At 62.6% G+C, this 53,682-nt stretch carries 58 protein-coding genes and 3 pseudogenes (1 of these 61 only partly in view); 20 read left to right on the top strand and 41 right to left on the bottom strand.

Annotation, left to right across the window (positions count from 1 at the left end; translation table 11 throughout):
- Positions 1–808: 808 nt before the first annotated feature.
- Positions 809–1,342: an MmgE/PrpD family protein gene (locus MESS4_RS31325; protein ID WP_081609850.1), complete on the top strand. Its 534-nt coding sequence runs from the start codon at positions 809–811 to the stop codon at positions 1,340–1,342.
- Between the two features lie 88 nt (positions 1,343–1,430).
- On the opposite strand, the pseudogene MESS4_RS32690 reads toward MESS4_RS31325, so the two are convergent.
- Positions 1,431–1,553: pseudogene (locus tag MESS4_RS32690) on the bottom strand (SDR family oxidoreductase); the annotation flags it as partial.
- 65 nt (positions 1,554–1,618) lie between these two features.
- On the opposite strand from MESS4_RS32690, the gene MESS4_RS34110 reads away from it, so the two are divergent.
- The 3 genes from MESS4_RS34110 to MESS4_RS35050 are packed head-to-tail and all read left to right on the top strand — an operon-like array spanning position 1,619 to position 2,803.
- Positions 1,619–2,131 carry an FAD-binding oxidoreductase gene (locus MESS4_RS34110; protein ID WP_198292802.1) on the top strand — a complete coding sequence of 171 codons (513 nt, stop codon included), beginning with the start codon at positions 1,619–1,621 and terminating at the stop codon, positions 2,129–2,131.
- On the top strand, positions 2,101–2,463 hold the full coding sequence (locus MESS4_RS35055; RefSeq protein WP_051070918.1) for an FAD-linked oxidase C-terminal domain-containing protein: 363 nt from the start codon (positions 2,101–2,103) through the stop codon (positions 2,461–2,463). Before MESS4_RS34110 ends, MESS4_RS35055 begins: the two co-directional genes overlap by 31 nt.
- A 58-nt stretch (positions 2,464–2,521) precedes the next feature.
- Positions 2,522–2,803 (top strand): FAD-linked oxidase C-terminal domain-containing protein, encoded by a 282-nt coding sequence (locus tag MESS4_RS35050; protein WP_051070917.1) that lies wholly within the window; start codon positions 2,522–2,524, stop codon positions 2,801–2,803.
- Between the two features lie 45 nt (positions 2,804–2,848).
- Here MESS4_RS35050 and MESS4_RS25305 read toward each other — a convergent pair whose 3' ends face one another.
- Together MESS4_RS25305 and MESS4_RS33760 are read right to left on the bottom strand one after the other, a co-directional pair.
- Positions 2,849–3,613, bottom strand: coding sequence for an SDR family NAD(P)-dependent oxidoreductase (locus tag MESS4_RS25305; RefSeq protein WP_006337142.1), 765 nt, complete (start codon positions 3,611–3,613; stop codon positions 2,849–2,851).
- A 31-nt stretch (positions 3,614–3,644) separates the two neighbouring features.
- Positions 3,645–3,770: pseudogene (locus MESS4_RS33760) on the bottom strand (glucose dehydrogenase); the annotation flags it as partial.
- Between the two features lie 41 nt (positions 3,771–3,811).
- Here MESS4_RS33760 and MESS4_RS25300 point away from each other — a divergent pair.
- A complete protein-coding gene (locus tag MESS4_RS25300; protein ID WP_006337141.1) occupies positions 3,812–4,099 on the top strand; it encodes a hypothetical protein in 288 nt (95 codons plus the stop codon).
- 55 nt (positions 4,100–4,154) lie between these two features.
- Here the strand turns inward: MESS4_RS25300 and MESS4_RS25295 are convergent, their stop codons facing one another.
- The 6 genes from MESS4_RS25295 to MESS4_RS25270 all read right to left on the bottom strand — a co-directional run bounded on the left by MESS4_RS25295 (position 4,155) and on the right by MESS4_RS25270 (position 10,411).
- A complete protein-coding gene (locus MESS4_RS25295; protein WP_006337140.1) occupies positions 4,155–4,928 on the bottom strand; it encodes an SDR family oxidoreductase in 774 nt (257 codons plus the stop codon).
- Between the two features lie 33 nt (positions 4,929–4,961).
- A complete protein-coding gene (locus MESS4_RS25290) occupies positions 4,962–5,690 on the bottom strand; it encodes an SDR family oxidoreductase (protein WP_006337139.1) in 729 nt (242 codons plus the stop codon).
- Positions 5,687–7,000, bottom strand: coding sequence for a D-tagatose-bisphosphate aldolase, class II, non-catalytic subunit (locus tag MESS4_RS25285; protein ID WP_006337138.1), 1,314 nt, complete (start codon positions 6,998–7,000; stop codon positions 5,687–5,689). The genes MESS4_RS25290 and MESS4_RS25285 overlap by 4 nt, the downstream gene beginning before the upstream one ends.
- Positions 6,997–7,998 carry a sugar kinase gene (locus tag MESS4_RS25280; protein WP_006337137.1) on the bottom strand — a complete coding sequence of 334 codons (1,002 nt, stop codon included), beginning with the start codon at positions 7,996–7,998 and terminating at the stop codon, positions 6,997–6,999. The genes MESS4_RS25285 and MESS4_RS25280 overlap by 4 nt, the downstream gene beginning before the upstream one ends.
- Positions 7,999–8,244: 246 nt before the next feature.
- Entirely contained in the window at positions 8,245–9,477 is a 1,233-nt protein-coding gene (locus tag MESS4_RS25275) for an ROK family transcriptional regulator (protein WP_006337135.1), read from the bottom strand.
- Positions 9,478–9,526: 49 nt separating this feature from the next.
- On the bottom strand, positions 9,527–10,411 hold the full coding sequence (locus MESS4_RS25270) for a sugar phosphate isomerase/epimerase (protein WP_006337133.1): 885 nt from the start codon (positions 10,409–10,411) through the stop codon (positions 9,527–9,529).
- Between the two features lie 503 nt (positions 10,412–10,914).
- On the opposite strand from MESS4_RS25270, the gene MESS4_RS25265 reads away from it, so the two are divergent.
- From MESS4_RS25265 to ugpC, 7 genes are all read left to right on the top strand, one after another.
- Positions 10,915–11,871 (top strand): AraC family transcriptional regulator, encoded by a 957-nt coding sequence (locus MESS4_RS25265; RefSeq protein WP_006337132.1) that lies wholly within the window; start codon positions 10,915–10,917, stop codon positions 11,869–11,871.
- Between the two features lie 467 nt (positions 11,872–12,338).
- Positions 12,339–13,754 carry an extracellular solute-binding protein gene (locus MESS4_RS25260; RefSeq protein WP_006337131.1) on the top strand — a complete coding sequence of 472 codons (1,416 nt, stop codon included), beginning with the start codon at positions 12,339–12,341 and terminating at the stop codon, positions 13,752–13,754.
- A gap of 114 nt (positions 13,755–13,868) precedes the next feature.
- A complete protein-coding gene (locus MESS4_RS25255; protein ID WP_036242029.1) occupies positions 13,869–14,750 on the top strand; it encodes a sugar ABC transporter permease in 882 nt (293 codons plus the stop codon).
- Positions 14,750–15,586, top strand: a complete 837-nt coding sequence (locus MESS4_RS25250; protein WP_006337129.1) for a carbohydrate ABC transporter permease — start codon at positions 14,750–14,752, stop codon at positions 15,584–15,586. The genes MESS4_RS25255 and MESS4_RS25250 overlap by 1 nt, the downstream gene beginning before the upstream one ends.
- 4 nt (positions 15,587–15,590) lie before the next feature.
- Positions 15,591–15,830 carry a DUF2160 family membrane protein gene (locus MESS4_RS25245; protein WP_006337128.1) on the top strand — a complete coding sequence of 80 codons (240 nt, stop codon included), beginning with the start codon at positions 15,591–15,593 and terminating at the stop codon, positions 15,828–15,830.
- 43 nt (positions 15,831–15,873) lie between these two features.
- Positions 15,874–16,917, top strand: a complete 1,044-nt coding sequence (locus MESS4_RS25240) for an NAD(P)-dependent alcohol dehydrogenase (RefSeq protein ID WP_006337127.1) — start codon at positions 15,874–15,876, stop codon at positions 16,915–16,917.
- A 12-nt stretch (positions 16,918–16,929) separates the two neighbouring features.
- Positions 16,930–17,988, top strand: coding sequence for a sn-glycerol-3-phosphate ABC transporter ATP-binding protein UgpC (ugpC, locus tag MESS4_RS25235; protein WP_006337126.1), 1,059 nt, complete (start codon positions 16,930–16,932; stop codon positions 17,986–17,988).
- A 26-nt stretch (positions 17,989–18,014) separates the two neighbouring features.
- Here ugpC and MESS4_RS25230 read toward each other — a convergent pair whose 3' ends face one another.
- The 8 genes from MESS4_RS25230 to MESS4_RS25195 all read right to left on the bottom strand — a co-directional run bounded on the left by MESS4_RS25230 (position 18,015) and on the right by MESS4_RS25195 (position 26,915).
- A complete protein-coding gene (locus MESS4_RS25230) occupies positions 18,015–19,091 on the bottom strand; it encodes an ABC transporter ATP-binding protein (RefSeq protein ID WP_006337125.1) in 1,077 nt (358 codons plus the stop codon).
- Positions 19,088–19,888: an ABC transporter permease gene (locus MESS4_RS25225; protein WP_006337124.1), complete on the bottom strand. Its 801-nt coding sequence runs from the start codon at positions 19,886–19,888 to the stop codon at positions 19,088–19,090. Before MESS4_RS25225 ends, MESS4_RS25230 begins: the two co-directional genes overlap by 4 nt.
- A gap of 1 nt (position 19,889) precedes the next feature.
- Positions 19,890–20,750 (bottom strand): ABC transporter permease, encoded by an 861-nt coding sequence (locus tag MESS4_RS25220; protein WP_006337120.1) that lies wholly within the window; start codon positions 20,748–20,750, stop codon positions 19,890–19,892.
- Between the two features lie 169 nt (positions 20,751–20,919).
- Positions 20,920–21,924 (bottom strand): ABC transporter substrate-binding protein, encoded by a 1,005-nt coding sequence (locus tag MESS4_RS25215; protein ID WP_006337119.1) that lies wholly within the window; start codon positions 21,922–21,924, stop codon positions 20,920–20,922.
- Positions 21,925–22,005: 81 nt separating this feature from the next.
- Positions 22,006–23,481 (bottom strand): aldehyde dehydrogenase, encoded by a 1,476-nt coding sequence (locus tag MESS4_RS25210; protein ID WP_006337118.1) that lies wholly within the window; start codon positions 23,479–23,481, stop codon positions 22,006–22,008.
- A complete protein-coding gene (locus MESS4_RS25205) occupies positions 23,478–24,536 on the bottom strand; it encodes an LLM class flavin-dependent oxidoreductase (RefSeq protein ID WP_006337117.1) in 1,059 nt (352 codons plus the stop codon). The genes MESS4_RS25210 and MESS4_RS25205 overlap by 4 nt, the downstream gene beginning before the upstream one ends.
- 5 nt (positions 24,537–24,541) lie before the next feature.
- Positions 24,542–26,335, bottom strand: coding sequence for an alpha/beta fold hydrolase (locus tag MESS4_RS35045; protein ID WP_006337116.1), 1,794 nt, complete (start codon positions 26,333–26,335; stop codon positions 24,542–24,544).
- A complete protein-coding gene (locus MESS4_RS25195) occupies positions 26,328–26,915 on the bottom strand; it encodes an amino acid synthesis family protein (protein ID WP_006337115.1) in 588 nt (195 codons plus the stop codon). The genes MESS4_RS35045 and MESS4_RS25195 overlap by 8 nt, the downstream gene beginning before the upstream one ends.
- Before the next feature lie 140 nt (positions 26,916–27,055).
- Here MESS4_RS25195 and MESS4_RS25190 point away from each other — a divergent pair, with 140 nt between their 5' ends.
- A complete protein-coding gene (locus MESS4_RS25190) occupies positions 27,056–27,733 on the top strand; it encodes a GntR family transcriptional regulator (protein ID WP_006337112.1) in 678 nt (225 codons plus the stop codon).
- 73 nt (positions 27,734–27,806) lie between these two features.
- Here the strand turns inward: MESS4_RS25190 and MESS4_RS25185 are convergent, their stop codons facing one another.
- The 6 genes from MESS4_RS25185 to MESS4_RS25160 form a co-directional block, all read right to left on the bottom strand.
- Positions 27,807–28,835, bottom strand: a complete 1,029-nt coding sequence (locus tag MESS4_RS25185; protein ID WP_006337111.1) for a hydroxyacid dehydrogenase — start codon at positions 28,833–28,835, stop codon at positions 27,807–27,809.
- A 123-nt stretch (positions 28,836–28,958) separates the two neighbouring features.
- Complete coding sequence (locus MESS4_RS25180) at positions 28,959–29,630, bottom strand: N-acyl homoserine lactonase family protein (protein WP_244441212.1); 672 nt, start codon at positions 29,628–29,630, stop codon at positions 28,959–28,961.
- A 93-nt stretch (positions 29,631–29,723) separates the two neighbouring features.
- On the bottom strand, positions 29,724–30,647 hold the full coding sequence (locus MESS4_RS25175; RefSeq protein WP_006337106.1) for an NAD(P)-dependent oxidoreductase: 924 nt from the start codon (positions 30,645–30,647) through the stop codon (positions 29,724–29,726).
- 67 nt (positions 30,648–30,714) lie between these two features.
- Positions 30,715–31,005, bottom strand: a complete 291-nt coding sequence (locus tag MESS4_RS31305) for a heterodisulfide reductase-related iron-sulfur binding cluster (protein WP_006337104.1) — start codon at positions 31,003–31,005, stop codon at positions 30,715–30,717.
- 29 nt (positions 31,006–31,034) lie between these two features.
- The gene (locus tag MESS4_RS31300; protein ID WP_157385668.1) at positions 31,035–31,715 is read right to left on the bottom strand and encodes a (Fe-S)-binding protein; all 681 of its coding nucleotides are present in this window, start codon (positions 31,713–31,715) and stop codon (positions 31,035–31,037) included.
- A 495-nt stretch (positions 31,716–32,210) separates the two neighbouring features.
- Complete coding sequence (locus tag MESS4_RS25160) at positions 32,211–32,447, bottom strand: hypothetical protein (RefSeq protein ID WP_006337095.1); 237 nt, start codon at positions 32,445–32,447, stop codon at positions 32,211–32,213.
- Positions 32,448–32,715: 268 nt separating this feature from the next.
- On the opposite strand from MESS4_RS25160, the gene MESS4_RS25155 reads away from it, so the two are divergent.
- Entirely contained in the window at positions 32,716–33,048 is a 333-nt protein-coding gene (locus MESS4_RS25155) for a hypothetical protein (RefSeq protein WP_006337093.1), read from the top strand.
- A gap of 18 nt (positions 33,049–33,066) precedes the next feature.
- Here MESS4_RS25155 and MESS4_RS25150 read toward each other — a convergent pair whose 3' ends face one another.
- The 3 genes from MESS4_RS25150 to MESS4_RS32670 form a co-directional block, all read right to left on the bottom strand.
- On the bottom strand, positions 33,067–33,246 hold the full coding sequence (locus tag MESS4_RS25150; protein ID WP_006337092.1) for a hypothetical protein: 180 nt from the start codon (positions 33,244–33,246) through the stop codon (positions 33,067–33,069).
- Positions 33,247–33,402: 156 nt separating this feature from the next.
- Positions 33,403–34,617 carry an FAD-binding oxidoreductase gene (locus tag MESS4_RS25145; RefSeq protein ID WP_006337090.1) on the bottom strand — a complete coding sequence of 405 codons (1,215 nt, stop codon included), beginning with the start codon at positions 34,615–34,617 and terminating at the stop codon, positions 33,403–33,405.
- A 72-nt stretch (positions 34,618–34,689) separates the two neighbouring features.
- Positions 34,690–34,854, bottom strand: a complete 165-nt coding sequence (locus tag MESS4_RS32670; protein ID WP_006337089.1) for a DUF3309 family protein — start codon at positions 34,852–34,854, stop codon at positions 34,690–34,692.
- A 280-nt stretch (positions 34,855–35,134) separates the two neighbouring features.
- Between MESS4_RS32670 and MESS4_RS25140 the strand changes: the two genes are divergently transcribed.
- Positions 35,135–35,908 (top strand): glucose 1-dehydrogenase, encoded by a 774-nt coding sequence (locus MESS4_RS25140; RefSeq protein WP_006337088.1) that lies wholly within the window; start codon positions 35,135–35,137, stop codon positions 35,906–35,908.
- 57 nt (positions 35,909–35,965) lie between these two features.
- Here the strand turns inward: MESS4_RS25140 and MESS4_RS25135 are convergent, their stop codons facing one another.
- The 5 genes from MESS4_RS25135 to MESS4_RS25115 all read right to left on the bottom strand — a co-directional run bounded on the left by MESS4_RS25135 (position 35,966) and on the right by MESS4_RS25115 (position 41,681).
- A complete protein-coding gene (locus MESS4_RS25135) occupies positions 35,966–37,249 on the bottom strand; it encodes an FAD-binding oxidoreductase (protein ID WP_006337087.1) in 1,284 nt (427 codons plus the stop codon).
- 67 nt (positions 37,250–37,316) lie between these two features.
- The gene (locus MESS4_RS25130; RefSeq protein WP_006337086.1) at positions 37,317–38,153 is read right to left on the bottom strand and encodes an N-acyl homoserine lactonase family protein; all 837 of its coding nucleotides are present in this window, start codon (positions 38,151–38,153) and stop codon (positions 37,317–37,319) included.
- 11 nt (positions 38,154–38,164) lie between these two features.
- Entirely contained in the window at positions 38,165–39,160 is a 996-nt protein-coding gene (locus MESS4_RS25125; RefSeq protein WP_006337078.1) for an ABC transporter permease, read from the bottom strand.
- Positions 39,157–40,686 (bottom strand): sugar ABC transporter ATP-binding protein, encoded by a 1,530-nt coding sequence (locus MESS4_RS25120; RefSeq protein WP_036242074.1) that lies wholly within the window; start codon positions 40,684–40,686, stop codon positions 39,157–39,159. The genes MESS4_RS25125 and MESS4_RS25120 overlap by 4 nt, the downstream gene beginning before the upstream one ends.
- Positions 40,687–40,739: 53 nt before the next feature.
- Positions 40,740–41,681, bottom strand: coding sequence for a sugar ABC transporter substrate-binding protein (locus MESS4_RS25115; protein WP_006337076.1), 942 nt, complete (start codon positions 41,679–41,681; stop codon positions 40,740–40,742).
- 157 nt (positions 41,682–41,838) lie between these two features.
- On the opposite strand from MESS4_RS25115, the gene MESS4_RS25110 reads away from it, so the two are divergent.
- Entirely contained in the window at positions 41,839–42,852 is a 1,014-nt protein-coding gene (locus tag MESS4_RS25110; RefSeq protein ID WP_006337074.1) for a LacI family DNA-binding transcriptional regulator, read from the top strand.
- Positions 42,853–42,960: 108 nt separating this feature from the next.
- Here MESS4_RS25110 and MESS4_RS33755 read toward each other — a convergent pair whose 3' ends face one another.
- On the bottom strand, positions 42,961–43,245 hold the full coding sequence (locus MESS4_RS33755) for an SCO family protein (RefSeq protein ID WP_051070916.1): 285 nt from the start codon (positions 43,243–43,245) through the stop codon (positions 42,961–42,963).
- A gap of 373 nt (positions 43,246–43,618) precedes the next feature.
- Between MESS4_RS33755 and MESS4_RS25100 the strand changes: the two genes are divergently transcribed.
- Complete coding sequence (locus MESS4_RS25100; RefSeq protein WP_006337071.1) at positions 43,619–44,053, top strand: hypothetical protein; 435 nt, start codon at positions 43,619–43,621, stop codon at positions 44,051–44,053.
- A gap of 155 nt (positions 44,054–44,208) precedes the next feature.
- Here MESS4_RS25100 and MESS4_RS25095 read toward each other — a convergent pair whose 3' ends face one another.
- From MESS4_RS25095 to MESS4_RS25080, 4 genes are all read right to left on the bottom strand, one after another.
- Complete coding sequence (locus MESS4_RS25095) at positions 44,209–44,493, bottom strand: acylphosphatase (RefSeq protein WP_006337070.1); 285 nt, start codon at positions 44,491–44,493, stop codon at positions 44,209–44,211.
- A gap of 49 nt (positions 44,494–44,542) precedes the next feature.
- Complete coding sequence (locus tag MESS4_RS25090) at positions 44,543–44,947, bottom strand: hypothetical protein (protein ID WP_006337069.1); 405 nt, start codon at positions 44,945–44,947, stop codon at positions 44,543–44,545.
- 76 nt (positions 44,948–45,023) lie between these two features.
- Complete coding sequence (locus MESS4_RS25085) at positions 45,024–45,383, bottom strand: nuclear transport factor 2 family protein (protein ID WP_006337068.1); 360 nt, start codon at positions 45,381–45,383, stop codon at positions 45,024–45,026.
- 219 nt (positions 45,384–45,602) lie between these two features.
- Entirely contained in the window at positions 45,603–46,280 is a 678-nt protein-coding gene (locus MESS4_RS25080; RefSeq protein ID WP_006337067.1) for a GntR family transcriptional regulator, read from the bottom strand.
- A 173-nt stretch (positions 46,281–46,453) separates the two neighbouring features.
- Between MESS4_RS25080 and MESS4_RS25075 the strand changes: the two genes are divergently transcribed.
- Complete coding sequence (locus tag MESS4_RS25075; RefSeq protein WP_157385667.1) at positions 46,454–47,107, top strand: SDR family oxidoreductase; 654 nt, start codon at positions 46,454–46,456, stop codon at positions 47,105–47,107.
- A gap of 83 nt (positions 47,108–47,190) precedes the next feature.
- On the opposite strand, the gene MESS4_RS25070 is transcribed toward MESS4_RS25075, so the two are convergent.
- Genes MESS4_RS25070 through MESS4_RS25060 form a run of 3 tightly spaced genes read right to left on the bottom strand, consistent with a single transcriptional unit; the run spans position 47,191 to position 49,448 of the window.
- A complete protein-coding gene (locus MESS4_RS25070; protein ID WP_006337065.1) occupies positions 47,191–47,577 on the bottom strand; it encodes an ester cyclase in 387 nt (128 codons plus the stop codon).
- A gap of 9 nt (positions 47,578–47,586) precedes the next feature.
- The gene (locus tag MESS4_RS25065) at positions 47,587–48,759 is read right to left on the bottom strand and encodes an NAD(P)/FAD-dependent oxidoreductase (protein ID WP_006337064.1); all 1,173 of its coding nucleotides are present in this window, start codon (positions 48,757–48,759) and stop codon (positions 47,587–47,589) included.
- A gap of 2 nt (positions 48,760–48,761) precedes the next feature.
- Positions 48,762–49,448: a GntR family transcriptional regulator gene (locus MESS4_RS25060; RefSeq protein WP_006337063.1), complete on the bottom strand. Its 687-nt coding sequence runs from the start codon at positions 49,446–49,448 to the stop codon at positions 48,762–48,764.
- Between the two features lie 161 nt (positions 49,449–49,609).
- On the opposite strand from MESS4_RS25060, the gene MESS4_RS25055 reads away from it, so the two are divergent.
- Together MESS4_RS25055 and MESS4_RS32655 are read left to right on the top strand one after the other, a co-directional pair.
- Positions 49,610–50,986 (top strand): aspartate aminotransferase family protein, encoded by a 1,377-nt coding sequence (locus MESS4_RS25055; RefSeq protein ID WP_036242028.1) that lies wholly within the window; start codon positions 49,610–49,612, stop codon positions 50,984–50,986.
- A 130-nt stretch (positions 50,987–51,116) separates the two neighbouring features.
- Positions 51,117–51,254: pseudogene (locus MESS4_RS32655) on the top strand (YkoF family thiamine/hydroxymethylpyrimidine-binding protein); the annotation flags it as partial.
- Between the two features lie 18 nt (positions 51,255–51,272).
- Here the strand turns inward: MESS4_RS32655 and MESS4_RS25050 are convergent.
- Both MESS4_RS25050 and fhuB read right to left on the bottom strand, forming a co-directional pair.
- Positions 51,273–52,364, bottom strand: coding sequence for a siderophore-interacting protein (locus MESS4_RS25050; RefSeq protein WP_036242027.1), 1,092 nt, complete (start codon positions 52,362–52,364; stop codon positions 51,273–51,275).
- Positions 52,357–53,682 carry the 3' portion of a Fe(3+)-hydroxamate ABC transporter permease FhuB gene (fhuB, locus tag MESS4_RS25045; protein ID WP_006337059.1) on the bottom strand. It continues 681 nt past the right edge of the window, so 1,326 of the gene's 2,007 nt are visible here — the last part of the coding sequence; its start codon lies off the right edge, out of view; its stop codon occupies positions 52,357–52,359. Before fhuB ends, MESS4_RS25050 begins: the two co-directional genes overlap by 8 nt.

Here is a 53,682-nt window from a genome sequence, read left to right as displayed (position 1 = left end):
CCGGGAACTTGTCGGGTTTCTTCTTTGGGTCGCCAGACCATACGAAAGACATGGTTTGGCCAACCACCCGCCAACCATTTGCTTTTGCTGGAAAGTTCCACCATTCCCGGCTGAAATCGTCGATTACGCATAGGATTCGGAACGGGGACAATTCGTCAGCGCGTCCGAGACGACGTCGCGGTTCCAGAGCCGGTTGGCATCCTGCCCGGTGCTTAAAGCCCCCGCCGCCCACCCGCACGCTTAGCCGTTCTTCGTGATAGGGCCGGTAGCCAACATAACTGATATTCCACCAACGGGTCTGTCTCGGGTTCTCCAAAAAAGGGATGTTCGTTCCAGCTCGATGCCGATCGCGCAGGTCCGCATCCGCGGATCGACATCGGCCGGTCTGGGAGGTCCGAAAAAATGGGGAAGGCGCGATTGTCGCAAGAGGGCGTGGTGTTCGCACTGGCCGTTGCGATGTTCGCGGTATTCGCGGTCACGCTCAACAATTTCCTGACCGCCGGCAACCTCATAGCGCTGGTGCGCAGCGTCTCGATCCTCGGCATCCTCGGCCTCGGCATGGGGCTGGTGGTGATCGGCCGGGGGATAGACCTCGATGCGGCCCGCGGCGGTCTCGTCTCGGCCCTGATGGCGCAATGCGGTGTCGAAGGGCCGCCGCAACCGCTCGAAGGGCCGCGCGGCTTTCTGAAAGTTTGCTCGGACCAGCCAAGGCCCGAACTGATCGAGGGCGGACTGGGAAGGGATTGGGAGATCTTGCGCAACATGTTCAAGCCTTACTCCTGCGGAGTGGTGCTAAACCCTGTGATCGATGCCTGCCTTACTGCCCGCGCCAATCCCAATTTCTCCGCTGGCCGGATTGCAGAGGTCGTCGTGCGCGGTGCCCCCTTGCTCAAGGCCCGCGCCGATCGGCCCGAAGTCACCCACGGGGCGCGAGGCGCAAGTGAGCGCCCGGCATGCGGTCGCCGTCAGCCTGCTGCGCGGCCGTGCGGGCGCCGAAGAATTCAGCGATGCCGCCGTGAACGATCCGCAAGTGAAGGCCCTGCGCGCCAAGGTCCGCCCGGTCGAGATCGATGCCGGCACTCCGGTCGAAGCCGCTCATGTCTCGATCCGATATGCGGACGGCTCTTCGGTCGAGGTAACCGAAAAAGCCGCAACCGGCAGCCTTGCTCGACCTATGTCGGACTCAGCGCTCAGAGAGAAATTTGCCGCGCTCGCGCATTACGGCTGCCCGACGCTCGCCGTGGCTCCGCTTGCCGACACGCTTTGGACCCTTGCCGATCTTACAGATGCAGGTGCTCTCATGGCGCTCGCCCGGCCTCATCCCGAAGTGGCTCGCCCATGAGTTCTTCTTCGGTCCGAATCCTTTCAAAGGGCGAGTTCCCGCTTCTTTTCGAGAACCAAAGCTATCGCCATGAACCTACTCCCAAGGCTCAGATCGAGGTGTAGCCCACGTCGGCGCTGACAATGCTGCCGGTCATCAGGCTCGATGCGTCGGACGCCCCGAAGAGAACGACCGACGCGATCTCGTCCGGCCTGCCCATCCGCTTCATGGGCCATCACCTCCAACCAGGGTTCCAGCTACCTGCTTTACGCCATTGCCGCGCCGATAATCGGCGGCGTGAGCGTGGTTGGCGGGCGTGGCAACATTATCGGCGTGCTGGGCGGTGTGCTGCTGCTCACCGTCATCCAGGTCGGCCTCGCCATCATCTCCGTGCCGTCCTTCTATGTCGGCATGATCGGCGGCTATGCGGCCGATGCCGAGGACATGCTCTTTCCGCTGGCGCTGGGTGCGCAGGGCTCGTGCCAGATCGGCGGCAACGTGGCCACGAATGCCGGCGGCATCAACGTGCTGCGTTACGGCATGACGCGCGATCTCGTTCTGGGGCTCGAAGCCGTCCTGCCCGACGGCAGCTTGTGGGAAGGCATGACCGGACTGCGCAAGGACAACCGCGGCTACGACCTGAAGCAGCTTCTGATCGGGTCGGAAGGAACACTGGGCATCGTGACGGGCGTCGAAGTGAAACTTTTCCCACGGCCAGCCAATGTGGAGACGGCCTATCTCGGCGTGGGTTCCTTCGCCGACGCCATGGCGCGTTCGGCATGGCGCGCCGCGTGTGCTCCGACCTTTTGACAGCCTTCGAGGTGATCGGCTCCGAATGCATTGCGTTTGCCACGTTGAGCAACGCCGAAACGCTGGTGCCGCTGGAAGGCGAGTGGCCGGTGCATGTCCTCATGGAGCTTGGCTGCAGTTCCGCCATCGACGGCCGTGCGCTGCTCGAGGCGTTGCTTGGCGAGGCGTTCGCGGCCGGCCTGCTCGGAGACGGCACAATCGCGCAGAGCCGCGCCCATGCGCGCGCCTTCTGGGCGATCCGCGAAGACCTCGTGGAAGGGCAGGCTAAACGCGGCCGGCACATCCGCACCGACCTGTCCGTGCGCTTGAGCGATGTGGCGCCGATGATCTAGAAGTCCCGCAGCTACGTTCTGACGAACTGGCCCGGCTGGGAGCCTATCGCCTACGGCCATGCCGGCGACGGCAACATCCACTTCAACCTTCAACGTCATGCCGCCGACGGGCCTGTCGGCCGGGGAGGTGCGCGAGCGGGGCACGGACCTGTTGGACGGCCTCTACGGCATCGTTCGCGGCTTTTCTGGCTCTTTTAGCGCCGAGCATGGCGTCGGCCGGAGCCGCCGTGAAGTCTACTGGGAGTGGCTGACGCCGGAGCACCGAAAAACTATTGCCGCGATCAAGGCTGCTTTCGATCCGCTGGGCATCATGAATCCTGGTTGCCTGATACCCGACTGATGAAATGCCAGCGTCAGGGCATGCCCCCTCCGGGAAGTTCCCCACTCAGCGCGTCGTGTAGCCACCGTCGATGACGAGCACTTCGCCTGTCACGTAGCTGGCTGCGTCCGAACAAAGGAACACGGCCGCCGCCGCGATTTCTTCGGGCTGGCCGACGCGGCCCATCGGCGTCATGCGTCGCCAGATCGGAAACCACTCCGGGTTCCCGATCCCGCCGCGCGACATGTCGGTCTCGATGTAGCCGGGCGCCACCGCGTTGACGCGGATGTTCTCGGCCGCGACCTCGCTTGCCAGACTTTTCGTCATCATGTGCACCGCAGCCTTGGAGCTGTTGTAGGCGACCTGGTTCTGCGGAATGTTGGAGACGATCCCCGATATGGAGCCGACATTCAGAATGGCGCCCTTGCCCTGATGTCGCATTGGCGCAAGTGCGGCGCGGCAGCACCGGAACACAGCGTCGACATTGATGGCCATGATCCGGCGCCACGTCTCGTCGGGATAGTCGCCGCTGTCGCCATGGATGGCGATGCCGGCATTGTTGACGAGGATGTCGAGCCTGCCCCCGCGAGCGATTATGTCGGCGACCAGTCGGTCGGCGGCGGGGGCATCCTCGAGTTCGGCGGCGATGAAGTCGAAGTCGACACCCGCGTCGAGAAGGGTCTGCTCCGACTTCTTGCCGAGGCTTCTGCCGCTTATGACGACGCGTGCGCCGACCTCACCCAGCGCCCTGGCTATAGCGAGGCCGATACCGCGGGTGCCACCGGTCACCAGCGCCACCTGTGAATCAAGCCGGAATCGATCGAGGATCATGGGTGTCTGTCCTTTGGAGACGGGAGCGCCTTCAGATGTCGACGCTCTGAGGGAGGATAACCAAGTCGCGAATGGTGACGTTGCGCGGCCGGGTGAGCATGAATAGCACCGCTTCGGCCACCTCGCGAGGCTCCATCAGGGACCATCCGGATATGGCATTCCGGCGATTGCGTGCCTTTCGAAGGGCTGGAGGAAGAGGTGGCGACGCTGCGGCCGGACATCGCGCTGCTGCCCGTCAATGGCCGCAGGGCGGACCTGTCCGCCAACGGTGTGCCTGGAAACTTTGACCTGGCGGAAGCCATTGCCATCGCCCGGGCGGTCGGCTGCGGCGACATGGTTGCCCATCACCACGGATTGTTCGAATTCAACAGCGTGGCTCCCGCGGCGATCGACGCGGCGCGACTGACCGATGGGCTGTGCATGCACCGGGCACGCGAGGGATTTGTGCTTGAGAGCGCGGCGGCATCCGCCATGCATGCCCGATGAAGGGTTCGGCGGCCGATCTCGCTTGGGTCGCCGCGAGGGAATTCCTGGTTGCTCTCTACCAGCATGTAAAACCGCCATCGACAGGCACGACGGCCCCGGTCATCAGGCTGGCCGCGTCGGAAGCGAGGAACAGCACGGCGCTGGCGACTTCATGCGCTTGCCCCATTCGGCCCATCGGCGTGTCGTTCAGCCAGGTCTCGATCCGCGTGCTGTTTTCCGGGTTTGCCAGAACCATCGGCGTTTCGATGTAGGTTGGCGCGACCGCGTTGACGCGCACCCCATGTGGCGCCCACTCGGCGGCGATCGAGCGGGTCATGTGATGGACGGCGGCTTTCGAGACGTTGTAGGGCGTCTGCGGTTGCGGCCGATTGCAGATCGTGCCGGACATCGATCCGAGATTGACGATCGAGCCACGCCGGGCGGCTATCATGTGCCTGCCGAACGCGCGGGAGCACCAGAAGACGCCGTTGACGTTGACGTCCATCATCCGCAGCCACAGTTCGTCGTCGACATCCTCCGATGAAATGCCGCTGCTGCCGATGCCGGCATTGTTGACGAGGATCGAAGCAGGAGTGCCTCGGGCGGCCAGCATGTCGGCGATCTCGGTCATTCTTGCCGACGATGTCACGTCACCGATCACCAGCTCGGCCCTATGGCCTTTCGCGACCAGCTCATCCCTCCCGGCACTGCCGATCTGCTCGTCCGGTTCGATGATCACCAGCAAAGCTCCGGCCTCGCCCAACGCTTCGGCGCATGCGAGGCCGATACCTCGGCCTCCGCCGGTCACCACGGCGACCTCGTTGTCCACCCTGAAGCGTGCCTGGTACATGGTCCTCCTCCCAATTCCGATGCCGGCTTGCTGTCAGATGTCGAATTTGGCCGGCAGAATGACGACGTCTCTGATCGTTACCGTCCTCGATCGCGTCAGCATGAAAACCAGGACCTCGGCGACTTCCTTCGGGTCAAAAAGGGTCCCCGCGGCGATCGCCCGCTCGAGGTTCTCCTTCGGCCAGTCGTCAACGAGGGGCGTCAGCACCGGTCCGGGGGCGATCGCGCCGACACGGATGCCGTGTTTGGCGACCTGCCGCCTCAGCGCGTGGACGAACGCCTGAACCGCGTGCTTGGAAGCAGTGTAGATCGGCTCCCACGGCACCGCGGTGTGGCCGGCGACGGAACTGGTGACGACAATGTCCCCCATGCCCCGCTCGATCATGTGCGGCAGAACCGCATGAATCGTTCGGAATACGGCATTGACGTTCAGGTTCAGCATCCGGTCAAAGGCGTCCGGATCGCCATCGATGAAATCGCCGCCGATATAGGCGCCGGCATTGGCATGGAAGGCATCGAGGTGGCCGGCCTTGTCCAGAATGCCGGGCATCATGCCTGCCACGCTTTTCGGGTCGGTGAGATTGACCACCAACGGAATCGCATTCTCGCCGAGATCGGCGGCCAGCCTGCGCAGTTTGTCTTCCGCATAGTCGATCAGGACCACTCGTGCGCCCGCGTCGAGACAAGCATGGGCGCAAGCAAGGCCGATCCCCGACGCCGCGCCCGTGATTGCAATGACCTTTCCAAAGAGTTGCCCGCTCATTTTCGTCCTCCATCCGTCGGATTGCTTTCAGTGTCGAGCGCCTCGCCCGTGCAGGCGAAGCGGTACTCGTCCAGGCTGCGCTGGATCGAGGCGATCAGTAACGAGGTCGGCTCGAGCGGTTTGCCTGCAAACGCCTCGAATGCGGGCAGATGCTGTCGGAACAGCGTGGGTGGCACCGTCTTGCCGCGCAGGGCCGCGGTCAGGCTCGCAACCGCTGCTTCCGCTTCCGGCTGGTTCCAGTAATAGCGGATGCGGTCCGAGAAAGAGTAGTGACGCTGCAGGCGCTGTTCGGCTTCCGAGCCGTGATAGTGGCCCTGCCAATTGGCGGGTTCGGCCAGCATCAACCGCTCCATGGCCTGATAGAGCGGACGCGCTCCGTAGTGCGGCAAAAGATCGGTCGCGATAAGGTCCAGCCCGTAGAGCGCCTCGCGCAGCACGAAGGTCAATTCCGGCCCCACCTTGAGGATCGGAAAGCCGTCCTCGACCAACTGGCGCAAGGATGTTCGTCCCTGGTAGTCGGTCGAATGCGCCTCGAAGACGAGGCCTGGCTCTTGTTCAAGCAGTTGCGTCAGCCCGCGTGCCTTGGCGGGATCGTAGAGGACCACATTCTCATTGCCGAACTCCACGCCTGGCTGGACCACCAGCGCGATGACGCGTGAGAACGCATCGGCCAAGCCTTGGCTGAGGAACAGGTCGCGATGAACATCGATCGTATGCGTCGCCGCCGCCATGCTGGTTGGCTCGATGTCGCTGATCGCATGGTTGGCGCCGCCGGGCGCCGGCACTTCGGTGCCGATGATATAGACCGGCGCCTCACCTCCCGCGGCGCGCGCCGCGCGCTCCGCCGCCAAGGCCAGCCGCGCCGCACGCTCCGCCGTCGTGGCGTCGTCGAGCCCGGCAGGCTCGCCGGCGCATCCCATCGAAGCATCGAGGTGGATCTTTCGGAAGCCGGCGGACACGTATGCCGTGACCATCTCTTCCGCCTTCGCCATCGCCGCGCCGGCATGTTCCCTGCGCCACGGATTTGGCCCAAGGTGATCGCCACCGAAGATGATCCTTTCCGTCGGAAGCTTTTCTTCCGCCGATATTTTCTGGACGAGACGGACAAAATCGCCGGGCAGCATTCCGGTGTAGCCACCGAACTGGTTGACCTGGTTGCAGGTTGCCTCGATCACCAGCGTGTCGGAGAAGCGTGCGGCGTTGCGCGCTGCCGCCCGGATGACCAATGGATGCGCCGAGCAGACCGAGGTGACGCCTATCGGCGAACCCTCGCGCCGCGCCACCGCCAGGCTTCTCAGGAGACCGGTCATGGGAGGTTTCTCGGGGTCACGGCGATGAATTCGTCAAGCTGCGGGCGTGAGGCGGCACCTTCCATCGGCCCTTGGACGGTGACGTTGCGAGCGCCCGCGGCATTGGCATATTCCAGGGCTTTGAACACAGGCATGCCGAGGCGGCGGCAAGCGACGTAAGCGCCGCCAAAGCAGTCGCCAGCGCCCGTCGGATCGACTTCCGCGACCTTGAAGGCCGGGCAATCGACACGTGAACCGTCGGCGCCGAAGAATGTGGAGCCATGTTCACCGCGTTTGAGAGCTATCTCAGTCACGCCGCGGGCCAAGAGCGCGGTGACCGCGGCGGATTCACCACCAACTCCAGCCGCCATGAACAATTCGTCGCCCGAGGGCAGGACAAGGTCGGCGACATCGATGAGCCTGGCGAAGCGTTCCTGCGTCTGCCCGAGCCCGAGTAGTTCCTTGCGCAAATTAGGGTCGAGTGAAACGGAACCGCCGCGTTGCTTGATGACACCGATGGCGTAGTCCATCATCTCCCAGACTCCCGGGATGGCGAAGGCGGTACCCATGACATGGAGATGTCCGGCCCGCGCGAAGAGCGCCTTCGCCTCAGCCGTCAGTCTCACCAACGCGGCCGCGGATTTTCCGATGTTGTAGACAAAGTCGCGCGAGCCGTCGTCGCGATAGCGAACAAACGCACTTCCGGTCGGATAATCCGGGCTGACCGAGATGGCCGATACATCCGCGCCGTCGGACCGGAGCCGTTCGATGTTGATGCGGCCGAAATCATCATCGCCGACCGAGGCAACAATTGCCGCCGAGCCGCCAATCTTCGCGCATTGATCGATGAAAATCGCCGGCGCGCCGCTGGGGTAGGGGCCGATGAGTTCGATCGGTTCGAGGAAACCGTCGCCACGGCTTTTCGCCATGATCTCCACCAGGATCTCGCCGATGGCGACAGTTGGCCCCAGTGCATCCGCCGCGAGCTTGGTCTGACTTGAAATCGCATCTGCAGGCATCGCGTGGCTCGGCTATTTGGGCACTTTCGACATCGGAACACGCGCCAGCCGCAGGTCTCGCGGCGGCCGCGCGCCAGTCCTTTTCGGCAGCGAACGACAGCCCGAGACGGCTACGGTCAGAAATGCGCGATTACTCCTCCAGAAGGCACACTATGAGCGTTTGTAGGTTTATGCAACATATTAATCGGCCGAGACCATGCAGTGATTGCCGCCATTGTGAAATCGTTTGCAAAAAACGACTTCACATCAGCCTTCGTCTTCCTCCGGCTCTTCGAGTTCCGCCGTGTCATCGGCGAAACGCTGGCTCTCCAAAGACAAATAACGCTGGTGCAACATACAGGCCGCACCGAAGGCGGAACCGACGGTTCCTTCATCGTTCACTGTGATTGATGGGAACGGGAAACTGGATTCCTGTATGGCATGGATGTGTGCAGCCACCCTGGCGGTCATCAAAGGATAGAGCGCGGCGACCGAACCTCCCAGTACGATCCGATCGGCGTCGATGATCCGGCAAGCCTGCACAAGCCCAATTGCCAAGGCCTTTGCCCACTGCTCGGCAATGGCGACGGCGCTGGGCAGCCGATCCTGGACATCGGCAAGGAAGTTGCCGAATGTCGGATGATCGAGGGCGGAGGTCTTGCGGTACTCCCCCATGATATTTTCAAGGCCGATCATTTGTTCCAGATTGCGGCGCGGGCCTGGCGCGTCGCTGATAATCAAGTGCCCGATCTCGCCTGCCAGCCCGTTGGCGCCGCGAAAAAGATTGCCGTCAATGATGATGCCGCCGCCGACACCGCTCTCCATCACGAGAAACAGCGTCACGCCTGAATGCGTCTCGCTACGCCTGTAGGTCGCGCCGATGGCGAATGCGTTGGCATCGTTTTCGGCAAGGACCGGAACGCGCAGCGGCAGGGCGTCTCTCACCAAATCCGCGAGATGAACATTTCGCCAGCCAAGAAGCGGTGCCAGGCGGATCAGGCCATGCTTGTCCATCTGCGCGGGAGTCGATACGCCAAAGCCTTCGCATCGCTCCAGCTTTGACGCCGGGATGGATTGAAGAGCCAGGCTAACCGCGCGTTCGACCGCGGCCTCTACGCTGATCGAGGGCCCATCGAACGGTTCCACATTCGTCGAAACGATGTTGGTCCCGAGATCGATCTCGACCGTGCTGATATGTTCGACACCGATCTCGACCCCAAGGAAGAATATGGCATTCGGCACGAGTTCGAGCATGATGCCGGGGCGACCGACCCGGGCATAGCCCGGTAGTTCAGGCGGATCCTCAATTGCTTCGCGCACCAGACCGTCAGCCGTCAGGCTGGCGATGATATGCCCCGACGAAGAGCGGTTAAGACGCAATTTGCGTGCGAGTTCGGCTCGGCTGAGACGCCCAAACTGATGAAGGGCCTTGAGAGCCGCCACTTCATTGCTCTGTCGAATTCTGCGATGCGAACTGGCGGTCAGCGCCGGATCATTCACGTAGGTCTCTCCAGGCTACCTGCGATCTGCCGCACAATCAGATCCTCGACTATGGCCGGGCGTTCGTCGTTCGCCGGCGAACCGCCTCGTTCATTTTCAGGTCGATGAAGGCCTTGGCATGCTTTGCCAGCGGCATGTTGTCGGTCCAGGTATCGCGCCAGATGGCGCATGCCAGCGAAAGACTCTCATCGACCACGGCGCTGGAGAACGATTCGAAAGTGATGTCGCGCTCGTAGCCGATGTCGAGCAGGGCATCGAAGATGCGATCGAAATCGATCACCCCGTCGCCGAGATAGCCGCGATTGCTTTCGCCGATGTGAAAATAGCCGATCTTGTCGCCGGCCAGACGAATGGCCGCCGCTGGATTCGCTTCCTCGATGTTCATATGGAACGTGTCGAGATGGAGCGTGACGTGATCGGAGCCGGTCGCCTTGATGAAGTCGAGGCCCTGAGCCGTCGTGTTCAACAGGTTCGTCTCGAACCTGTTGACGACCTCGAGGACCAGATCGACCTTGGCCTTCTTTGCTGCTTCGGCCGTCTTGGCAATGGCTGCAACGCTGTTCTTGCGGCCGCGATCGCTTGGCATGGTCGAATATTTCGTATGGGCGGAATAGAGTATGCCGCCAAGTTTGGTGCCGCCGACATCTCGAACTGCCGCGACAGCGCCCGCCAGCAATTCCTCGCCGGCCTTGACGACGGCAGCATCCTTGCTCGACACATCGGCGCCCACCGGAAGACCCATCGTGACGGCGATTTCGAGGCCCAGCGACTGAGCCTTCCTGGCGAGGCGGTCGAGGTCGAACTTTTCGGGTCGAAGATACGCGAACTCGATCAGCTGGTAACCGCACGCGGCCGAATTCTCCATCGCCTCTTCGAGCATGACCTGGGTGCCGCCGCCGGTCCAAACGAATGAATGAATGCCCAATCTGCGCATGCGGACCTCCTCCTAGACGCAATCTATCTCTCTATCTCTTGGACGCAATCTATGTTGCGTAGCACAACAAAATATCCAAACACGCTTCATGTCAAGGTCAGGTGAAATATGAAATAGTCCGCTTGAATCTTGCTGCCTGAACAAAAATGATTGACAGCTTAATGGAAAACCCTAATTTGTCCTGTTAAGCAACATATAAGTTTGGCAAAGCACCAGACGTAGAGGAGGAGGATCATCGAGCCGCGCTTGGAACGCGCGGTAGCTCAGCTTATGTTTCGCCCTATGGCATCGTTCAGTGTGTTCGGTGATGTACTATGTTCGGTGGCTTGGGCGCGCTGAATGATCCACAGTGCTTGTGACCATTGGCCCGGTAGACGACGGTTTTCGAGAACTCCGGGCAAAGGAGGCGTTGGCTGCCACCGAGGGTAGAGGCCCTTGCGGGCTGTGGGAAGGCTGCGGATCAAGGAAAGCGAAGCGCTGCGTTATCGGGAAGGAGCCACTCAATGAAGCCCGCTCAGAAGATCGTTCCGGACTTCGAAATGATTATATGTCCGCCGGCGGAGTCGTTCCGCTGGAACATGCATGACTATCCATTTTTCAAGGCCAAGTGGCACTATCACCCGGAATACGAGTTGCACCTGACGCGAACGACTTCGGGCGTCATGATGGTGGGAGATCATATCGGCAAGTTCGCTCCAGGGTGCCTGGTCCTGACCGGACCGAACGTCCCGCACAATTGGGTCAGCGATATTGAACCCGGGAAGCTGGTTCGCAATCGCGACATGCTGATCCAGTTCAGCCGCGAATGGGCTGATCGTGTCACCGGCTTCTGTCCCGAACTCGGAACCATCCGGCCGCTCTACGATGACGCCGTCTACGGAGTAGAGTTTCGCGGCGCTACCGCTCTCGCTGGGCAGCGGCTGCTCGCACAGATCGGCGCCGCCCATGGTGCCGAGCGTGTTGTGTTCTTTCTGCAATTGATGATCACGCTGGCCCGCAATCCCGGCGACCGCCGCAGGCTCTCGCGGCTGGCGCCCACCTCCGCGCAGGCGGAATTGCCGCCGGAACTGGACGTGGCAATGCGCTATGTTCTGGACCACTACAGCGACGATATCGACCTGCCGTTCGTTGCAAGGCTCTGCGACCTGGAACCGCAAGCATTTTCACGTTTCTTCAAGCGGCAGACAGGTCATACCTTTGCCCGTTACGTCATCCTCGCGCGCATATATGCCGCCTGCTCGCTGCTGACGCAGACTTATCGGCCGATTACCGACATCTGCTTCGAAGTCGGGTTCAACAACATCGCCAATTTCAACAGACAGTTCTTCAAGATCTGCGGGCGCACGCCATCGGACTACCGGCGCAGTGCCCACAAGATCGGGACTGAGGCGCGCGCCGATCCGTTCAGGGAAATCCGCACCTGGTCGGGCGGCGCACGCGCTGTCGGCGAAAAAGTATAGATCGCCTGCAAACCACGCGTGGCAGGGGGGATGTCCCCCGCACTAAGTTCATCGGAATGCCCATGGGAGCGAGGTCGCAGAAGACACCTGATGTCATGGCTCTGCGAAGGCAGAACAAATTCTCGAACGCCGGCGAATCCGCATTGCCGAGCTTTCATCAAGCACCGGTCGGGGGAGGAGGTATTTGGCGGGAACCACAGCCGCCGTTTCATTGTCTTGAGGGTGCTGCATCATGGCAACCGCGCTATCGGAGGGATGGCGAGTGGGGCCACGACCGGCTGGTCGGAGGTGCGACGGGGCCACTGCATTTCGAGCGTGTGAACCTGATCTGAAACGGGTTTCACTAAGGCCTTGATGGCGAGGAGGTGCCGGTTCCGGAGGGATAGGAAACATTGCCACGACCGCAAAATGACGGACTGACAGTCAATGTTTTGTTGGAGGAGTGAAAAATGAAACATGAACTCAGAATGGGCCTTGCCGCATTGGCGGTGGGGCTGATGACCAGTGTGATGCCCGCCAAGGCCGATTTCTGGTCGGACGCCGGTGCGAAATACAAGGGTGTCACGCTGCGCGGCGTGACCGAAAGTACCCCGCCCTCGAACTACATCAAGGACGTTCTTGCCCCCGCTTTCGAGAAGGCGACCGGCATCAAGGTGGAAATCGAGACCACCTCCTGGGACCAGATGTACGACAAGGCGATCAAGGACATGGAGGCCAAGACCGGCATCTATGACATGGTCTATATCGAGCAGGACATCATCTACGCCTACCTTGCCCGGGACTTCCTGGTCGACATCACGAAATCCCTCAAGGACGACCCGTCGCTGAAAGCGCCGGATTACGACGAAACGCGTTTCACGACATTTGCGAACTATTTCAAAAATGCCGACGGCGATCTTTTCGGCATTCCGATGGAAGCCTTCATCAAGCTTTACCTCTACCGGACCGATCTCTTCAACGATCCGGCGATCAAGGAAGCCTTCAAGAAGGAAACCGGCAAGGACCTGGCGCCGGCAAAGACCCATGAGGAATACACGCAGATCGCCGAATTTTTCACCAAATGGGGCAAGGACCACAATCTGGAACTGTGGGGCACCACCGCGCAGGCGCATACCGGCCACCCCGCTTCATGGTATGAGTTCTTCGAGTCCGTCGCGCCTACTTTCGGCGTCTACAACTGGGGTATCGACGCTTCAAAAAACTACTCGGCGTCGGTCGCCGATGGCGGCACGATGAACAGCGACAAGGCAAAGGCGGCGCTCAAATACTGGCTGCATTTGCGCGATATCGCCCCGCCTGAATCGGCCGCCAGCACGTGGACCGAAGTCGGCACGACCTTCGCGGCGGGACGTGCGGCACAGGGCATGGTCTATGGCGAGAACGCAGCCTGGATCGCCTCCGACGCGGAAAAGTCGAAGGTGGTCGGCAATGTCGGCGTCGCCCTTCCTCCGGTCGAACCGGGGGTGATGGAGGACGCGGAGTCCGGCAAGGGTTACATCGGCTACTATGACGGTGGCGCTTTCGGCCTTCCGGTCACCTCGAAGAACAAGGAAGCGTCGCTGCTGTTCCTGCAGTATATCGGCCAGGATTCGGTCCAGGGTGATTGGGCGGTAGCGGCACCGCGCATCACCAACACGGCGACCTATGACGATCCGAAAGTCATCGAGATGGATAAGAAGCTCAACGGCTACTACACCATGCTCAAGAACGACGGAAAGCTGTTTGCCGGCGCTCCGCCCTATCCGTTCCATGCGCAGGTGCGCGAAGCAACGGCGCCGATCTTCTACAGGATCCTGTTGGGTGAGGTGTCGCCCGACGATGGGCTCGACCAGATGGCTGCCGCCGCCGAGGCGGAATTGAAGAACCTCGGCTATCGCAAGTAGCAGAGCGAAGCAGACTTCGGGCCGCCGTGAAGCGGCGGCCCGGGCACGCATTTTGTCGCCTCGCGAAGTTCGTAAGAATGCCGCGGATATGTGCCCTTCCGGGAGAGTGGTTTCATGCGATCAAACAGAGTGGGATGGCTGATGCTCGCCCCAACGATTGCGATCCTGGGGGTCTTCGGCATCGTCCCATTTCTGTACGTGCTCTACGTGGCCTTCCATCAATGGAACCCGTTTGGCGCAAATCCCTATATGATCTACAATGGCGCCAACAATTTCCGCCGCCTCGTGTTCGACAACGAGTTCCTGACCTCCATCGCGTTCACGCTGAAGTTCGCCTTCTTCGCCGTTCTGAGCGAGGTCGTCCTTGGCTACTTTCTGGCCCAGCTGTTCATGAAGGAGTTTCCCGGCCGGGGTTTGTTCCGCACGATCCACACCCTGCCTCTGATCGTGGCGCCGATCGTCGTCGGATCGGTCTGGCGGCTAATGACAACGCCCAGCATCGGCATCATCCCGTATCTTCTCAAATCCTGGTTCGGCTACGACCTTAATATCGGTCGTGACGCCACCATGGCCTTTGCGCTGACCGTCATCATGGATATCTGGCACTGGACGCCACTGGTGACGCTGACGCTGCTTGCGGCACTCGTCTCGCTGCCCAAGGAGCCGTTCGAGCAGGCTCAGATCGACGGCGCCAACCGATGGCAGATCTTCTGGCACGTCACCTTGCCGATGATCCGCCCGGCGATCCTGGCGACGGTCTTCATTCGCCTGATGGATGCGCTGCGCACCGTCGACGAAGTGTGGATGCTGACCGGTGGCGGCCCAGGTGCGGCGACACGCTATCTCGGCCTGCACATCTGGAAGATCGTGTTTCCCAAGACCGACTACGGCTACGGCTCGGCCACTTCGATCATCGTCCTGTACCTCACTTTGGTGATGTGCTGGCTGCTTTATGTCGCCCTTGTCGCCCGCCGCGGCCAGAAGAGAGCTTCCTGATGCGCGCCAACCGCCCGGTTCTTTCCATTCTGCTGTGGACCTTGCTCAGCCTGTTTACGCTGTTCCCGATCTATTGGCTGTTCGTGATCTCCGTAAAGCCGGCCGTCGAGCTGTTCACCACGCCAAGCGTGCTGCTCGAAACCGTCTACTGGAAGAACTATGTCAAGGTTCTCGGCGACGACACGCTGCGCCGCTACATGTTCAACTCCATCGTTATCTCGACCGGCAACGCGGTGCTGGTGACCGTTCTGGCGTTCATGGCCTGCTATGCGCTGTCGCGCTTCGATCTGCCCGGAAAGGAGAACATCTTCTTCTGGACGATCACCAACCGAATGGCGCCGGCCGCCGTATTCCTGCTGCCCTTCTTCCTGCTTTTCACGCAGGTCTTCGTCATAGGGGAGTGGAAGCTCTACGACACGCGCACGGGCATGATCCTGCTCTACTGCACCTTCAATCTGCCCTTCGCCATCTGGACGCTCAGGCCGACGATCGACGCAATTCCCAAGGAACTGGACGAGGCCGCGACTGTCGACGGTGCAACGACGTGGCAAGTGATCCGCGAAGTGATCTTTCCGCTTGCGCGGCCCGGTCTCGCCGTCACTCTGATCCTGACCTGGGTGTTCGCCTGGAACGAGTTCCTGCTCGCCGCGACGCTCACCAGCTTCAATGCGCGCACCATCACCACCGGCCTGTCGGAGTATGTCACGACGACCGGAACCGAATGGGGCACGATGGCGTCCATTGCGATCATCACGCTTATCCCGGCCCTGTTGATCTTCTCGGTCGTCCAGCGGCACATCGTGGCCGGCCTGACCTTTGGCGCGGTCAAGGAGTAGTGCCATGGAGCACATGGTCGATCTCGATGCGGTGGATGACGAAGCCAACACCATCGTCGCAAGCCCGCAACGCACCGGCTTCCTGCCGATCGTCACCAACTGGTTCGACCGGGTTTTTGTCGGCATCTATCTGTTCGTTGCGCTCGAACTGTTCTGGATGAGGTTCCTCGAACAGTCGATCCCATTGTCGGTCTGTCATCTGCTGGCGATCGCATTGGGTGTGCTGATCGTTTGGCGTGGTTAGCGCGGAACGACGATCGAGAGAGAAGAGGACGGGAAGCAGGCTCATGAAGTCATTGGTGCTGGAAGAAAAGATGAAACTGTCGCTGCGGGATTTCCCGATCGAGCGCGAGGAGGTGCTCGGCGTCCGCGACGTGCGCATCAAATTGCATACTGTCGGCATCTGCGGCTCGGATGTGCACTACTATACGCATGGCGGCGCCGGCATCTTCCAGGTGAAAGCGCCGATGATCCTCGGCCATGAGGCGTCAGGCATTGTCGTGGAGACGGGAGCCGAGGTGACGTCGCTAAAGGTCGGCGACCGGGTGTGCATGGAGCCGGGCATTCCCGACCCGAACAGCCGCGCGACGCGCATGGGCCTGTACAATGTCGATCCGGCGGTTCGTTTTTGGGCGACGCCACCGATCCATGGCGTCCTGCGGCCGACCGTTGTCCATCCGGAGAATTTCACCTTCAAGCTCCCCGACAACGTCTCGTTCGCGGAGGCGGCCATGGTCGAGCCACTCGCCGTCGGCGTCCATGCCGCCACCAAGGCGCAAGTGAAGCCGGGTGACATCGCTCTGGTGATGGGCGCCGGGCCGATCGGCCTGGTCACGACGCTGTCCGCGCTGGCGGCGGGCTGTGCACGGGTCTTCGTATCGGATGTCGACGACACCAAGCTCGAACTCGCGGCGAAGCTCGGCCCGATCACGCCGATCAACGTCGCGCGTCAGGATGTGGCCAAGGAAATTCTCGCCGCGACCGATGGCTGGGGCGTGGAGATCGTGTTCGAATGTTCGGGCAGCCCACGCGCCGCGGAAGGCATTTTCGATCCGCTCTGTCCGGCTGGCCGGGCGGTGTTCATCGGCGTGCAGATGCATGACATCAACTACGATGTCGGCAAGGCGATGGTGCGCGAAGCACGCGTCGAACACGTGTTCCGCTATGCGCATGTTTTTCCGCGCTGCGTTGCCATGCTGTCTTCAGGCGCGATCGACGTGAAGCCGCTGATCACGCGCACGTTCGAGTTCGAGGACAGCGTTCAAGCGTTTGAAATCGCCGCATCCGCCCCAAAAGGCGAAGTGAAGATGCAGATTGCCTTGCCGCAATAAAGGGGATGCGAGTTGGCTGAAGTCACCGTCAGGAACATCGTCAAGCGTTATGGAAGCGTCCAGGTCATTCATGGTGTAAATGTCGACATCGCCGATGGCGAGTTCGTCATCCTCGTCGGCCCGTCGGGCTGCGGCAAATCCACCTTGCTGCGCATGATCGCCGGCCTCGAGGCCATATCGGGCGGCGAGATCAGCATCGGCGGCCGGGTGGTGAACGATGTCCTGCCGAAAGACCGCGACATAGCGATGGTGTTCCAGAACTATGCGCTCTATCCGCACAAGAACGTCGCCGACAACATGGGCTTCTCGCTCAAGATCAAGGGCAGGCCGAAGGCCGAGATCGAAGCCAAGGTGAAGAAGGCGGCCGAAATCCTCGATCTGGGCAAGCTGCTCGACCGGTTTCCCAAACAGCTGTCTGGCGGGCAGCGCCAGCGTGTGGCCATGGGGCGCGCCATCGTGCGCGACCCCCAGGTCTTCCTGTTCGACGAGCCGCTGTCCAATCTCGACGCCAAGCTGCGTGTCGCGATGCGTGTCGAGATCAAGGAACTGCATCAGCGCCTCGGCACGACGATCGTCTATGTCACCCACGATCAGATCGAGGCGATGACGATGGCCGACAAGATCGTGGTGATGCGGGACGGCAAGGTGGAACAGGTCGGCGCACCGCTCGATCTCTACGACAATCCGGGTAATGTCTTCGTCGCCGGTTTCATCGGCTCGCCGGCGATGAATTTCATCAAGGGCAAGATCGGTTCGAAGGACGGCAGGCAGGTCTTTGTGTCGGACGCCGGATCCGTGCTGCCGGTCGAAGGGCGCGCGCAGGATGGCCAGCCGGTCATCTACGGCATACGCCCCGAGCATATCGACATCGCGCCCGACGGCTTGCCGGCGACGGTTTCGGTGCTGGAGCCGACCGGATCCGAGACGCAGATATTCGCCAAGTTTGGCGAGGATCCTATTGACGCCATCGTCAAGGACCGGCTCACCGTCCGTCCCGGTGAAGAAGTAAGGCTGAAGATCGATTCGCGCCGGGTCCACATCTTCGACAGGCAAAGCGGAGCTCGCCTGTAAACTCTTCAGCGTGCCGTCGCTGTCGACTAGGCCGGAAACAGGAACGCGGCGCCCGGATCGAAGAAGACCTGCCTGTGGCGCGGCGTTGCCTCTTGCGAGGCCATGGCGGCTGAAGTTGGCCGGATGTCGATCTCCTGTCCGGCGGCGGTGCGTGCAACGATGCGCCGGCGCTCGCCGTAGAAGGCGACATCGACGATCTCGACGGCGAGTTCCGCGCTCGTCGGGCTCCGCTCGAGACGAAACGCTTCCGGCCGGATCATCAGCCTGGTCTTTTGTCCCCGTTCGAACCTGCCGTTGGCGCTTATGCCGGAAACGAGCGAGCCGTCGCCGAGGCGGATTGTTGCCGCGCCGCCGACGGTTTCGAGATGTTCGGCGGCCAAAAAGTTCGAATTGCCGATGAAGCCGGCGACGAAATCGGTCGCTGGCCGCAGATACAGGTCCTCGCCGGTGCCAGTCTGCTCGATGCGGCCATCCCTGAACAGTGCGATCCGGTCCGACAGATGCAGCGCCTCTTCCTGATCGTGGGTGACGTAGAGAATGGTGACGCCGGTCTCGCGATGGATGCGGCGGATTTCGGCCTGGATCTCCTCGCGCAATTTCTTGTCGAGCGCCGACAGCGGCTCGTCCATCAAAAGGATCGGCGGGTCGTAGGCCAGCGCGCGGGCCAGTGCGACGCGCTGTTGCTGGCCGCCTGACAGCGCGCCCGGCAGCCTTTCGGCGAAGCTTTCGAGCCTGACAAGGCCAAGCATGTCGGCGACCTTGCGCTTGACCTCGGCCTCGGGACGGCGGCGAACGCGGAGCGGGAAGGCGACGTTTTCGGCGACGCTCAGATGCGGAAACAGCGTGTAGCGCTGGAAGACCATGCCGATATTGCGTTTGTGCGGCGGCACCGCAAGCAGCGACTTGCCTTCCAGCAGGACATCACCGGAGCTTGGATCCTGGAAGCCGGCGATCGCATAGAGGGTCGTCGACTTTCCCGAACCCGATGGGCCGAGGAAGGTCAGGAACTCGCCCTTGGGGATGTCCAGCGTCACGTCGTGCACGGCGGTGAAGGCGCCGAACGCCTTGCGTAATTTGCGTATGGAGAGGAAGGGCTGGGTCATGTCTGGAACCTTCGGCGCAGCAGTGCCGTCACGATCATCAGGGCAAGCGTCAACCCGACCAGCAGGCTGGAGGCGGCGGCGATCACCGGGCTGAGATCGGCTCGCAAGCTGCCCCAGATCTTGACGGGCAAGGTCTGCAAGGTGGGGCTGGCCATGAAGATCGCGACAACGACTTCGTCCCACGATGCGAGGAAGGAGAAGATCGCGGCGGAGAAGATGCCGATCCGGATCGACGGCAAGGTTATCCTGAGCTTCGCCTCGAGCGGGCTGGCGCCGCAGACGATTGCAGCGTCCTCGATCGACTTGTCGAAGCCTTCGAGCGCCGTGGCGATCGGAATGATGGCGAAGGGCAGGGCAAGGACCGTGTGGGCAATGACGAAGCCGATGGTGGTACCGCCGAGACCAAGGCGGAGGAAGAATGCATAAATGGCGATGGCGAAGACCACCACCGGCAACACCATCGGCGTCAGCAGCAGGCCACGCAGGATTTCGCGCCCGCGAAAACGTCCGCGAACCAGCGCGAACGAGGCGAGCAGGCCGATCAAGACGGCAAGCAGCGCCGTCATCGTGGCGATCCTGGCGCTGGTGAGTGCTGCTTCGAGCCATGACGGATCGGCGAAAAGCTCCTGGTACCATTTGAGCGTCCAGCCGGGCGGCGGAAAGGCCAGCCAGCGCGACGAGCCGAAGGAAAGCAGCACGATGAAGACCACGGGGAGCAGCAGGAAGGCGGCGACCAGCGTGGTAAAGCAGAGGAGAGCAACCCTCAGCCATCCCATGCGGTCATAGTCGAGCAGCATTTCACGCGCCTCCCGTGGCGCGCCTGGCGCCGACAAGGCGCAGTTGCAACGCGTAGAGCGCCATGGTGACGACGAGCAGGATGAAGGCGGCGGCGCTGCCCAACCCCCAATTGAGCAGCGACTGGATCATCTGCGCGATCATTTCGGCAAGCATCATGTTCGATGTGCCGCCAAGCAGCGCGGGCGTGACGAAATAACCGAGCGACATGACGAACACCATCAGGCCGCCGGCGGCGATGCCTGGCAGCGACAGCGGCAGCAGGATGCGGCGGAATGCCTGGAAAGGGCTTGCGCCACAAAGCGCGGCGGCGCGAAGCGTCATCGGATCGATCGCCCGCAAGGTGCCGACCAGCGGCAGGATCATGAAGGGCAGCATGATGTAGACCATGCCGATGGTGACGCCGGTCAGATTGTTGATGAGCGGCAGCGGCTGGTCGATGATGCCTGACGCCATCAGCGCCCGGTTGATGACGCCGGTGCGCTGCAGCAGCACCATCCAGGCATAGGTGCGGGTCAAGAGATTGGTCCACATCGACAGGATGATGACACCGAAGACGATCGAGGCGAGCGCCGGCGGCATGATGGCGAGCATCCAGGCGACCGGAAAGGCGACCAGCACGGTGACGATGGTGACGACCGCGGCGACCAGGAAGGTGTTGAAGAATACCCGCGCATAGGTGCCATCGCCGAGAAGGGCTGAATAATTCTGGAGACCGGGGGCGGGTTCGGTGACGCTGCGCAGCAAAAGCGCCAGCACCGGGACGACGAAGAAGAGCCCGATCAGGATCAGCGCCGGCAGCAGGCTGCCGAGGCCTCCCGGCATCCGCATCGTTGCGATGCTTCGCTGCGTTTCCACCGACATGGCGATACCTTGGTACGGAGCAGGACGGCCTATTCCGTCCCGCTCCTTGTCATGAAAATGCCGGGCGCTAGAGCGGTTCATCGTTTCAAGGAAACGCAGAACCGCTCTATCTCTTTGTTCTGGCGCAATTCCGGACGGAAAACCGTTTCACACTTTTCCTGGAATTGCTCTATTTCGCCTGCCACGCATACCAGCGTTCGGCGATCTCGTCGCGGTGCTCGGCCCAGTAGTTCATGTCGAGATTGATCTGCCCGTCGACATGGGCATCGGGCAGCGCCTTGACCGCATCGGCGGGCATTTCGGCCTTTGCCTTGGTGTTGATCGGCGCGTAGCCGCTTGCTTCGGCGAACTTGGCCTGGCCGGCGGCACTGCTGGCCGCGGCCAGGAACTTCATTGCCGCTTCCTTGTTCTTGGCGCCTTTCGGCACGACCAGAACGTCGGCGGCCGTCAGGTTCTGGCTCCAGGATGCGCCGACATCGGCGCCGTCCTTCTCCAGCGCAAAGACGCGACCGTTCCACAACTGGCCGAACGCTGCCTCGCCGGACGCGATCAATTGCTGCGATTCCGCGCCGCCGCTCCACCAGACGATGTCCGACTTGATGGTGTCGAGCTTCTTGAAGGCACGGTCGAGATCGAGCGGATAGAGCTTGTCGGCCGGCACGCCGTCGGCCAGCAACGCAATTTCGACGACGCCGGGCGCCGACCATTTGTAGAAGGTGCGCTTGCCCGGGAATTTCTTCAGGTCGAACATGTCGGCCCAGCCGGCCGGTTCGCCTGACACCGCGCCCTTGTTCCAGGCGAGCACGAAGGAATAGTAGAAGCTGCCGACCGCATGGTCGGTGGTGAAGCGCGGGTCGAGGTCGGCCTTCGGCACGGCGGTGAAGTCGATCGGCTCGAGGAGGCCGTCCTTGGCCGCCTTGATGGCGAAATCCATCTCGACGTCGACGACATCCCAGCTCACATTGCCGGCGTCGACCATGGCCTTCAGCTTGCCGTAGTCGGTCGGGCCGTCCTGCAGGACCTTGATGCCGGACGCGGCCGTGAAAGGTTCCGCCCATGACTTGGTCTGGGCTTCCTGGGTCGTCCCGCCCCAGCTGGTGAATACCATGTCCTCGGCCTTGGCGGCCGTCGTGGTCAGAAGTCCGGCAAGGATGCCGGCGAAGATCAGTTTCATGTCGTTCTCCTCTGTTTGTTGTCGTTGTTCATTGCACCGCCAGATCGTTTTTGCCCGGCTGTGTTCCCTGGTCCGCGGCGTTTACCGCATGACGAAGGGATCGGGGATCGGCTCGTCCGAGGTGCGGATCCAGACCGATTTCGAGCGCGTGTAGTCGCGGATTGCGTTCATGCCGCCCTCGCGGCCTAGCCCGGACTGGCCGTAGCCACCGAATGGCACCAGCGGCGAGACGGCGCGGTAGGTATTGATCCAGACCACCCCGGCGTGGATACCGCGGGCCATGCGGTGCGCCTTGGCGAGGTTGGTGGTGAAGACGCCTGACGCCAGGCCGAATTCTGTATCGTTGGCGAGCGACAGCGCATGCGCCTCAGTGTCGAAGGCCAGCGCGCTCAGCACGGGGCCGAACAGCTCTTCGCGCGCGCAAGCCAAGGTCTGATCGGGCGCCTCGATGATCGTCGGTGCGTAGTAGAAGCCGGCAGCGTGACCCTTGGGTTGTACCCCGCCGGTGACCAGCCGGCCGCCATTGGCGAGACTTTCGGCGACGATCCTTTCGATCCGTTCGCGCTGGCGCGAGGTCGCGAGCGGTCCCATTTCGGTCGCAGGGTCTTGTGGGTCGCCGATCCTGATGGCTTCGGCCTTCCGCTGCACCCGGTCGAGGAATTCGTCCTTCACCGAGCGCTCGACCAAAAGCCGCGAGCCGGCGACGCAGCTCTGGCCGGTGGCGGCGAAAATGCCGGCGACGACGGCGTTGGCGGCACTGTCCAGGTCAGCATCGGCGAAGACCACGACCGGGCTCTTGCCGCCGAGCTCGAGCGTCGTATAGGCGAGGTTCTCCGCCGTGTTGACGACGATCTGCCGGGCGGTCGCCGGGCCGCCGGTGAAAGCGACGCGGGCGACGAGCGGGTGGCTGGTCAGGCGGTGCCCACAATCGTGGCCGAAGCCGGTCAGGATGTTCACGGTGCCGGCCGGGAATCCGGCTTCGTGGACGAGCTCGGCGAAGGCGAGCAGCGGCGCCGGGCCGTCCTCGGAGGCCTTCAGCACAATTGTGCAGCCCGCGGCCAGCGCCGGGCCGAGTTTGACCGCCGACAGGAAGAGCTGCGAGTTCCACGGCACGAGAGCGGCAACGACGCCGATCGGCTCCGGGCGGATCGTCACCTCCATATCCGCCTTGTCGATCGGCACAAACGAGCCTTCATGCTTGTCGGCGAGCCCGCCGTAGTAGCGATAGTAGTCGCCGACATAGGCAATCTGGGCGCGGGTCTCGCGGATGATCTTGCCGGTATCGCGCGTCTCGAGTTCGGCCAGCCGATCGGCGTTGGCAACTACCAGATCGCCGAGCTTGACCAAGAGTTTGCCGCGCGTGGTCGCCGTCATCGATGCCCACGGGCCGGAGCGCAGCGCCCGGTGCGCGGCTTCGACGGCCCGGTCGACATCGGCCACAGATGCCGCGGGCATTTTGGCCCATGGCGCACCAGTCGACGGATCGATGCTGTCGAAGGTCGCCGCAGCGTCCACGAAGCTTCCGTCCATGTAATTCCTGAATTCGATGGTGCTCATCGCGATCCCACTTGCGGCTCGGAAAAAGCCGGCATCACCTTGTCGATGAAGAGCTGGAGCGATTTCTTCTTGCGCCGGTGCGACAGGCCGCTGTCGATCCAGATCGAATACTGGTCGTAGCCTTGGGCTTCATAGGTCTTCAGCCGGGCGATCACCTCGTCGGCTTCACCGATGACGAGATTCTGCCTGATCTTGTCCGACGCGTATTGCGGCATGGCCGCGATCTCGGCCTCCGTCAGCGGCTCCAGAATACCCTGATGCGCCGGCTTCTTGTTCTGGAACCAAGCGCCGAACTGGCAGTAGAATTGCGACAGGTCCTGCGCCAGACGGTCGGCTTCGGCTGCGTCCTCAGCCACGAATGTGTGCATCAGAAGCATGATTTCCGGCCGCGGCGTTTCCGGATGGACCTGGCAGGCGGCGTTGAAGCGTTCCATCAGGCTCGCCACCTCGCCGTCGCCGGAGGCAAGCGGCGTGACTTGCACATTGCATTTGCTGGCCACCGCGAAATCGTGCGAATTTGGATCACGCGCCGCCACCCAGATCGGTGGATAAGGTTTTTGCAGTGGCTTGGGCGACGAGGTGGTGGACGGGAACGACCAGAACTCGCCGGAGAGTTCGAAATCGCCATCCCAAAGGCCTCGGATCGCCGGCACCATCTCGCGCATGCGCTGGCCCGCGCCCCACGCTTCCAGCCCGGGGAAGAGCCGCTGATATTCATAGCTGTAGGCGCCGCGCGCAATGCCGATATCGAGCCGGCCGCCGGTGATGACGTCGGCCATCGCCGCCTCGCCGGCGAGCTTGATGGGATGCCAGAACGGCGCGACGATGGTGCCGGTGCCCAAGCGGATGCTTGTCGTCCTCGCACCGAGATAGGCGATGTTGATGAACGGGTTCGGCGAGATGGTGAATTCCATGCCGTGATGTTCGCCGATCCATGCGGTCTCGAAGCCCGCCTGCTCCGCGAGGAGCACAAGCTCCTCCAACTCCGCCAGCAATTCGGAATGCGACTTCGCCAGATCCGAACGCTCCATGTGGACGAAAAGCGAAAATCTCATCGGTCTCACCCGTGGCCGGAGTGAAGGGTTGCGGCAGGCGCTGGTTTGGCAAGCGGCCGGACTTCGCCTTCGACCTCATTGCCGACATAGACGCCGAATTGATCCTCGGTGCGTTCGCGCGCGTAGCGGTCAAGCATCGAACGCACCGCCGGGTCGGCGATCTTCAGACCGGCGATATGCTCGATGTCGACAAGCCTGACCCGGCGATCGTCGGAGTAGGGGCCGTCAACCGTGCCGCGATAGTAGACATGTGCGCGCGAAGGGTCGGCTGCATCGTCCCATACCGCGAACAGGAAGCCGAGCTGCGCGTCGATGGCCCTGGCGGCAAGGCGCCCCTTGAGACTGCGCGCGTCACCGGCTGTGCCCAACCCACGCCCGGCCGGCAATTCGTGAAACCCGTCGGCGGTTTCGAAGAACAGAACACGGCCCTCATTTTCGAGGATGGCGCCGACTTCGGTCTCAGGGGGTGCTGCCGCAAGGGCCTCCTGGCTGAGGCCGGGCGTGACGTAAGCGCCCCGGCAATAGCCAAGCGGCTGTGCGCCATTGTGACTGAAGTCGCGGACGCGGCCGATGAGGATCGAATGGTCGCCGGCGTCGACCAGTTGCTCCATGCCGCAATCGAATACTGCGACGGAACCGTCGATCAGCGGATTGCCGGTCTGGCCCGGCTGCCAGGCGACGGCGGCGAATTTGTCCACGGCCTTGGATGCGAAGATGCCGGATTCGGTCTTCTGGCTTTCGGACAGGATGTTGATGGCGAAACCTCTGGATGTCGAAAACGCGCTATGTCCCAACGCTTTCTTGGCGATGCAGACAAGCACCAGCGGCGGCTCGAGCGAGACCGAGGTGAAGGAGTTGGCGGTGAAGCCGCGCGGTTCGCCTTCGGCGCCGATCGTCGTGACGATGGTGACGCCGGTCAGGAAAGAGCCCAGCGCCCGCCGGAATTCGGTGATGTCGAATGCGGGATCGACCCCGGCGCTTGCGGCATCCGTGGGGTTTTCGAGAAAGACGTTGATATGCTGAGTCACTTTCTCAGGCGAAGCTATTGTCATCATATGCTTTTCGCCGTTCAAGACCAGGCATCGGCCGTTCGGTGCAAGCCGTGCCATCGCGGCCGACATTGCGGGTGTCGAATTCCTGTCTTCCGATCCGGTCATGAACAGTGCCGGGTGGCTAAGTCCAGCAAGGCGGTCGCCGTGCTCGGCGTCGGCATGGGCAAAGAGACGGTAGGTGCGGGCATAGCCTTGCGCGTCGACGCTTTCGAGTGCGGTGCGCGCCGTCGAGGCGGCACCGGCCAGATCGGCCGGGATCGGATCGCCGAACCAGCGGGCAATCGTTGCGGCAATGGCTGAATGATCGCTGTGATGACCCAGCGCCGCAGCGCGTTCGCGTACCGCCTGCGCCAACGCCGGAGGGCGGCGGAAGACCGCGTTGAGGCAGACGACCGAGTTCACCCGCGAAGGGGCGCGAAGCGCAATTTCCTGAGCGACCAGCGCGCCCATGGAATGGCCGACCACCGATACGCTATCGAGGCCAAGATGGTCGAGCAGGCGGATCGCCTGATCGGCGAAGTCCCGAAGTTCGGCATTTTCCGGCGGCAAGGGCGAACCGCCATGGCCGAGCATGTCGATGGCGATCAGGTCGTGGCGATCCTTCATCATCTCGATTTGCGGCTGCCAGATCGAAGCACTCATGCCAACGCCGTGGATGAGGAGAACCGGCGCGCCGGAACCGGCCCGGATGAAGCCGGTGCCATCCGGAGCCGTGCCGCGAACCCATGCGGAGGCGGCGTCAGCCATGCAGATCTCCGACCTCCTTCAAATCCTGATAGCGGTCGCCGATGCGGTGATGCGGGCGGCCACCGATGGAAGCGCCGAGCGCCACCACCAGTTCGTCGGGGGCGGGCGCATCGCCGATCTGGAAATGCACGGTCAGATAGTGCGAGCGGCGGCCCTCGTCGTTCTTGTCCATTAGCGGGATTATGATCGGCGTGTTCGGTCCGCCGCGCAGATTGGTGAAGGCGAGGTAGGTCTTGGCGCCGACGGCGCGACGATAGTGATTGCCGAAATGCAGCGTATGGATCAGCGCCGATGCGTGCTCGATCTCGCCTGACGTGCCTGAGATGGCGGCCTTGCCATAGGCTTCTATCGCCTCGCCTGAGCCAGCGATCGCAATGATCTCGCGGGTCAGCGTTTCGCCGAGCACCGGAGCGATGGCCCGGATCTCTGGAGAAAGATCTTCGGTGAAACCGCGGCCAGCCCAGGGGTTCGTCAGCACCGCGGCGACACCGATCAGGCGCAGCGGCCGGGGTGCTGCCTTCCCACCTTCGATCAAGGTGTTCTCGACATAGGTCACGATCTTGCGAATGGCCGGCTTCATGCAAATCCTCGGTCGAAATGGCGCAACAGGCCGTCGTCATCCCTATCGCGTCTTATGGTATACCATGTTATGGAGAACCATGAACCTTGTCAATCAACCATGGAATCTGTTTTTGTGGCGGGGCGAGGAGCGGAGAAGAAATGGCTGACGATACGCTTCGGATCGACCGCTCTGCCAAGACTCTGCGGACGCTGGCACTCGAGCGCATGCGCGAGGCGATCATGGACTTCCATTTTCAGCCCGGCGAAAGGCTGATCGAGCGGCCGCTTTGCGATCAGCTCGGCGTCAGCCGTTCGGTCGTGCGCGAGGTTTTGCGGCAATTGGAGGCGGAAGGCCTCGTGCAGATGATACCGGGCCATGGGCCCGCCGTGGCGAAGCCCGATCTCGGCCGTACCGACGAGATCTACGAGCTGCGCGCCTTGCTGGAAGGCATTGCGGCGCGGGCTTGTGCGAACTCGGCCACCGACGGGCAGATCACTGTACTCGATGGAACGCTGGAAAAGCTTCTCGAAGCCTGGGCGTCGGGTGCGCCGGTCGAAGTGATGCGGGCGACGACCAGATTCTACGAGGCGCTGTTCGATGCAGCGGACAAGCGCATTGCCTGGGAGATCGTCACCGGACTGAACGTTCGCATCAACCAGCTGCGTTCGATGACGATTGCTTCGGAGAACCGCCGCGAGCCGGCGATCGCCGAAATGCACGCGATCATGGACGCCATCCGGTCACGCAAGCCGGAGGCGGCGGAAGCGGCGGCCAGGCGCCATGTCGAATCCGCCTGGCGGATCGCCCGCAACGCGCTTCGCCTGGGTCCAGTGTAATTTAACCTGCAAAAAACAGCCTCGCGCGAGCGGGACCGTTTTTCGCGCAGCGCAGCGATTGCGGGCTAAACGATCAGTTCTTGTCGACAGGCTTCGACCGCATCCGCGAAACGGTCTCGCGCTCGGCCCGCTTGGAGCGCATCGGCGGCAGGCCGCGGTCGATCAGGTCCATGTCTTCCAGCACCATGTCGCCCATGCGCTTGAAGGCGATGTCGAGCGCGCCGGCCCGGTGGGCGGAGCGCAGGAAGCCGGGCAGCGCGCGCACGGGATGGTCCTTGGCCAACGGCTCGTCCGGAAACACGTCGCTGGCGGCGACGATGTGGCCGCTGCGAACGGCATCCATCAGCGCCGGAAAATCGACGACACCGGCGCGGCTGAGCAGGATGAAAGCCGCTCCCCTGCGCATTTTCGCGAAGGCGTCCGCGCCAAGGAACCCCTGGTTCTCGCTGGTGACGGAAGCGACGACGAAGACGAAATCGCTCTCCGACAGGACCGTATCCAGCGTGGTCGACTCGACGCCGTTCTCGATGAGGATCGACGGCGGCAGCCACGGATCGAAAACCTTGGTCCGCGTGCGAAAGGCTGACAGCAGCCGGTTGAGCGCACGGCCGAGATCGCCGAAGCCGATGATGCCGACATCGGCGCCGGAGAGCAGCCGCGCCGTCTTGTTGCCGTCGCCGCCCCACAGCTCCTTGCCTTGCCGGAAGGCGAGGTCGGCATCGACGATGCCGCGGGCGAGGTTGAGAGCCATGGCGAGGCCGAGCTCCGCCACCGGTTCGGCGAACACCAGGCCGGTGGTGACGACATGGATGCCGCGCACAAACAGCGTCTCGTAGGGCATGTTGTTGATCAGGTTGCTCTCGACATTGAACACGCAGCGCAGCGCCTTCATCCGCTCCAGCACCTCTGGTGCGATCGGCGGCTGGCCGACAATGTAGCGCGCCTCGGCCAGCACATCCGCCGGCAGCGCGGCGACGTCCTCGGGCGTCGTCTCGACGATGCGATATTTCGCCCTGAAGCGCGCCAGCTGCGGCGGCGTGAAAATAAGGTCGAGCGTGCGCGGTTCCGGCGCGCTGATGACCAGCGGCAATGAATGCGACATTTCTCCTCCTCCTGCGCCGAAATCAGGGCATCCGTGCAAATCTGACTATTCGATGATTGAGCGGTTTACCAGTGTTGCCGCAGGCGCCGAGGAATGGCTGCCGAAGGGTGATTGCCCGCAAATTCACCCGAGAGGGTGCGCGAGCGCGACGATGTCCTCGACATTCTGGTGGGAGCGCGCGAAACGCTTGAGCACGAGCGGATCGTGTCCAGGAACGATATGGGCGGGTGAGCTGGCAAGCCTCTTCATCCGCTCCACGCCCAGGATCACGTCGCTCAGCCGGTCGAAGACCGGAAAGGGCTTTTGGCGTTCCATATTGGCATAGAAGTGAGCGGCGTCGGAGGCGATCCCCACGGCGCCATTATCGGTCTCGACGCGAACGACCTGCAACCCGCCATGGCCGCCGACCTTGTGCAGCGTGATGCCGGGCGCGATTTCCGATTCCGGATCGTGGAAGCAGACCTTTCCGTTATAGACACGCCGGACCATGGTGGTGACGTCCTCGACTTCGAACGGATGGCTCATCGCGTGATGGCACATGCAGCGGCCCGTCGCGAATTCCATCTCCGCATCCTGCAGGTGGAAGGTCGCGTTCGGAAACAAGTGATGATTGCCGCAATGGTCGTAATGCATGTGCGAAATGATCACGTCGTTTACGGACGCATGATCGATGCCGATGGCGGCGAGACCATCGTCGACCGGCCTGACCACGCTGCGGCCACGCTTGTCGCCGGTCGGTGCGCTTCTCGCCGACGATTGCCCAAACGAAGTAGTCCAGCGGCATGGCAACGTCATGCGTGTCGCCGCCAAGGAAATTCTCGTTCGACCGGCGCTCGAAATGGCCGTAGCGCACGGCATGGATTTCATAGCGTGCGGCGTTGCCCATCGTCAGTTCGCTTCGGCAACGCTTGGGGTCTCGGCCGAGCCGACTTGCACATGCGCCCAGGTTTCAACCGTCTTGACCATGCAGGTGAAGTCCGAATCGGGCCCGTAGAGCTGATTGGTTACGCTCAGCAACTGGCGGACCGCGCTGCCAACCACCATCGGCACGCCCATCGCCTCGGCCTCGTCGACGCAGAGCCGCACGTCCTTGAAGGACAGGCCCGTCGCGAAACCGAAATCGAAAGTGCGCGGCAGCACGGATTTCGGAAATTTGTCCTCGGTCGCGCTGTTGCGACCACTCGATGCGTTGATGACATCAAGCATGACCTTGGGGTCGAGGCCCGCCTTGACCCCCATGACGACCGCCTCGGAGGAGACGGCAAGCGCGGCGGCGGCAAGCAGGTTGTTGGCAAGCTTCATGGTTTGGGCGGCACCCTGAACCTCGCCCATGAAGAAGATTTTGCCGAAGTTCTCGATCACCGGCCTTGCCGTTTCGAAGGCCGCTTTCGGACCTGACACCATTACCGCGAGCGTGCCGTTGCGGGCGCCCTTCAAGCCGCCGCTGACCGGCGCGTCGATCATGGCGATGTTCTTTGGCGCAAGGCCTTCAGCAACCCTGGCGGCCGTGCGTGGCCCGGTCGTCGATATGTCGATGAAAATCCGAACCGATTTGCCCTCGGCGATACCGGCTTCACCGAGCACGACCTTTTCGAGGATCTGGGGACTGGGCAGGCTGGCAAAGACGATCTCGGCACTATCGGCAACCTCCCGTGCGTTGGCCGCGCCCCTGGCGCCTGCCTTGACAAGTTCCTGGACCGCCTTGGTGTCGACGTCATGGACCGTCACATCGTAGCCGGCCTGGATGAGACGGCTCGCCATCGGCGTGCCCATTTTTCCGATACCAACAAAGCCGATTTTCATGGTCGACATGATCGCTCACTCCTCGTTCGGTGCACATTTCCCATAGAGTTTGTCTCGATCTCGCGGATTGCATTCATCAGATGATATCCACGGAGGCCTCGGTTGCCGTATCGCGTGGCGGCCGCGGCACGAGAAGTTCCGCAATATCCAGGACCTTCAATTTGTCCGTCACGCCAAGCGCATCGATGGCCGCGGTGTACATCACCTTGTCCTTCGGGCAGGCCACGACGAAATAATCGATATCGCCAAGGCTCAGCGCTTCGCGGATACGGTTCTCGCTCGGCCGCTCGGTGACGCCGTCATCGCCTTGCCAGATGCGGCCGCCGCCGGCGCCGCAGCAGAAGGAATTCTCGCGACAGCGCGGCATGTCGTGAAGCGTGTAGCCGGCCGCGCGGATCAGGTCGCGTGGCGCATCGAAGCCGCCATTGTAGCGCCCGAGGTAACGGGATCGTGATAGGTGACCTTGCCGCCATCGACCACGGCGAGTTCGAGCTTTCCTGCCTTGATGAGCTCGGCCAGCAAGGCGGTATAGTGCAGGACCTCAAATGCCGCGCCGAAATGCCGATAGTCGTTCTTCAGCGCATTAAGGCTATGCGGATCGGTGGTCATGATGCGGTTGAAGGTGCATTCCGCGATCGCATCGATGTTGGACTGCGCGAGTGTCTCGAACAGGCCCTCTTCCCCGGCGCGCCGCACATCGTTGCCGCTGTTGCGCTCGGCATCGAAGAGAATGCCGAAATCGACACCGACGGCGGTCAGCAGTTCGGCCACCTTGCGGGTGATTTCCTGAACGCGCGGATCGTAGGAGGCGTAGTCGCCGACGAACCACAGCACTTCGACGGGTTCGCTGCGTGCGTCCTTGACCGGAAAGCCGAGCTCCCTGGTCCAGCGCGCCCGCATCTTGGAAGGCTTGCCCATGGAGTTGCCGAGACGGGTCAGGTTCGACAACGCATCCTGGAGGCCGGGGCTGACGCGCCCTTCGTCAACCAGATGGCGGCGCATGTCGATGATCTTCGGCAGGTGCTCGATCTCGACCGGGCACCTTCCATGCAGGCGCGACAAGTGGTGCAGGCCCACAGCGTCGCTTCCGAAATGACGCCGCCGACCAGCGGAAGCGCCGACGGCCCGGCGGCCAGCGCGTCGCGCATGTCGGTGATCAGCATTTTGGGACTGAGCGGCAGGCCCGCGGCATAGGCAGGGCAGACTGCCTGGCAGCGGCCGCATTCGGTACAGGAGAGAAGGTCGAGCTGCTGTTTCCAGTCGAACTGAGCGAGCTTGTCGACGCCTGGATTTTCACGCTCGCGCGGTACCGCCGGCGCGGTGCCGCGCGCTTGTGACAGCCATCCGGTGGCCCCTCGATGCTTGCCGCTTTGTTGTCCTGCAGGTTGAGGCGGGCTACCTGCTCTTTACGCGTCCAGATCGATCAGCGCGATGCCCAGTTCCGGACGCTTCCTTCGACGAAGATGGCCATGCGTCAGTCGGCGGTGACCAACGCATTTGAAAGCCTCGAGGTTGCCTTGTGGCTCCTTTAGGGGTCGGAGATGGATCGTGTCGGGCGTGGCCTTGCGGCGCCTAATCGCCGCCAGATCCATGGGACACTTCGGAATCGGGCAGAATTCCAAAGTCCTGCGATTTAGCGCCTTGCGACGCCGTCAAGAATCCTTCCGCAGCAAGACCGCGACGCAACAGCTCTCTCACTGCCGCCGACCTGCTTGGCATGCGCTTTTCGAAACGCCAGTTCTCAAGAGCGGCGAGTTCCTCGGCCGTCAGCATAATCTGCAATCGTTCAGGTCGCTCCAGGTCGGCCATGTCAGCCCCTCCAGCATATCAAACGAGACGAGTTAGTAAGTACCTCGATAACAGTAGAGTTAGTATTCATCTCAGAATACGTCAAGAGGGGATGTAAGGTGGTTGGCGTGCAAGGCGAACGATGGGAGACAGACGTGGATTGCGCAATCGGCAAATTCTGCTAACTAATTGATTTTATACACGAATATTTAAATTTTTTCTTGTCAAGCGCGCACTTAGAGCGCATGCTGAATCATGAGGGAAAACAGTTCCTCGAAGGAGGTTTTCCATGCGTTTTGAATATTCGGCTCAGCTGCGGGAGGATCTCAATGCCCAGGTTCTGGCCGCGTTGCGGTCCAAAGGCATCATAAATGTCGCCGCGGTCGCGGAAGAGGTACGACTGCGCAATCTCGCCGAAAACATAGCCCTTGAGGATGTCGAGTTTCTCGTCATGCAGGTCGCCCAATTCCACGGGGCACCCATGGAATTCGACGGCTTGACCGTCGTGGTGGGGACGAGCAGGTCACTGCCAGATTCGGGTTTAGAACTTCATGGCAATCCGAGGCCTGATATCGGAGACGAGTCCATTCAACTCGATGCTCACCAGGCGCAAATGCAGTAGGGCACTCGCGCGACGGATTCAAGAAAGCGGCTGACCGGATCGCTTGCTCAATATCCGTGCTTCGCGCAACAGGGAGTTGCGGTCGGTACCGATCATCGTGATCAGATCGCTCGCCTGGTCAAGGGTGATGCCGGTCTCCGCGGCCAATGAGCGTGCCAGAGCAGTCTTTTCGCGCATCTTCTGCTTGTCGTCGTCCATCGCATACGCCTCCTGATACGGAAGGAACCGCGGGCGGGAGCGATAGTTCCCTTCAAGAGGCGCCAGAGAAAGCGATCCGGCGAACGCGAGGCCGCCTCGTGTACCTGGATAGCCTCTTGTTTGTCGACTTTGTCGACGCCAGCTGCTCGCGCCGCATCAGGAGCGGCGGAATGCGAAAAGCTCTGCATCCGTGTCATCGCGGCCGCCGATTGCAGACGCAACGATCTCCGAAGCGATCTGCGAGAATGTGATGCCGTTGCCGCCATAGCCCATCACGGCATGAACGCGCGGATGACCGGGTAGGGCCCCGATATAAGGCAGCCCCGATGTCGTGGTGCCGAAGGAGCCGGCCCAGGCAAATTCGGGGCCGACGTCGAGCCTTGGGAACAGGCTGCCCAGTTTTGCCGCCAGGCGTTTGGACTTGTCGGCGGTCAGCGCATCGCGACGGGTCTCGTCGGTGAAATCCTCATCCTCGCCGCCGCAGATGACGCGGCCGTCGGCGGTTGCCCTGATGTAGAGGTAAGGATCCGACGCTTCCCAGATGAGAGCGGCGCCTGGCCAGATCTTGTCTGCTTGCCGTCCAGTGGCGATTGCCCAAGTCGAAACTATGCGGTGTGCGGTCGCCGGTATGAGATCGGTCAGTTCGTAACCCGTTGCCAATACCAGATGCTGCGCCGTGATAGTCGGCCCGAGGCTGGTGCCAACGCTAATCTGGCCACGGCCATGTTCGATGGCTGTCGCCTCGACCGGCGCATGGAAACGCGCCTTGCGGACCAGCGACCTGAGCAGCAGACCCGCGGTGAGCTTGCGCGGGTCGAGCGCAAGATTGCCATGGCTGAGAATGGCGGCGGCGCGATGGATGCCGAACCTTTCCGCGAGAGCCTGGCGGGTCAGATAGGTTGCGGCGATTCCGGCTTGTCGGCGGGCCTCCGCCTCCTCCTGCAATTCGGCCGGACGGAGCAGATTGCCGGCAAGATAAAGGGAAGGCAAACAGGTCAGGCTGCAATCGATGCCGAGTTCGGCAACCCGTCCGCTCAGATTAATTACCGCCAGGCGCGAGCGCCGCCATGCCTGTTCGGCATCGGCCTTTCCCTTGCTCGCCGAAAGTTTCGTCAGGGGTTGGTCAAGCTCGAACTGCACCAAGGCCGTCGTCGCCGAGGTCGATCCCTTCAACGGTCCGCGCCGGTCGATGCAGATCACCGAATGGCCGGCGCGCGTCAGCGCCTCAGTCGCCATGGCGCCACTGACCCCCATGCCGACGACCAGCACGTCGGTCTTTACATCCCGCGTCAGTTTTCCCGCCGGCACCGATGATGCGCGATAGGAGAACCAGACGGGCCGTCCGCCTCTCAGGTCGAGTTTGCGCTTCACCAACGCCTCCGATTTTTCAGCAAAAGCCCGCCGACCCCTAGGGAGCGGCGGGCTGGCCCGTCTCGCGGCAGGTTAGATGCGCCCGAGGACGACGAGAATGATGACGACGAGCAAGACGAGCCCCAAACCGCCGCCGCCGTAATAGCCGGTCCCATAAAATGGCCCGCCGCCCAAGCCGGAAAAACCGCCCAGCAGGGCGAGTATCAAAATGATGATGAGAATGGTTCCAAGGCCCATATTTCCTCTCCTTAATGCGGCCGCGCCACGTATGTTGCGCGGGTGCTCAGCATGAAACTCGCAAGGCAGCCTTCCTGTTCCCGGATGGAGAGCGCCGTTGCGCCGCGAAGTCGACAGGAACGGCCCGCGGCCTTGTCGATCTCACCATTGCTGACAGCGGTCATCCGCGCCTACGATGCGCGGCAGGCCTTTGATCTGGCCGCCGACAAGAGCCGAAGCATGAAGGTTCAACTGCAATTTTTACCGCCTGACGATTGGCCGCCATTTTGGGAAAGACGCTTTGACCGACCTATCGCACCTGTTCGGCCTTGCCGGCAAAACCGCCTTCATTTCGGGATCGAGCCGGGGCATCGGCCTGGCGCTTGCCAAGGCCCTCGGCAAGGCGGGTGCCGCCGTCATCATCAACGGGCGCGATGAAGATCAGGTTCAAAAGGCCCTGGGATCCCTGAGAGCATTAGGCATCGAGGCGATCGGTTCCACTTTCGATGTCACCGTGGCTGAGGATGTCGAGCGCGAAATCGGCAGGCTCACAGCGGAATTCAGGCCGATCGACATCCTCGTCAACAATGCCGGCATGCAGCACCGGGCACCCTTCGCCGATTTCCCGGCCGACATGTTCGACAAGTTGATGCGGACAAATCTCTACAGCGCGTTCTACCTCACCCAACCGGTCGTTCGGTCGATGATAGGCCGCAAACAGGGTTCCATCATCAATATCTGCTCGGTGCAGAGCGAACTCGGGCGCCCCTCGATCGTGCCATACACCGCATCGAAGGGCGCCATGAAAATGCTGACCAAGGGCCTTGCGGCGGAACTTGGCCCGCACGGCATCCGGGTGAATGGTTTGGCGCCCGGCTATTTCCAGACGGATATGAACGAGGCGCTGGTGAAGGATGCCGAGTTCTCGCGCTGGCTGGCTGGCCGGACGCCATTGGCCAGATGGGGCGAGGTGGACGAACTGGGCGGCGCGGCGATCTTCCTGGCTTCCAATGCATCGAGTTTCGTGACCGGCCAGATCATCTATGTCGATGGTGGAATGACCGGCTCCGTGTGAGTTCAGCGCGGGTCTCCCAGACATCTCCGGATCGCGCCATCATCAACGCTCACCGCATCAAAGGCCGAACCGGTCCTTCAGCCGCCCCGACAGGATCGCCGCCCTCACACCCAGCGGCCAGAACCGGTGGAACCCGATCCTCTGCACCGGCGATATCGGCATCGGGAAGGGGGCGGTCTCGTCGCCGCGAAGACGTTTAGCCAGGACGCTGCCCATCGCCGAGGCCATGGCAACGCCGCGACCATTGTAGCCGAGGCAGATCAGGATGCCGTCTTCCGGCTCGTGCACGTGCAAGAGATGATCCTTGGTGATCGCGACCCGGCCGTTCCAGCCATGTGTCCAGCGTGTTCCGGCAAGCGCTGGCCAGAGTTGCCGCGCATAGTCGGTGAGGTAGCCGATGGCGGAAGCATTCTCGATAGGACGCATTGGTCCCCGGCCGCCCATCAGGAGGCGGTTCTGCGCATCGATCCGGTAGTAGACAGTAATGTTGCCGGCCTCATAGACGACCTGCCTTTCGGGAAGGATTGCCCCGGCAACCGGGGACGGCAGCGGTTCGGTCGCAGCGATGGCGCTGAACACCGGAACGAGGGATTGCTTCAGGCCCGGCCAGAGAGTGCCGGTATAGCCGTTGGTCGCGATGAGAACCTTCTCGGCGCTGAGAGAACCGTTGGCGGTTTTGAGGAGCCACCGTCCGGCCTCGCTGCTGAGCGAGAGGACCTCGCTGTCGCCGAAGATCCGCGCGCCGGCATTTTGCGCCGCGGCTGCCAGACCAAGGGCATATTTCAAGGGATGGAGATCGCCGCCGCGGGCGTCGAACATGCCCGACATATATCTGTCCGTGCCGGTTCGCGCCGCCATCGCCTTTGCGTCCAGAATGGCGACCGGCATGCCTCGCCGCTCGCATTGCCCGGCCGTGGCCCGCACCGCGCCGGCCGGCTTCGGGCGGACGGCGGCACGTATTGTGCCGTTCTGCCGGGCGTCGCAGGCGATCGACAGTCGCTTGATGAGATCGAAGGTGAAGTCGGGCGCGCCATGGGAGAAGTCGACCATGCGCGGCCCGAGATCCGTGCCGAACCGCGCCTCTATCGTGTCGGGATCGTATTTGAGGCCGGGATTGACCTGGCCGCCGTTTCGGCCCGAGGCGCCCCAGCCCGGCTGGCGGGCCTCGATCACGGCGACGTCCTCGCCGGCTTCAGCCAGATGCAAGGCCGTCGAAAGGCCCGTGAAGCCGCCGCCGACAATGGCGATCCTTGCCCGCTGCGCACCGGCCAGGGCCGGGTAGCTGCCGGTGCCGCCGGCCGTCTCGCGATAAAGGCTTCGAGGCGGTTCGCTTTCGAGCATAGGCGATGCTCTTACGAAACAGCGGCTGGCGAAACAAGCTCTTCCTCCGCACCCAAGGCGTGCCTTCCTATCCGGCCCTGACGATACGAAACCCTTCGAGTTCCGCCACGATGGGCAGACCTTTCCACCGCTCTATGTCGTGCAGGATGATCAGTTGCCCAAGATCGCCGCCGATCTCGGTGTTGATGCGGTCGATGGTTTTAAGCTGTTCCCAGACGCTGCCGACGGCATTGTTCAGCGGCGCGTAGACGCCGTCATGCTTGTGCCCGGTGATCTGCCGGCTCGAATAGACGCAGTCGCCGGAGATGACCAGCCTGCCGCGCGCCGACTGGACGATGACGAATTGCTGCCCGATCGTGTGGCCGCTGCCCAGCCGGACATGGATGCCCGGCAGCACATCGTCCTTGTCGCCGTCGATCAGCGAGACGCGGTGTTCGACCGATGCATCGAGGGCGGCGCGCAGCGTATCGGGATCGATGATGGCGGTGAGGTGACCGAAGCGGGGAGGCAAAGCGATTGCCTCATACCAGGAAAGCAACTCGCTTTTCTGGATGTGGAGATTTGCGTTCGGGAATTCGGCGATCGATCCCATGTGATCGAAATGCGCATGGGTGACAAAAATGTCGGTGATGCCGCTGGGTCCAATGCCAAGCTCGGCCAGCATGCGAACCGGAGAGACCCAGTAGGGAATGCCAAATTTCAGCGAGAAGGCATCGCTCGATTCCTGGATGAAGCCGGTGTCGACCAATACGTTGCGGTCGCCGCGCCGCAACAGGACGAAGGAGAAGGGCAGATCGACCTTGCCGTCGTCATACATGCCGGCGACGAGATCCACCCAGGGCTGCTGCCGCGATCGGGCGAACTCGATGACATAAACGTCCCAAGGTTTGTTCTCGCTTGTCATCGTTTCCTCCTTCAGCGCTCCGCCAGCGAGCGGCCGAGACTGGCCATACCCACGGCAATGATGAGAATGGCGCCCTGCAACACATACTGCGAGAAAGTGGGGGCGCCGAAAATGTTGAGGCCGTTGAAGCCGAAGGCGATGATGAGGGCACCGACCAGCGTGCCAAGCACATGGAATTCGCCGTCACGCAGCGTTGCCGAGCCAAGAAAGACCGCGGCGAAGGCGGTGAGCAGGTAGGAGTCGGCGGCACTTGCCGTGCCGCTGCCCAGCCGCGAGGCAAGCAGGATCCCGGTCAGCGCCGCGCACATTCCCGAAATGACGAAGCCGAGGATCTTGATGCGGTCGACATTCACGCCGGCAAGGCGGGCCGCCACGGCGTTGCCGCCGACCGCTTGGATCTCCTGGCCGAGCGGTGTCCGCTCGACCAGGAGCCAAAGCCCGCCGAGAACGAGGATCATGACGATGATGTTGTTGGGGATGCCGAACAGCCAGCGGCCGAGCGAGAGCTGGAGGAATGCCTCCGGCACGCCCGCGACAATGGGAACGCCGGCGGAATAGGCGAAGGCAAGACCAGTCAGGATCGTGCCGACGCCCAGCGTCGCGATGACGGAATTGACCTTGATCTTGGTGACGATGAAGCCGTTGACGAGACCGATCACCGCGCCCAATGCGATGACGATGACCACGGCAAGCGGGATCGGCAGCTTGTCGTGGACGACAAGACCGGTGATCAGAATGCCGTGCAGGCTGGCGGCGAAGCCGATGGACAGGTCGAGTTCGCCGACGACCACGGCAAGCGTCAGCCCGCCGGCAATGATCATGGCCAGCGAGGCCTGGTTCAGTACATTGGTGAAATTATTGACGGTGGGAAAGGCTTGCGGCGACAGGATCGAGAAGGTGACGATCATCGCCAGCAGTCCGATGATTGTTCCGTAGCGGGCAAAGATGCCGAGCACTGCCTTGGTTCCGGGCGACAGACGCCGGGCGCTAATCGCAACATCGCTCATGCCGGATGATCCTCCATCAGTGCTTGCGGGTCGACGTAACTTGCCTCGACGATCGCCTTTCGCGACACGGCCTGGCCGGTCAGTTCGCGAACGATGCGGCCTTCCGCCATCACCAGCACGCGGTCGCACAGATCGGGCAGTTCGTCCGGTTCCGACGAGATCACCAGAACCGCCATTCCGGAGTCCGCCTGCTGGCGGATCAGCCGGTGGATCTCTCCGCGCGCGCCGATGTCGACGCCTCGCGTCGGCTCGTCGAGGATCAGCACTTTCGGCGTACGCTGCAGCCAACGGCCGATCGCAACCTTCTGCTGATTGCCGCCGCTGAGGCGGCCAACGGGCGTGCTGGCATTGCGCGCCTTTATCGACAGCGACCGGATCATATCGCCGGCCATTGAGGCGCGGGCGCGGCGGTTCATCAGCGGCAGGTATCGGCCGTGCACAAGCTTGTCGAGATTGGCGATGCTGAGATTGAAGGCGATGCTCTTGGACAGGAACAGCGCTTCGGCCCGGCGCTCCTCTGGGATCAATCCAAGCCCGGCGCGGACAGCCGCCGCCGGGGAGGCGGGCTGATAGGACCGGCCCGCCAGCCTCATCTCGCCGCTGTCCGGCCGGTCCGCTCCGAAAAGCAGCCGGGCAAGTTCGGTGCGCCCGGCGCCGACAAGGCCGCCAATGCCCAGCACTTCGCCGGCGTGAAGCCTAAGGCTGACGCCGCGAACTTTCGGCGCCCGCGTCAGCTTGCTTGCCTCCATCACGACATTGCCGCGCGGCCTTGCCGCGACTGTCCTTTGCGGGTTCCGGATGGCGCCGCCGACAATCGCCTCGACCAGCGCGGGCCGGTTGAGCTCTTTTCCGGCGAGCTCGGCCACGGAGCGGCCGTCGCGAAACACCGACACGCGCGAGCAAAGGTTGAGGATCTCGTCCAGCCGGTGTGAAATGTAGAGCACCGCCACTCCCGAGGCCGAGAGATCGCGCACGATCGCAAAGAGCCGTTCCGCCTCGCTCGCGGCCAGCGATGCCGTCGGTTCGTCCATGACGATCAGCCGCGCCTTGCGCACCAGGGCACGGCAAATGTTGATCAGCCATATCTCGGCCGTCGAAAGGCCCTTCACGCTGGCGTTGAGCGGTGCCGATATGCCGACGCGCCTGGCGATCGGCGCGACGTCGCGCGCGATCGCCCGCCAGTCGGTCAGCCCAAAGCGCGATTTCTTCGGCACGCCCAGCATGATGTTCTGCAGCACGGTCATGCCCGGCACGAAGGCCAGTTCCTGGTGAATGAAACTCATGCCGAGTTCGGTGGCCCGCTGCGGCGTGGCGATCTCTCGACTCTGGCCGTCGATTTCGATACGGCCGGCGTCAGGATGGTTCAGTCCGGCCAGGATGCGGATGAAGGTCGACTTGCCGGCGCCATTGGCGCCGACAAGACCATGGATTTCACCCGGCGCAATGTCGAGCGACACACCCTTCAGCGCCTGTGCGCCGCCAAAGGCCTTTGCGATATCGTGTGCGACCAGGAACGGAGTTGTCATCGGCGCCGCCTGCTGCGGCGCACCCCTTGTGAACGCCGCCTGCAAACCAAGTCCTACTTTATGGCTTCCGGATGGTCCTTGAGAAAGGCGTCGACGGTTTCCTTGGTCACCAGCACAGCCGGGACTTCGGCAGCCTTGGCCTGCCATGCGCCGCCTGCGTCCTTGATGTCCTTCAACATCTTGACCATGTTGTAGCCCTCGGTGAAGCTGTCCTGCCAGGCCGTTGCGGTCATGAAGCCGTTCTTGATGTTCTCCAGCGCCTGGGCATTGCCGTTGATGCCGTAGACGAGCACGTCGTCGCGGCCTTGCGCGCGCAGCGAACCGATGGCGCCGATCGCCGGGTCGTCCCAGCATCCCCAGATCGCCAGGTTTTCCTGGCCGGCCGGATGCGAGGCCAGCCAGGCATTGGCGTATTGGGCGCCGTCCTCGAAATAGCCGGGAATGCGCACTTCGTTCTTGGTGACGGTGATACCGGGATTTTTGGCGACGATCTCGTCCATGACGACTTCACGGTTCCGGCAGACTTCGCCGGTCCGGTAGGTGAGGGCCAGTATCGAACCCTTGCCCTCCATTTTCTTGACCATCAGGTCGACGACCGGGATCGCCATCGGGCCGCCCGAGCCATTGGTGGCGGCAACGGTCGAGCCAAGCCCGCCGCCCCAGGTCACGACGGGTATTCCAGCGTCGCCGGCGGCAGCCAGACCGGCGCCGATCGACGAATAGGGAAACACCATGTCGATGATCGCATGCGCCTTGAGCTGCGCGAAATTCTGGATCGCCGAGTTGGCCTGATCGGCGCTGCCGGCGGCATCGACGACATTGGTCTGCCAGCCAAGCTCGTCGGCGGCCTTCGTGGCACCCTGGATGTAGCGGACATTGTTCGCTTCGGTGGCGCTGATCGACACGATGCCGAGAAGCGGCTTGTCCTGCGCGGCAGCGCCAGCCGTCGCCAGCGAAAGCGCTCCAAGCGCGATGATGCAAGCAATCTTTTTCATGTTTTTCCTCCCTTCGTCTGTCTGCCGTCAGAGCCTCGTTGACAGCAAACCGTTTCGCTAACGTCCCGCAAAATGCGGCTCAATGCAAGCGTGAATCCGCTGGACACAGCCATAAATCTAAACCAGACTTAGCGAAACGATTAGCTATCAAGGCAAAATGGCCACCATCAAAGACGTTGCCAGAAAGGCAGGCGTGTCGACTGCGACGGTCTCGGCGGTCATGAACGATTCTGCCTTTGTCAGCCCGGAGCTGAGGGCTCGCGTCGTCACCGCCATTCGCGAACTGCGCTATGAACCGTCGCTGGCTGCCCGCAATCTGCGCCGCAGCCGCAGCCAGCTGATCGCCCTTGCGGTGGCCGATCTCTCGAACCCGTTCTACGCACGCATTGTCTGGTCGGCGGAGGCAGCGGTCGCGGCCTGGGGCTATTCGCTGGTTCTCTTCAACAGCGATGAAAAGCCCGACACCGAACGGCGCATCCTGTCGCGAATTCGCACCCTAGGTTGCGACGGCATGGTTCTGGTACCCGTGGGCGCGGCCAATCAATACCAGCCGCATGAGTTCGAAGGCATCGCAACCGTGCTTCTCGGCCGCTCGATCAAAGGCAACAGCGCCGATACGGTGACCATCGACAATTGGGCCGCCGGCAGGCAGGCCGTCGACTATTTGCTCGATCTTGGACATCGCCGCATCGGCTCGGTCACCGGTCCGATGCAATTGTCCACCAGCAAGGGCAGGCTCGACGGCATGATCGACGCGATGGCGGCGCGTGGGCTTGCACCGCAGCCCGGCCATATCAGGTCCGGCGAATTTCGCGAGGAAGCCGCCTATTCGGTTGCCCGCGACATGATGGGCTCGCCCGATCGCCCCACGGCGATCTATGTCGCCAACGGTGTCATGGCGATCGGCGTGATGCGCGCCATTGCCGATCTTGGCCTGCGCTGTCCGCAGGACGTCTCGATCGCCTCGACGGATACGGTCGCCGGCGCCGGCGGCCTGAAGCCGCGCCTGACGAGAACGGAACACCCCATTGCCGACATGACCAACGAAGCGCTGCGCCTGCTCGTGGACCGCATCGAGGAGAGGGGGTCCGAGCCCGTGCGCAACATCGTTTTTCAACCGGCCCTGATCGTCGGCGAAAGCTGCAGGCCGTTGCGCGCGGATGCCGGCTGAGCGGCAGGCTCACTCTCCGTCAGCACGAGGTCGGGGTCGAGGAAGTCCATGCTGTAGATGTTGCGAACCAGGCCTGCCTCATCGATCAGGAAGACGCGAAGGATATGGCTAAGGCCACCGTCCGGGTCCCCGCGGATCGGGATCCGGTGCAACCGCCTGGTCGTAGGCCGCAAGGATCGGACGAAGTGCGGCCTGGCCGGGTGCGGTCACGAAAAGCCATTGCGATCCGCCGTCGCCAGGATCGCGCCAGAGCGCGCCATAGTCGGCCATGACGGCTGGCGTGTCGTGATCCGGATCGAAGCTCATCGATACGAGGCGCACTCGGCGGTTGAGTTCGGGATAGTGGCGGACAAGCTCGCGCAATTGCGCGAGCTGCGGGTCCGGTTCACGCATTGGCTTCGGAGAGGGAAGCGGCGGTGGCGTGGGGACAGGCGTGGGCGTTGGTTCGGGAGTTGGAAGAATGGCCATGAGTGATTTCCTTCCGCTTGGCGCTCTCTGCCTTGGCGCGTCATCGACTTCGGCAGAATGCGAATCTTCGGATTCGCCACACCAGGTTTCGCTCTGCGGCTGATGCAGGCAGAACGACCGCGCCTGCCTATGGTTCCGATTTGAGCCTCTGATGATCCTGCGGGGATTGGGCGCGCTCATGGCAAGACGGCAACCTCAGAAAAGTGTGATCGACTGGTGCGCGCATGAGGGCCTTGCCGACCTCACGCAGCGCCATAATTCCATTGGGGCAAATTCACCTGCTGAATAGGAGGCGGCCGTGAAGCACCAGACACTTGACCAACTGCATGCCGTTGCCGACGTTCACGCTGAAGCAACATATCTCGTGGAGACCAGGAGCCAACGTCTCGAACGCTGGGCGAAGCTTCTGGAGCAAAATCCCGATCGGCGCCTCGAAGCGTTTGCGGGCACCGAATACAAACCCGCGGAAATACGCGAAATGATGCGATACGACGGCTCGCCGATCACGGTTGCCTTCGAGGATCCGATTTTTCGCGCGCAAGGCTTGACGGATGACACCTACGGTGAAGCCAGGCGCTTCTTCGAGCTGACCGACTGGCAGTTGCACGACATCGTCTGCCATTGCCATGTCGGTGCCACGATAAGAGCGCGATGGGCGGCGTCTCGCGTGCGGGCGGCGATGTCCGAGAGGCTCGGCTTCCTCGCCTGGCTACGGGGAACGTTCGCGTATTGACGTGAGGTTGCGCACGCAGCGGGCATTGACGCTGCGTGTGGCGGTTTGGCTTGTTGTTTTGCCGCATTTATGCGGACGCCAAATGATTCCATTTGGCTGCAAAAATGCTCGAGAGGCGGCGAGATGATTTCCACCGCCTCTTGAACGGTGCTGCCCTAGCCAATGATCTCGAATCCCCTGGGCTCCCCACTGGGATCGACGTTTTCAGATGTCACGCTGGAAACCGAGGCTCCGCCCGGCCCTTTCCAGAACCTGGTCATCATCGCCGAAACCGCGCCCTCGGCTCCGACGATCAGTGCCGTTACGGATCCGTCGTCCTCGTTGCGGACCCATCCGGCAAGGCCGAGCCTTTCGGCTTCGCGGAGCGTCCATACGCGAAAGGAAACGCCTTGCACCCTGCCGCCGATGCTGACGCGGATTGCCCTGCGCTCTTCGCCCATGGTTGCCTCCATGCGGAAGGGTCAAGCCGAATGGCCCAAACCGCCCGGATCAGGTCGTTGTCTGGATGATCAGCGTCAGGGTGCCATCGCCATCGACGTTGGCCGCGACAACCTGCGAGGAGTTGAGCCCGTTTGCGGCAAGCGCCGATGTTGCCTGCGGCGAGGCATCGATCGAGCTTTGCAGGGCCTGCAGATCCTCGGCACTGGTCTGGGTGATCACTGCCTCGGCTTGCGTCTTGAGATCCGGAGGCAAATCCTCGATGGCGACGATCGCGACGCCCGTAAAGCCCTGGTCGAAGAAGCCCTGATCGGAGGGGTCCGGCTGGACTTGATCAGGTAGCGTTTCCTGGCCCTCGGGGGCGCTTTGGGGAAGCTGCGGTTCGATGAATTGCGCGTGGACCGGCTGCGCCAGAGCGAGCCCCGACAGGGCGGCAATCGTCATCAGCATGCGCATGATCGTTCCTTCCGTTTTGCTTGAGGAGGATCTCTTGCTGACCACACAACCATTGCGCCGAACTATGGTTCCGATGCTACGCGACGGAGAACCGGTCGATGACCCATAGCCATGTGCCGTCGGATTGGCGGCGGGCGACCTCGGCGGTGATGGTGCCGTCGGGCAGGTGGGTTGAGGTGAGCGCCAGGTCCCCGTTGACAACGGCAGCTGCCTGATCTCCGACGGCAAATTTCCGGCCCGTTGCGGTGATGTCGGCAAAGAGTGCCCGGATCGCTTCGCGGCCAAGCGTCAATTGGCCTTCACCATTGTCGACGACGGCATGCGGCTCGAACAGGGCCACCATTCCGTCGATGTCTCCTGCCCATTGCCGGGAAATCAGCAGGCGCTCTAGATCCTGGGGATCACGCGCTGGCACGCGACTCGGCTCATCGGTCATGGCACGCCTCCTTTGGCAATCCGGTCAGACGACGATACTGGTTTGAATCAGCGGTAGGTGAAACCTTGAATCAAAGTGGCGCTGCAATCTGTTGAAATTGCGCGCGATTTTGGTTTCGAAGTTAATGCCGTCTTTGATGCAGGAGTTCCAGCTCTGCCACGCTCTTTAGTTTGAGCATCGGATTTTCCCAAAACGCTTCACACTTTTGGGTCCGATGCCTCAAGCCACGACGAATTCCTCGTGGGTGCGCAGAAAGCGCAGAAAATCCTCGCCGCCGAGGATCAGGTCGCGCTCCATCGCGGTACGGGCCTTCGCCGAATCCTTCTCGCGCAGTCCTTCGATCACGCGCTCATGCTCCGCCGCGCCGACATATTTGTGCTCGCCTTCATTGAAGAAGACGGTGAGCATCGGTCCCATCGAGACCCACAGGCTTTCAATGTGGGAGACCAGCATTTCCATGCGGGAAAGCCGGTAGACGGTGAAATGAAAGTCCCTGTTGTAGCGGAAGGACTGTTCAGGGTCGCCAGCCCGGTCGGCCTTCTCGAACACTGTTTGGATGCCAGTCAGCCTGTCGATGTCCTCAGGTCTGGCATGCTCAGCGGCAAGGCCGGCCGCCAGGCCCTCCAGCGACAGCCGAATGGTGCGCACTTCCATGTAACGCGCCAGCGTGAGGGCCGGAACGGTGACGAAACGGCCCGAGCGCAGTTCGAGGCCGCGTTCGCTGACCAGCCGCAGGCAGGCCTCGCGGGCAGGGGTGACGCTGGTGCCGAGCCGGTCGGCCAGATCCTGCATCACCAGCCTCTGGCCGGGCCGGAACTGGCCCGCGATCAATCCCTCGCGAAGCGCGACATAGGCGCGCGCCGAAAGATTGCCCTGTTCGAGCGGCTGAATGTTCACGGCGTCGTTCTCCTCGACATCCCTGTTTTATGCATGTCGTTGTCCCGGTCCTAGCGTCTCCTGCCGGCACTGATTCTACAAGATACAGCCAATAGACGCGTTTTTCCTTTTGTTTTCTTCTATGCGAGCAAAGACTGCGCCACGCTCTCGACGCCCGCGGCGTCGAGTTGATAATGCCTGTAGAGATGGGTCGGCGGTGCGATCAGGCTGAACTCGTCCTTGATGCCGCGGCCGGCGACGCCACCAGTGAGCCCGACTGCCGACGCGCGGTCGCCATGGCGCTCGAGATCGGCAAGGGCCGCATCGCCGGGTTGGTCAACAATGCCGGAACAGGCGCGAGGCTCGCCTTCGACCAGACCACGCTCGCCGACTGGGAGCGGACGATAACCGCCAACACGACCTCGGCCTATCTGTTCACCCGCCATGCGCTGGCGGGATTGCGCGCCGGCCTTGGCTCGGTGGTTATGATATCCTCGGTCGCCGGCCTCGTCGGCGAGGAAGGCCTTGCGATCTACACGGCGTCCAAGGCAGCACTCATCGGTCTCGCGCAGGCGCTGGCGCTGGAATATGGTTCACAGGTTCGTTTCAACACGCTGTGCCCCGGCCAGATCGCCACGCAGATGATGGCGAACACGCTCGCCATTCCCGGCCGCCGGCAAGCGCTGGAAAGCCGCATTCCGGTCGGCCGCCTCGGAACGCCCGAGGATGTGGCCGAGACGGTGGCCTGGCTGATGTCGCCGGCTGCAAGCTTTATCAACGGCGCGGTGATCAGCGTCGATGGCGGGGAGACCGCCGGTCTCATGGGATCTAAAGCGCGTCGCGTGTGACGAGATTCAGCGCCGCGCTTTAGGTCTTTGTTTTTATGCATATCGTTGTCCCAAAACCGCTGCGCACTTTTGGGCGATATGCATTAAAGCTGAGCTTCGATAGCCGCCTTGTCTACAACAGACCACACCTGCACGATCTTCCCGTCGCGGAATTCATAGATCACGTTCTCCGAGAAGGAGACTCGCTTGCCGTTCAAGGGGAGGCCGAGGAAATTTGCCTTCGGCGAACAGTCAAAATCTATCCGGCTCGCTATGTAAGGCGGATCGGCAATCAGCATCCGGACGTTGAAATAAAGGTCCGGAATGTCATCGAAGTCCTTCTCCAGCATCTGGCGATAGCCTGACAGGCCAAGCCGCCGGCCGTTGTGGATCGCGTCGTCATCAACGAACTGTCCCAGCTGCGGCCAGTCCTGCTGGTTCAGGCAGGCGATGTAGTCGCGGTAGATGTCGGAGAGGGCGGTTCCGGTCACGGCAATCTCTCAATGTCCGGCTGCAAATTTGGCACCCCGGTTTTGAGCCTGGCCAGTTTGAGCGAGGCGCTGCGCGACGTGATCGGCGATCGCCAGGCTGGAGGTCAGGCCGGGGCTTTCGATGCCGAACAGATTGACCAGGCCGTCAACGCCGTGGACCGAAGCATCCTGGATGACGAAATCGGCATTGGCTTCGCCAGGGCCGGAGAGCTTCGGCCGGATGCCGCTATAGGCTGGCTGCAGGGCGCCTTCGGCAAGGTCCGGCCAGTATTTACGGATCTCGTTGTAGAAACGCTCGCCGCGTGCGGGGTCGACGCGATAGTCGAGCGTATCCGTCCATTCGACGTCCGGCCCGAAGCGGGCGACGCCATCGAGATCGAGCGTCAGATGCACGCCGAGCCCGCCGGGTTCGGGCACGGGATAGATGAGCCGCGAAAAGGGGGCACGGCCGGCGACTGAGAAATAATTGCCCTTGGCATAGCGGAGTTTTGGCACGAATCGCGGATCGAGCCCGGCGATCGATTGGGCAAGCGCCGTGGCTTCAAGTCCGGCGGCATTGACGAAGAATTTGGTTGCGATTTCAAAGCGCTCGCCGCTTGTGCTGTCGATCGTGTCGAGCACAATCAGTCCACCCTTGGGGAGCCCACCCTCGATGCGACCGGAGACGATGCGGGTGTTGAGGCAGAGCGCCGCGCCATGCTCCTCGGCATCACCCAGCAAGGCGAGCATCAAGGCATGGCTGTCGATGATCCCGGTGGAGGGCGACAACAGCGCTGCCGTGCAGCGCAGCCTGGGCTCCAGCGCGAGCGCCTCGGCGGCGGTCAAGGGCACCAGGTCGTCCACACCGCAAGCCGATGCATTGGCCTGGATGGTCGCAAGCACCGGCTCCTGGTCGGCATTCGCGGCGACGATAAGCTTGCCGCAGCGCGCATGCGGGACCGCGCGCTCCTCGCAGTAGCGATAGAGCATGTTCCGGCCGGCCACGCAGAAGCGGGCCTTCAGCGATCCGAGCGGATAATAGATGCCGGCGTGGATGACCTCGGAGTTGCGAGAACTGGTCCCGGTGCCGATGGCGTTCGCGGCATCGAGGATCAGCGTGTCCATGCCGCGGCGCGCCATGTCTCGCGCGACCGCAAGGCCAACAACGCCGGCGCCGGCGACGATGCAGTCGACATGGTCCATGCTCAGGCGGTCCCTGCCTTGACGTCGTGCCTGCTGACGAGCCGTTCGAGGATCACTTTTCCACCTTCCGTTATGTCGGCGACGATCGCCCGCTCGGCGGCATCGGCATCCTGCTTCTCGACGGCGGCAAGCACGGCATAGTGGTTCTCGATCATGGCCCGGCCGCCCTCATGATAGGACTCCGCGATCAACGGTCCCATCTGCAGCCAGAGCCGGTTCAGTATGCCGCGCAGCACCACCATGTCGGCGATGTCGGCGAGCGCGAAGTGAAAGGTCTGGTTGAGCGCCAGTGCCTCCGTCCAGTTTTTATCGGCGATCGCCCGTTCGTTCAACGCAATAAGGCTGCGTAGATGTTCGACGTCCTTGGCGGCCGCCCTGAGCGCGGCTTCCCGCGCGGCGAGCCCTTCGAGCTTCAGCCGGATCTGGCGGATTTCGCGATAGCGCCTCAGCGTGATGACGGGAACGCGCACCTCGCGCGCCGATTTCTGCACCAGCGCCTCGTCCTGGATCAGCCGCAGGATGGCATCGCGGACCGGAGTCACGCTGGTTCCGAGCGACTGTGCAAGGTCACGGATGGTGAGCCGCGCATCCGGCGCGAACCGTCCCTTGATCAGCGCTTCGGCGACACGCGCATAGACCGTTTCGCCCAAATTCTCGCGTTCGAGGGTCTCGAAGCTGAAAGTCTGCATGTGTCTCCGCCCATTCCTGCCAGGCCCGAGGAAAGGGCTTGACACTATATCTTATAAGAAACATGATGCATCAAAGAGCATAATGCAAGAGGAACGCCGATGCGCGCCGAAGGGCGGGCAGGTGGCAAAATATCCCCGGACGCATTGAGACAGGACCTCCCATGGACGCTCGACCCAATTCCCCCGAAGCCTGCGACATAAGCTACCACATGCATGGCTACACCAATGCCCGCAAGCATCAGGAGTCCGGGCCGCTCGTCATCGAGAAGGGTGACGGCATCTATGTCGAGGATCTGGCCGGCAACCGCTATATCGAGGCGATGGCCGGCCTCTGGAGCGTCGCGGTCGGCTTTTCGGAGAAGCGGCTGGTCGACGCGGCGGTGCGGCAGATGTCCAAGCTGCCTTACTATCACGACTTCGGCTCCAAATCGCATTCGCCGCTGATCGATCTCGCCGAAAAACTGGTGCAGATGGCGCCGGTGCCGATGAGCAAGGCGTATTTCACCAATTCGGGCTCCGAGGCCAACGACACGGCGATGAAGATGATCTGGTACCGGTCGAATGCGCTCGGCCAGCCGGCATGCAAGAAGATCATCAGCCGCAAGCGCGGTTATCACGGCGTCACCATTGCCGCGGCGAGCCTGACCGGGCTGCCCAACAATCATATCTCGTTCGACCTGCCGATCGCCAACGTGCTGCACACTTCTTCGCCACACCATTGGCGCGAGGCGCTGCCGGGCGAGAGCGAAGAGCAGTTTTCGAGCCGGCTTGCCGACGATTTGGAAAAGCTGATCCTGGCCGAGGGACCGGAAACCATCGCCGCCTTCTTCGGCGAACCGATCATGGGCGCCGGCGGCGTCATCGTCCCGCCGGCTGGCTACTGGCGGAAGATCCAGGCGGTCCTGTCGAAATACGACATCCTGCTCGTTGCCGACGAGGTCATATGCGGCTTTGGCCGGACAGGCGAGATGTTCGGCTCACAGACCTTCGGCATCAGGCCCGACATCATGGTGCTGTCGAAGCAGATCTCTTCGTCCTACCTGCCGATCTCGGCGCTGCTGATCAACGAAAAAGTGTTCGAGCCGATTGCCGACGAGAGCAATCGCATCGGCACTTTCGGTCACGGCTTCACCGGCGGCGGTCACCCGGTCGCGGCGGCGGTCGCGTTAGAGAACCTGAACCTGATCGAGGAACGCGACCTCGTCGGCAATGCGCGCACGGTCGGCGCGCATATGCAGAAACGGCTGCGCAAGCTGGCTTCGCACCCGCTCGTGGGCGAGGTGCGCGGCGTCGGCCTGATCGCGGCGATCGAACTGGTCGACGACAAGGCGAACAAGACACCCTGGGGCACCGTCGGCGCGCTGGGCGGGCTCGTCAACGGGTTCCTGCAGCAGAACGGCGTGATCTCTCGCAACATGGGCGATGCGCTTGCCTTCTGCCCGCCGCTGATCATCACCGAGCCGCAGGTCGACAGCATGATCGATGCATTTGAAAGATCGCTCGAAGCGGCCGCCAAGCAGGTCGGATCACAGGCCTGATTAGGCCTTTCGGGGTGGGCCGCAACCCCTATTGGCAGACTTGTCGCTGCGTTTACACATAAGATATAAGATGTAAGTTTTTGTAAAAGGCGCGAAAAGACTGATTGGATAGCTGACATCCGCGCCGATCAATTTCTGCACCAAGCTGAGAGGCGATGCCGGACCGGTATTCGTGACGCTGTCGGAAGCCTTCCTTCGCTTCGGCGCGCCGCAAGGTCATGTCGCGCTCGACCTGACCGTATCGGCGAACAGTCCGAGCTTGCGGTAAGCACGTCGAACCGGTCGGTCAGTCTGTTCGCGCGCTATCACCCTCGTAGCCGCGGCGCCAATAGGCGACCACGAGATGCGCGTCGCGCGCCAGCTTCCGGTCTTGCCTGAGGTGGGAGCGGATGGCGCGGAAGTTCTTGTGTTCGCAGCCGGCCCAGGCGAAGACGCTGCGCCCGTCCTCGGGCCAACGGACCTCCCGGATCGCATCCTGAAGCAAGGTCGATTTGCCGGAGGCCACGCCGTTCCTGTGCAGCCACCTTATGTCCAATGTAGCCTGCGAAACCAGCTTCTGTTCCTCGCCGCCATCGGCGATTTCGATGCGGATGACGGCGTGCACGCCTGCCGGCAGTGCCTCGACGATGCGGCCGATCGCGGGCAGGGCGGTCTCGTCGCCGGCAAGCATGCACCAGTCGGCCGCGGGGATGCCGCCGCCACCCGGCCCGGTCATGCCGACGATGTCGCCGATCCGTGCATTGGCGGCAAAGCGTGCGCCGGGCATGCCGTCGCCATCATGCAGGACGAAGTCGATATCGACCTCTCCCTTGTCGACGTCGATGCGGCGGATCGTGTAGATGCGCACGTCAGGCCGTCGTTCGGCTTCGGGCCATGAAGGGCGGCCATCCTCGCCGGTGACGGGCCAGGCGGGTACGGCGCCATCCCTTGGCAGAAGCAGACGGACGTGAAGCCCACCCGTCGCGAAGCGTCCGAGGTCGCTGCCGGCCAGGGTCAGCCGCCGCATATGCGGCGTCACGCTGGCGGTTCGCACAACGCGCATCTCACGAAAATAGGGTAGCGGCTGGCCCGCCGCGCCGTCGCCGCGCCAGACGATGGTGGGGTTCTCCGCCGATGCGAAATGCAAAAGATGCTCGGCGATGGAGAGCTTGACGTAGGCCAGGGATGTCTCGTCATGGCCCTCTGCAAAAACCTTTAGGCAGCGCTGGCAGGCCTCCATGCTGGCGGAGCCGAAAGCCGTGTCGATGCGGCTGCGGGCGCCGTCGATAGCGACGTCGCCATGGTCGGCAAAGTGCGCGCAAAGCCGCTGCATGATGTCTTGCGGAGATGACAGCGCGATCTCGGCGGACGCCTTGAGGTTTCTCGGCACGTCAGCCATGACGCGGCACTCCTTTTGCAAGCAGATGGACGAGATACGGTCCGCCAAGCAGCGAGGCGAACAGGCCGACGGGCAACTCGTATGGAAAGGCCGCCATGCGCGACAGCCAGTCCGATACGATCATCAGCAGCGCACCGACCAGCACCGCGCCGGCGAGTTGGGCGCGGGCGCGGGCAAAGCCGACCAGCCGTGCGAGGTGCGGCGCGATGAGGCCGACAAAGCTCAGCGGTCCGACGAACATCGCGGCAAGTGCGGTCAGGATCGCGGCGAGAACGATCAGAGTCAGCCGTCCGTTGGCGACGGGCAGGCCCAGCCCGCGCGCGGTGTTCTCGCCGAGCGGCAGGATGTCGAGCCAGCGGGCGGCGAGAAACAGCGGCAATGTCAGCAGCACCAGGCAGGCGACCATGAGCCAGGCATCGATTCCGGTCGCCTGGCTGGTCGAGCCGCTGAGCCAGCGCAGCAGCACGTAGGACTGCGCATTTCCCATCGCGATCGTGGCGGTGATGATTGCGCTGCACAGCGCACTCAGGGCGACGCCGGCCAGCAGCAGCCGCTCGGCGCCGAATTTCGCTCGCGCGCCGATTGCCAGCATGGCGATCAGCACTACCAGCGAGCCGAGAACGGAGCCGGCGAGTTGCCAGCCGGGCGCGGCCGTCACGCTGAGCGCCAGCACCGCGGTCAGGCCTGCGCCGGCGCCGGTGCCGACGCCCAGTACCTCGGGGCTTGCCAATGGATTGCCGGTGACGCGCTGGATCACCACGCCCGCCGCCGCAAGCATGGCGCCGGCGGCCGCCGCCACGCCGATGCGCGGCGCGCGCCAGGCGGCGAGATCAGAAAGCATCTCGCCGCCGGCGACCGACCAGCCCGCCGGCCCGCGCCCGAGAACGAGCGCCACCCCCGCCGCGAGAAGCATCGCCAGCAACAACAGCAGGACGATGAGAAGGGGATGGCCGGCCTTGCGCGGGGAAGCGCCATGCGCGCCAAGGTTCGGCCATTCGAGCATGCGCAGTCTCGGCAGCAGCCAGAGCAGAACGGGACCGCCCAGAAGTGCGGTGCCGGCACCGGTCGGAATGCGTTCGCCACCAGTGCCGGCCGCCAGTTGCACCAGCCCATCCGTCAGCCACAGCAGGATGGCGCCGATCAGGGGCGCGGCCAGCAGCTTTTGCCGCAGCGTTCTCGCGCCCGAAAGCGTGGCGAGCGCGGGCGCCGCAAGGCCGACGAAGCCGATAACGCCGACCTCGGCGACCACGGTGGTGGCCATCCATACCGCAAGTGCAATGACGAGAAAGCGGCTGCTGTGACGCGCGATGCCGAGACT

The sequence above is a fragment of the Mesorhizobium sp. STM 4661 genome, assembly GCF_000359125.1.
Classification (GTDB): Bacteria; Pseudomonadota; Alphaproteobacteria; order Rhizobiales; family Rhizobiaceae; genus Mesorhizobium.
The sequence above is the reverse complement of the archived record's forward strand: the minus strand, read 5'-3'. Positions and strand labels throughout refer to the sequence as shown.

Excerpts from the sequence above, each read along its gene's own strand:
- MESS4_RS25280 (WP_006337137.1), bottom strand. The coding sequence starts at position 7,998 with ATGCCTGCAGATGCGATTTCAAGTCAGACCAAGCTCGCGGCGGATGCA.
- MESS4_RS25160 (WP_006337095.1), bottom strand. The coding sequence starts at position 32,447 with ATGGCCGACCTGGAGCGACCTGAACGATTGCAGATTATGCTGACGGCC.
- MESS4_RS25115 (WP_006337076.1), bottom strand. The coding sequence starts at position 41,681 with ATGAAAAAGATTGCTTGCATCATCGCGCTTGGAGCGCTTTCGCTGGCG.
- MESS4_RS25285 (WP_006337138.1), bottom strand. The coding sequence starts at position 7,000 with ATGACCGGTCTCCTGAGAAGCCTGGCGGTGGCGCGGCGCGAGGGTTCG.
- MESS4_RS25225 (WP_006337124.1), bottom strand. The coding sequence starts at position 19,888 with ATGCTGCTCGACTATGACCGCATGGGATGGCTGAGGGTTGCTCTCCTC.
- MESS4_RS25220 (WP_006337120.1), bottom strand. The coding sequence starts at position 20,750 with ATGTCGGTGGAAACGCAGCGAAGCATCGCAACGATGCGGATGCCGGGA.
- MESS4_RS25095 (WP_006337070.1), bottom strand. The coding sequence starts at position 44,493 with ATGGGCGAAGAGCGCAGGGCAATCCGCGTCAGCATCGGCGGCAGGGTG.
- MESS4_RS25260 (WP_006337131.1), top strand. The coding sequence starts at position 12,339 with ATGGGCCTTGCCGCATTGGCGGTGGGGCTGATGACCAGTGTGATGCCC.
- MESS4_RS25240 (WP_006337127.1), top strand. The coding sequence starts at position 15,874 with ATGAAGTCATTGGTGCTGGAAGAAAAGATGAAACTGTCGCTGCGGGAT.
- MESS4_RS25290 (WP_006337139.1), bottom strand. The coding sequence starts at position 5,690 with ATGAGCGGGCAACTCTTTGGAAAGGTCATTGCAATCACGGGCGCGGCG.
- MESS4_RS25135 (WP_006337087.1), bottom strand. The coding sequence starts at position 37,249 with ATGCTCGAAAGCGAACCGCCTCGAAGCCTTTATCGCGAGACGGCCGGC.
- MESS4_RS25250 (WP_006337129.1), top strand. The coding sequence starts at position 14,750 with ATGCGCGCCAACCGCCCGGTTCTTTCCATTCTGCTGTGGACCTTGCTC.
- MESS4_RS25295 (WP_006337140.1), bottom strand. The coding sequence starts at position 4,928 with ATGTACCAGGCACGCTTCAGGGTGGACAACGAGGTCGCCGTGGTGACC.
- MESS4_RS25255 (WP_036242029.1), top strand. The coding sequence starts at position 13,869 with ATGCGATCAAACAGAGTGGGATGGCTGATGCTCGCCCCAACGATTGCG.
- MESS4_RS25190 (WP_006337112.1), top strand. The coding sequence starts at position 27,056 with ATGGCTGACGATACGCTTCGGATCGACCGCTCTGCCAAGACTCTGCGG.
- MESS4_RS25125 (WP_006337078.1), bottom strand. The coding sequence starts at position 39,160 with ATGAGCGATGTTGCGATTAGCGCCCGGCGTCTGTCGCCCGGAACCAAG.
- MESS4_RS35055 (WP_051070918.1), top strand. The coding sequence starts at position 2,101 with ATGGCGCGCCGCGTGTGCTCCGACCTTTTGACAGCCTTCGAGGTGATC.
- MESS4_RS25185 (WP_006337111.1), bottom strand. The coding sequence starts at position 28,835 with ATGTCGCATTCATTGCCGCTGGTCATCAGCGCGCCGGAACCGCGCACG.
- MESS4_RS25055 (WP_036242028.1), top strand. The coding sequence starts at position 49,610 with ATGGACGCTCGACCCAATTCCCCCGAAGCCTGCGACATAAGCTACCAC.
- MESS4_RS25175 (WP_006337106.1), bottom strand. The coding sequence starts at position 30,647 with ATGTCGACCATGAAAATCGGCTTTGTTGGTATCGGAAAAATGGGCACG.
- MESS4_RS25090 (WP_006337069.1), bottom strand. The coding sequence starts at position 44,947 with ATGCGCATGCTGATGACGATTGCCGCCCTGTCGGGGCTCGCTCTGGCG.
- MESS4_RS25230 (WP_006337125.1), bottom strand. The coding sequence starts at position 19,091 with ATGACCCAGCCCTTCCTCTCCATACGCAAATTACGCAAGGCGTTCGGC.
- MESS4_RS25060 (WP_006337063.1), bottom strand. The coding sequence starts at position 49,448 with ATGCAGACTTTCAGCTTCGAGACCCTCGAACGCGAGAATTTGGGCGAA.
- MESS4_RS33755 (WP_051070916.1), bottom strand. The coding sequence starts at position 43,245 with ATGCGTGAACCGGACCCGCAGCTCGCGCAATTGCGCGAGCTTGTCCGC.
- MESS4_RS25265 (WP_006337132.1), top strand. The coding sequence starts at position 10,915 with ATGAAGCCCGCTCAGAAGATCGTTCCGGACTTCGAAATGATTATATGT.
- MESS4_RS25155 (WP_006337093.1), top strand. The coding sequence starts at position 32,716 with ATGCGTTTTGAATATTCGGCTCAGCTGCGGGAGGATCTCAATGCCCAG.
- MESS4_RS25050 (WP_036242027.1), bottom strand. The coding sequence starts at position 52,364 with ATGGCTGACGTGCCGAGAAACCTCAAGGCGTCCGCCGAGATCGCGCTG.
- MESS4_RS32670 (WP_006337089.1), bottom strand. The coding sequence starts at position 34,854 with ATGGGCCTTGGAACCATTCTCATCATCATTTTGATACTCGCCCTGCTG.
- MESS4_RS25065 (WP_006337064.1), bottom strand. The coding sequence starts at position 48,759 with ATGGACCATGTCGACTGCATCGTCGCCGGCGCCGGCGTTGTTGGCCTT.
- MESS4_RS35050 (WP_051070917.1), top strand. The coding sequence starts at position 2,522 with ATGCCGGCGACGGCAACATCCACTTCAACCTTCAACGTCATGCCGCCG.
- MESS4_RS25085 (WP_006337068.1), bottom strand. The coding sequence starts at position 45,383 with ATGACCGATGAGCCGAGTCGCGTGCCAGCGCGTGATCCCCAGGATCTA.
- MESS4_RS25305 (WP_006337142.1), bottom strand. The coding sequence starts at position 3,613 with ATGATCCTCGATCGATTCCGGCTTGATTCACAGGTGGCGCTGGTGACC.
- MESS4_RS25075 (WP_157385667.1), top strand. The coding sequence starts at position 46,454 with ATGCCTGTAGAGATGGGTCGGCGGTGCGATCAGGCTGAACTCGTCCTT.
- MESS4_RS25205 (WP_006337117.1), bottom strand. The coding sequence starts at position 24,536 with ATGAGATTTTCGCTTTTCGTCCACATGGAGCGTTCGGATCTGGCGAAG.
- MESS4_RS25130 (WP_006337086.1), bottom strand. The coding sequence starts at position 38,153 with ATGACAAGCGAGAACAAACCTTGGGACGTTTATGTCATCGAGTTCGCC.
- MESS4_RS25245 (WP_006337128.1), top strand. The coding sequence starts at position 15,591 with ATGGAGCACATGGTCGATCTCGATGCGGTGGATGACGAAGCCAACACC.
- MESS4_RS25110 (WP_006337074.1), top strand. The coding sequence starts at position 41,839 with ATGGCCACCATCAAAGACGTTGCCAGAAAGGCAGGCGTGTCGACTGCG.
- MESS4_RS25150 (WP_006337092.1), bottom strand. The coding sequence starts at position 33,246 with ATGGACGACGACAAGCAGAAGATGCGCGAAAAGACTGCTCTGGCACGC.
- MESS4_RS25215 (WP_006337119.1), bottom strand. The coding sequence starts at position 21,924 with ATGAAACTGATCTTCGCCGGCATCCTTGCCGGACTTCTGACCACGACG.
- MESS4_RS31325 (WP_081609850.1), top strand. The coding sequence starts at position 809 with ATGCCTGCCTTACTGCCCGCGCCAATCCCAATTTCTCCGCTGGCCGGA.
- MESS4_RS25195 (WP_006337115.1), bottom strand. The coding sequence starts at position 26,915 with ATGAAGCCGGCCATTCGCAAGATCGTGACCTATGTCGAGAACACCTTG.
- MESS4_RS25210 (WP_006337118.1), bottom strand. The coding sequence starts at position 23,481 with ATGAGCACCATCGAATTCAGGAATTACATGGACGGAAGCTTCGTGGAC.
- MESS4_RS25270 (WP_006337133.1), bottom strand. The coding sequence starts at position 10,411 with ATGCGCAGATTGGGCATTCATTCATTCGTTTGGACCGGCGGCGGCACC.
- MESS4_RS35045 (WP_006337116.1), bottom strand. The coding sequence starts at position 26,335 with ATGGCTGACGCCGCCTCCGCATGGGTTCGCGGCACGGCTCCGGATGGC.
- MESS4_RS25180 (WP_244441212.1), bottom strand. The coding sequence starts at position 29,630 with ATGACGTTGCCATGCCGCTGGACTACTTCGTTTGGGCAATCGTCGGCG.
- MESS4_RS31305 (WP_006337104.1), bottom strand. The coding sequence starts at position 31,005 with ATGCCGCGCTGTCGCGAGAATTCCTTCTGCTGCGGCGCCGGCGGCGGC.
- MESS4_RS25120 (WP_036242074.1), bottom strand. The coding sequence starts at position 40,686 with ATGACAACTCCGTTCCTGGTCGCACACGATATCGCAAAGGCCTTTGGC.